The organism is Pseudomonas sp. D3-10 (genome assembly GCF_051132175.1).
GTDB lineage: Bacteria > Pseudomonadota > Gammaproteobacteria > Pseudomonadales > Pseudomonadaceae > Aquipseudomonas.
This window is the reverse complement of sequence record NZ_CP071668.1, coordinates 229,311-286,981: the sequence shown is the minus strand read 5'-3', so window position 1 is coordinate 286,981 and position 57,671 is coordinate 229,311. Positions and strand designations below refer to the sequence as shown.

The 57,671-nt window shown below is 62.1% G+C and carries 35 protein-coding genes (2 of these 35 cut by a window edge); 10 read left to right on the top strand and 25 right to left on the bottom strand.

The features are described 5' to 3' along the window. Both J3P90_RS01220 and ptsP read left to right on the top strand, forming a co-directional pair. Positions 1-135, top strand: partial view of an RNA pyrophosphohydrolase gene (locus J3P90_RS01220; protein WP_003186867.1) — the 3' end only. The gene continues 345 nt to the left of window position 1, outside the view; 135 of the gene's 480 nt are visible here — the last part of the coding sequence; its start codon lies off the left edge, out of view; the stop codon is at positions 133-135. A gap of 22 nt (positions 136-157) precedes the next feature. Next, positions 158-2,437 carry a phosphoenolpyruvate--protein phosphotransferase gene (gene ptsP, locus J3P90_RS01215; RefSeq protein WP_420766466.1) on the top strand — a complete coding sequence of 760 codons (2,280 nt, stop codon included), beginning with the start codon at positions 158-160 and terminating at the stop codon, positions 2,435-2,437. A gap of 122 nt (positions 2,438-2,559) precedes the next feature. Here ptsP and J3P90_RS01210 read toward each other — a convergent pair whose 3' ends face one another. Next, positions 2,560-3,306 carry an NRDE family protein gene (locus J3P90_RS01210; protein ID WP_420766467.1) on the bottom strand — a complete coding sequence of 249 codons (747 nt, stop codon included), beginning with the start codon at positions 3,304-3,306 and terminating at the stop codon, positions 2,560-2,562. Positions 3,307-3,571: 265 nt separating this feature from the next. On the opposite strand from J3P90_RS01210, the gene J3P90_RS01205 reads away from it, so the two are divergent. The 3 genes from J3P90_RS01205 to J3P90_RS01195 all read left to right on the top strand — a co-directional run bounded on the left by J3P90_RS01205 (position 3,572) and on the right by J3P90_RS01195 (position 6,253). After that, entirely contained in the window at positions 3,572-4,354 is a 783-nt protein-coding gene (locus tag J3P90_RS01205; protein ID WP_434675720.1) for a sulfite exporter TauE/SafE family protein, read from the top strand. A 68-nt stretch (positions 4,355-4,422) separates the two neighbouring features. Beyond that, entirely contained in the window at positions 4,423-5,232 is an 810-nt protein-coding gene (gene lgt, locus J3P90_RS01200) for a prolipoprotein diacylglyceryl transferase (protein WP_420766468.1), read from the top strand. A 49-nt stretch (positions 5,233-5,281) separates the two neighbouring features. Next, entirely contained in the window at positions 5,282-6,253 is a 972-nt protein-coding gene (locus J3P90_RS01195; protein ID WP_434675719.1) for a thymidylate synthase, read from the top strand. 121 nt (positions 6,254-6,374) lie between these two features. Here the strand turns inward: J3P90_RS01195 and cadR are convergent, their stop codons facing one another. Further along, complete coding sequence (cadR, locus tag J3P90_RS01190; protein ID WP_434675718.1) at positions 6,375-6,821, bottom strand: Cd(II)/Pb(II)-responsive transcriptional regulator; 447 nt, start codon at positions 6,819-6,821, stop codon at positions 6,375-6,377. A gap of 85 nt (positions 6,822-6,906) precedes the next feature. On the opposite strand from cadR, the gene J3P90_RS01185 reads away from it, so the two are divergent. After that, positions 6,907-9,126, top strand: a complete 2,220-nt coding sequence (locus tag J3P90_RS01185) for a heavy metal translocating P-type ATPase (RefSeq protein ID WP_434675717.1) — start codon at positions 6,907-6,909, stop codon at positions 9,124-9,126. A gap of 254 nt (positions 9,127-9,380) precedes the next feature. Here the strand turns inward: J3P90_RS01185 and J3P90_RS01180 are convergent, their stop codons facing one another. From J3P90_RS01180 to J3P90_RS01170, 3 genes are read right to left on the bottom strand one after another with little or no spacing between them, the layout of a single operon-like run. Then, a complete protein-coding gene (locus J3P90_RS01180; protein WP_434561262.1) occupies positions 9,381-12,428 on the bottom strand; it encodes an efflux RND transporter permease subunit in 3,048 nt (1,015 codons plus the stop codon). Further along, positions 12,425-13,489: an efflux RND transporter periplasmic adaptor subunit gene (locus tag J3P90_RS01175; RefSeq protein ID WP_434675716.1), complete on the bottom strand. Its 1,065-nt coding sequence runs from the start codon at positions 13,487-13,489 to the stop codon at positions 12,425-12,427. The genes J3P90_RS01180 and J3P90_RS01175 overlap by 4 nt, the downstream gene beginning before the upstream one ends. After that, the gene (locus tag J3P90_RS01170; protein ID WP_434675715.1) at positions 13,486-14,589 is read right to left on the bottom strand and encodes an efflux RND transporter periplasmic adaptor subunit; all 1,104 of its coding nucleotides are present in this window, start codon (positions 14,587-14,589) and stop codon (positions 13,486-13,488) included. Before J3P90_RS01170 ends, J3P90_RS01175 begins: the two co-directional genes overlap by 4 nt. A 120-nt stretch (positions 14,590-14,709) precedes the next feature. On the opposite strand from J3P90_RS01170, the gene J3P90_RS01165 reads away from it, so the two are divergent. Then, positions 14,710-15,870, top strand: a complete 1,161-nt coding sequence (locus J3P90_RS01165) for an AAA family ATPase (RefSeq protein WP_434675714.1) — start codon at positions 14,710-14,712, stop codon at positions 15,868-15,870. 523 nt (positions 15,871-16,393) lie between these two features. Here J3P90_RS01165 and J3P90_RS01160 read toward each other — a convergent pair. From J3P90_RS01160 to J3P90_RS01120, 9 genes are all read right to left on the bottom strand, one after another. Next, entirely contained in the window at positions 16,394-17,176 is a 783-nt protein-coding gene (locus J3P90_RS01160) for a MetQ/NlpA family ABC transporter substrate-binding protein (RefSeq protein WP_420766480.1), read from the bottom strand. Between the two features lie 217 nt (positions 17,177-17,393). Next, a complete protein-coding gene (locus J3P90_RS01155; protein ID WP_434675713.1) occupies positions 17,394-18,329 on the bottom strand; it encodes a sigma 54-interacting transcriptional regulator in 936 nt (311 codons plus the stop codon). 46 nt (positions 18,330-18,375) lie between these two features. Then, the gene (locus tag J3P90_RS01150) at positions 18,376-18,957 is read right to left on the bottom strand and encodes an alpha/beta hydrolase (RefSeq protein ID WP_420766482.1); all 582 of its coding nucleotides are present in this window, start codon (positions 18,955-18,957) and stop codon (positions 18,376-18,378) included. Positions 18,958-19,152: 195 nt separating this feature from the next. Next, positions 19,153-19,398: a DUF2789 domain-containing protein gene (locus tag J3P90_RS01145; RefSeq protein ID WP_420766483.1), complete on the bottom strand. Its 246-nt coding sequence runs from the start codon at positions 19,396-19,398 to the stop codon at positions 19,153-19,155. Between the two features lie 116 nt (positions 19,399-19,514). After that, positions 19,515-20,450, bottom strand: coding sequence for a sulfotransferase family protein (locus J3P90_RS01140; RefSeq protein WP_434675712.1), 936 nt, complete (start codon positions 20,448-20,450; stop codon positions 19,515-19,517). Next, positions 20,438-21,223 carry an aspartyl/asparaginyl beta-hydroxylase domain-containing protein gene (locus tag J3P90_RS01135; RefSeq protein WP_434675711.1) on the bottom strand — a complete coding sequence of 262 codons (786 nt, stop codon included), beginning with the start codon at positions 21,221-21,223 and terminating at the stop codon, positions 20,438-20,440. Before J3P90_RS01135 ends, J3P90_RS01140 begins: the two co-directional genes overlap by 13 nt. Before the next feature lie 12 nt (positions 21,224-21,235). After that, positions 21,236-22,750, bottom strand: coding sequence for a TolC family protein (locus J3P90_RS01130; protein ID WP_420766486.1), 1,515 nt, complete (start codon positions 22,748-22,750; stop codon positions 21,236-21,238). A gap of 40 nt (positions 22,751-22,790) precedes the next feature. After that, a complete protein-coding gene (locus J3P90_RS01125; RefSeq protein WP_434675710.1) occupies positions 22,791-29,111 on the bottom strand; it encodes an Ig-like domain-containing protein in 6,321 nt (2,106 codons plus the stop codon). A 52-nt stretch (positions 29,112-29,163) separates the two neighbouring features. Beyond that, positions 29,164-30,009, bottom strand: a complete 846-nt coding sequence (locus J3P90_RS01120) for a sulfotransferase family protein (protein WP_039592590.1) — start codon at positions 30,007-30,009, stop codon at positions 29,164-29,166. Between the two features lie 301 nt (positions 30,010-30,310). Here J3P90_RS01120 and J3P90_RS01115 point away from each other — a divergent pair, with 301 nt between their 5' ends. After that, positions 30,311-30,898 (top strand): phage tail protein, encoded by a 588-nt coding sequence (locus J3P90_RS01115; protein ID WP_434561280.1) that lies wholly within the window; start codon positions 30,311-30,313, stop codon positions 30,896-30,898. A gap of 46 nt (positions 30,899-30,944) precedes the next feature. Further along, complete coding sequence (locus tag J3P90_RS01110) at positions 30,945-31,256, top strand: DUF6916 family protein (RefSeq protein WP_434675709.1); 312 nt, start codon at positions 30,945-30,947, stop codon at positions 31,254-31,256. A gap of 32 nt (positions 31,257-31,288) precedes the next feature. Here J3P90_RS01110 and J3P90_RS01105 read toward each other — a convergent pair whose 3' ends face one another. The 11 genes from J3P90_RS01105 to J3P90_RS01055 all read right to left on the bottom strand — a co-directional run bounded on the left by J3P90_RS01105 (position 31,289) and on the right by J3P90_RS01055 (position 45,519). Next, positions 31,289-31,780, bottom strand: coding sequence for a GNAT family N-acetyltransferase (locus tag J3P90_RS01105; protein ID WP_434675708.1), 492 nt, complete (start codon positions 31,778-31,780; stop codon positions 31,289-31,291). A gap of 9 nt (positions 31,781-31,789) precedes the next feature. Then, on the bottom strand, positions 31,790-33,886 hold the full coding sequence (locus J3P90_RS01100) for an HlyD family efflux transporter periplasmic adaptor subunit (protein WP_434675707.1): 2,097 nt from the start codon (positions 33,884-33,886) through the stop codon (positions 31,790-31,792). 1 nt (position 33,887) lies between these two features. Beyond that, positions 33,888-35,207: an efflux RND transporter periplasmic adaptor subunit gene (locus J3P90_RS01095; RefSeq protein WP_434675706.1), complete on the bottom strand. Its 1,320-nt coding sequence runs from the start codon at positions 35,205-35,207 to the stop codon at positions 33,888-33,890. After that, positions 35,204-35,980 carry an efflux RND transporter periplasmic adaptor subunit gene (locus tag J3P90_RS01090; RefSeq protein WP_434675705.1) on the bottom strand — a complete coding sequence of 259 codons (777 nt, stop codon included), beginning with the start codon at positions 35,978-35,980 and terminating at the stop codon, positions 35,204-35,206. Before J3P90_RS01090 ends, J3P90_RS01095 begins: the two co-directional genes overlap by 4 nt. 605 nt (positions 35,981-36,585) lie before the next feature. Beyond that, complete coding sequence (locus J3P90_RS01085) at positions 36,586-37,452, bottom strand: ABC transporter permease (protein WP_434561290.1); 867 nt, start codon at positions 37,450-37,452, stop codon at positions 36,586-36,588. 12 nt (positions 37,453-37,464) lie between these two features. After that, complete coding sequence (locus tag J3P90_RS01080) at positions 37,465-38,325, bottom strand: ABC transporter ATP-binding protein (protein ID WP_434649344.1); 861 nt, start codon at positions 38,323-38,325, stop codon at positions 37,465-37,467. Between the two features lie 5 nt (positions 38,326-38,330). Next, entirely contained in the window at positions 38,331-39,356 is a 1,026-nt protein-coding gene (locus J3P90_RS01075) for an ABC transporter substrate-binding protein (RefSeq protein ID WP_434675704.1), read from the bottom strand. Between the two features lie 37 nt (positions 39,357-39,393). After that, a complete protein-coding gene (locus tag J3P90_RS01070) occupies positions 39,394-40,296 on the bottom strand; it encodes a TauD/TfdA dioxygenase family protein (protein WP_434675703.1) in 903 nt (300 codons plus the stop codon). Positions 40,297-40,618: 322 nt separating this feature from the next. Next, on the bottom strand, positions 40,619-41,986 hold the full coding sequence (locus J3P90_RS01065) for an HlyD family type I secretion periplasmic adaptor subunit (RefSeq protein WP_434675702.1): 1,368 nt from the start codon (positions 41,984-41,986) through the stop codon (positions 40,619-40,621). Beyond that, positions 41,976-44,132 carry a type I secretion system permease/ATPase gene (locus J3P90_RS01060; RefSeq protein ID WP_434608434.1) on the bottom strand — a complete coding sequence of 719 codons (2,157 nt, stop codon included), beginning with the start codon at positions 44,130-44,132 and terminating at the stop codon, positions 41,976-41,978. The genes J3P90_RS01065 and J3P90_RS01060 overlap by 11 nt, the downstream gene beginning before the upstream one ends. Before the next feature lie 37 nt (positions 44,133-44,169). After that, entirely contained in the window at positions 44,170-45,519 is a 1,350-nt protein-coding gene (locus tag J3P90_RS01055; RefSeq protein ID WP_420766500.1) for a TolC family outer membrane protein, read from the bottom strand. A 362-nt stretch (positions 45,520-45,881) separates the two neighbouring features. Between J3P90_RS01055 and J3P90_RS01050 the strand changes: the two genes are divergently transcribed. Next, a protein-coding gene (locus tag J3P90_RS01050) for a retention module-containing protein (protein ID WP_434675701.1) crosses the window boundary here: on the top strand, positions 45,882-57,671 show its 5' portion. The gene runs 1,308 nt beyond the window's last position; the window shows 11,790 of its 13,098 coding nt (coding positions 1-11,790); it begins with the start codon at positions 45,882-45,884; its stop codon lies off the right edge, out of view.

Here is a 57,671-nt window from a genome sequence, read left to right as displayed (position 1 = left end):
ACCGGTAAACCGGAGTTCGATGGCTGGCGCTGGGTCAGTTATTGGTATCCGTTGGGCCAGGTGGTGACATTCAAGCGCGAGGTGTATCGACGCGCTCTCAAAGAGCTTGCCCCGCGCCTGCTGACGCGCGACTGACGACGGAGTTCGACCCCGAGCCATGCTCAATACGCTGCGCAAGATCGTCCAGGAAGTTAACGCCGCCAAGGATCTCAAGGCGGCGTTGGGCATTATTGTATTGCGCGTCAAAGAGGCCATGGGCAGCCAAGTCTGCTCGGTCTACCTGCTTGACCCCGAGACCAACCGTTTTGTGCTCATGGCCACCGAGGGCTTGAACAAGCGCTCCATCGGCAAGGTCAGCATGGCGCCCAATGAAGGCCTGGTCGGCCTGGTCGGCACGCGGGAAGAACCCCTGAACCTTGAAAACGCCGCGGACCACCCGCGCTACCGCTACTTCGCGGAAACGGGTGAAGAGCGCTATGCGTCTTTCCTCGGCGCGCCGATCATTCACCACCGCCGCGTCGTCGGCGTGTTGGTCATCCAGCAGAAAGAGCGCCGCCAGTTCGATGAGGGTGAAGAAGCCTTCCTCGTCACCATGAGCGCGCAACTGGCCGGGGTTATCGCCCATGCCGAGGCCACCGGTTCGATCAGCGGCCTTGGCCGCCAGGGCAAGGGCATCCAGGAAGCCAAGTTCGTCGGCGTGCCAGGTTCCCCGGGCGCGGCGGTGGGCACCGCAGTGGTCATGTTGCCGCCCGCCGACCTCGATGTGGTGCCTGACAAGGCCATCGCCGACATCGACGCCGAGCTCGGTTTGTTCAAGACCGCCATCGAAGGCGTGCGGGCCGACATGCGTGCCCTTTCGGCCAAGCTGGCGACGCAGTTGCGCCCCGAAGAGCGCGCGCTGTTCGACGTTTACCTGATGATGCTTGACGATGCGTCCCTGGGCAGCGAAGTCACCACGGTCATCAAGACCGGCCAATGGGCCCAGGGCGCGTTGCGCCAGGTGGTGACCGACCACGTCAATCGTTTCGAGTTGATGGACGACGCCTACCTGCGCGAGCGCGCCTCCGACGTCAAGGACCTCGGTCGGCGGTTGCTGGCTTATTTGCAGCAAGAGCGCCAGCAGACCCTGGTCTATCCCGACAACACCATCCTGGTGAGCGAGGAGTTGACCCCGGCGATGCTCGGCGAAGTGCCGGAGGGCAAGCTGGCGGGCCTGGTCTCGGTGCTCGGTTCGGGCAACTCCCACGTGGCGATCCTGGCCCGGGCGATGGGCATCCCGACGGTCATGGGCGTGGTGGACCTGCCGTACTCCAAAGTCGACGGCATCCAGATGATCGTCGACGGCTACCACGGCGAGGTCTACACCAACCCCAGCGACGTGCTGCGCAAGCAGTTCGCCGACGTGGTGGAAGAAGAAAAGCAACTGTCCCTGGGACTCGATGCGCTGAAGGACCTGCCGTGCGTGACGCTCGACGGCCACCGCATGCCGCTGTGGGTCAATACCGGCCTGCTGGCCGATGTCGCCCGGGCGCAGAAACGTGGCGCCGAGGGCGTGGGCCTGTATCGCACCGAAGTGCCGTTCATGATCAACCAGCGCTTCCCCAGCGAAAAGGAACAGCTGGCGATCTACCGCGAGCAACTGTCGGCGTTCCATCCGCAGCCGGTGACCATGCGCAGCCTGGACATTGGCGGCGACAAATCCCTGTCCTATTTCCCGATCAAGGAAGACAACCCCTTCCTCGGCTGGCGCGGCATTCGCGTGACGCTCGACCACCCGGAAATCTTCCTGGTCCAGGCGCGCGCGATGCTCAAGGCCAGCGAAGGCCTGAACAACCTGCGCATCCTGTTGCCGATGATTTCCGGCACCCATGAGCTGGAAGAAGCGCTGCACCTGATTCACCGGGCCTGGGGCGAAGTGCGCGATGAAGGCACCGACGTGCCGATGCCACCCGTCGGGGTAATGATCGAAATTCCGGCGGCGGTGTACCAGACCAAGGAACTGGCGCGGCAGGTGGACTTCCTGTCGGTAGGCTCCAACGACCTGACCCAGTATTTGCTGGCCGTGGACCGCAACAACCCTCGGGTGGCCGACCTGTACGACTACCTGCACCCGGCGGTGCTGCAGGCCCTGCAGACAGTGGTCCGTGATGCCCATGCAGAAGGCAAGCCGGTGAGCATCTGCGGCGAAATGGCCGGCGACCCGGCGGCGGCGGTGCTGCTGATGGCGATGGGCTTCGACAGCCTGTCGATGAACGCCACCAACCTGCCGAAAGTGAAGTGGATGCTGCGCCAGATCAACCTCAGCAAGGCCCAGGAACTGCTGGCGGAGCTGATGACCATCGACAATCCGCAGGTGATCCACAGCTCCTTGCAGTTGGCGCTGAAGAACCTTGGGTTGGCGCGGATGATCAATCCGGCTTCGAGCAAGACCCTCTAGGCACGAGCACCTGTGGCGAGGGAGCTTGCTCCCGCTGGGCTACGAAGTAGCCCCCGCTTTTATTGGGCGGGCTTCGCCCACCAGCGGGAGCAAGCTCCCTCGCCACGGGTTCCTTGCTGCATTCAAACGATTAGCTCCACCTCCCCCAAATGCCCCCCATGGGGCCCGAAACTGCGCTCGACCATCTGCCGCGTTCCATCGGCATGGACGATCAGCGCCGTGCTCGCCCGCGTCCCGTAGGCCGGGCTGGCGATAAAGACACTCGACAGCAGCATTTCCGTCGCCAGCCCCACACCAGTGTCCGGCAACTCGGCCACTGGGGCCGGTTGCGGATCGCTCAACAGCGCCAGCAAGGCCTGGGGGTGCGGGTCATGCAATACCTCACTCAACGCAGCCCGGGCCTTGAGCAACTTGGGCCAAGGCGTGTTCAGCCCAGCGTTCGACAAGCCATAGACCCCTTCAGCCAACTGCTGAGGTCGGGCATCGCGTGCGTTGTAGTGCCACAGCTGCGTGCCGTCGCCAAGCAGCAGGTTGAAGCCGCCGTACTCGCCGGCACGCGGCACCACGTCGCTTAGATAATCAGCGATCGACAGATCCCCGATCAGGAACCGCGCCACCAGCTCGCCGCGAGACTTGAATGCTGGTAGCTGACCGGGGTCGCGGATGTTGGTCAGGGCCGCGAAGCGAGCGCCGGCACCTACGCCAAGCCAGGTGCCGCCAGCCTCCAGGTCACGACCGGCATGGACATGGGGCGCGTCGGGCCACTGGGCCAGGGGCAAGGTCGGTCGCGCGTAGAACTCGTCGCGGTTGGCCGCGACGATCAGCGGCTGGGCGTGGCCAGGGCGCCAGGCAAATACGATCAGGCACATCAGGTTGTCCTGTTAAGAATGAAGCTGAACAACACCGCTTTTGTGGCGAGGGAGCTTGCTCCCGCTGGGCTACGAAGTAGCCCTAAAAACCTCGTTGGGTGGGCGTCGCCCACCAGCGGGAGCAAGCTCCCTCGCCACAAAGGCTATTCGTCGCATCCCCACCACTCTACCCATACATCACTGACGCATCCATCGCCTTCAGTGGAGCCCAGGCCCCTCGATCCGTTACCATGCGCTCTTATTTGCGATGGTCGAGGCAACGCTGGTGGAATTTGTGCTCTATCTGCTGCTCGGCGCCTGTGCCGGGGTGCTGGCCGGGCTGTTCGGCGTGGGGGGCGGCATGATCATCGTCCCGGTGTTGGTGTTCAGTTTTACCCTGCAGGGGTTCGATCCGCAGGTATTGACGCACCTGGCCGTGGGCACTTCCCTGGCGTCGATCATCTTCACTTCGGTGAATGCCGTGCGCGAGCATCATCGAAAAGGGGCCGTACGCTGGCAGATCTTTAACTGGATGACCGTCGGGATCCTGATCGGTGCCGGTTTCGGCGCGATTACCGCCGAAGCGATTTCCGGTCCGCACCTGCAAAAAATCATTGGTGTGTTCGCCATGCTCGTCGCCGCGCAACTGGCCTGGGATTTCAAGCCAAAGGCCAGCCGCACGGTACCGGGCAAGGTTGGCTTGTCCCTGGCCGGCACGGTGGTCGGCTGGGCCTCGGCGATTTTTGGCATCGGTGGCGGTTCGCTGACCGTACCGTTCCTGACCTGGCGCAGCGTACCGATGCAACAAGCGGTGGCGACTTCTTCGGCCTGTGGATTGCCCATCGCCCTGGTCAGTGCGTTAAGTTTCATGATTCTGGGGTGGCAGGATCCACTGTTGCCACCCCATAGTCTCGGTTTTGTGTATTTGCCGGCGCTGCTGGGCATCGCCCTGACGAGCATGGTCTTCGCTCGCGTCGGCGCGAGGTTGGCCCACCGTTTGTCGCCGCGCTTGCTCAAGCGGCTGTTCGCCGCCTTGCTGTTCAGCGTGGGCTTGAGTTTCCTGCTCTGACACAATCCTGGCTTAATCCCGAGGTGGCAGCGTCGCCCGGGAATTTTTGACGTTCATGAGGAATGCCCATGCTGCCTTACCCGCAGATCGATCCGGTGGCCCTGGCCATCGGTCCGCTGAAAATCCACTGGTACGGCCTGATGTACCTGATCGGTATCGGTGGCGCCTGGCTGCTGGCGTCGCGGCGGCTCAACCGCTTCGACCCGACCTGGAACAAGGAAAAGCTCTCCGACCTGGTGTTCTGGTTGTCCATGGGGGTGATCGTCGGCGGACGCCTGGGCTACGTCCTGTTCTACGACCTGAGCGCCTATCTGGCCAACCCGACGTTGATATTCGAAGTCTGGAAGGGCGGCATGTCATTCCACGGTGGGTTCATCGGCGTGATGCTGGCGGCGCTGTGGTTTGGCAAGCGCAACAACAAATCGTTTTTCGAGCTGATGGACTTCGTCGCGCCGATGGTGCCGATCGGTCTGGGGGCCGGGCGCATCGGCAACTTCATCAATGCCGAGCTGTGGGGCAAGCCGACCGACGTACCGTGGGCGATGATCTTCCCACCGTTCAGTGACCCGTCGCAGTTGCCGCGCCACCCGTCGCAGCTCTATCAATTCGCCCTCGAAGGCGTGGCACTCTTCCTGATTCTCTGGCTGTTTTCGCGCAAGCCGCGACCGACCATGGCGGTGTCGGGCATGTTCGCGCTGTTCTATGGCATCTTTCGCTTCATCGTCGAGTTCGTCCGCGTCCCGGACGCCCAGCTCGGCTATCTGGCGTGGAACTGGCTGACCATGGGCCAGGTGCTGTGCCTGCCGATGATCATTGGCGGTCTGGCGCTGATCTGGCTGGCCTATCGTCGCGCGCCGGCTGCAGTGGCCAAGGTTTAAAAATTCGAACCCCGGGGCACGGCCTCGGGTTCAAGGACACAGGTAATCCATGAAGCAATATCTCGATCTGGTGGCCCACGTCATCAAGAACGGCACCAAGCAAGCCAACCGCACCGGCGTGAACACCATCAGCTTCCCTGGCGCCATGCTGCGCTATGACCTGAAGGAAGGCTTTCCCGCCATCACCACCCGCAAGATGGCCTTCAAATCGGCCATTGGCGAGATGTGCGGTTTCCTCCGTGGCGTGAATAACGCCGCCGAGTTCCGCGCCCTGGGCTGCAAGGTCTGGGACCAGAACGCCAACGAAAACGCCCAATGGCTGGCCAACCCATTCCGCCAGGGCGAAGACGACCTGGGCGAGATCTACGGCGTGCAATGGCGCAAATGGCCGGCCTACAAACAGATCCCCCTGAGCAACCCGGCGGCCATCGAGCAGACGCTCGTCCAGGGTTACCGCCAGATCGCCGAGGGCGAAGAAAACGGCCAGGCCTACGTGGTGCTGTACAAAGCCATCGACCAGGTTCGCCAGTGCGTCGACACCATCATCAAGGACCCGGGCAGCCGGCGCATCCTGTTCCACGGCTGGAACTGCGCCCAGCTCGATGAAATGGCATTGCCGCCGTGCCATTTGCTCTACCAGTTCCACCCGAATGTCGAGACGAAGGAAATCTCCCTGACCCTCTACATCCGCTCCAACGACCTGGGCCTGGGCACGCCATTCAACCTCACCGAGGGCGCCGCGCTGCTGAGCCTGATCGGTCGCCTGACCGGCTACATGCCGCGCTGGTTCACCTATTTCATCGGCGATGCCCACGTCTATGAAAACCACCTGGACATGCTCAACGAACAGCTCACCCGCGAGCCGTTCCCGATGCCCAAGCTGGTGATTTCCGAGCGTGTACCGGAATTCGCCAAGACCGGCGTGTACCAGCCGGAGTGGCTGGAACAGGTGGAGCCGAGCGATTTTTCCCTGGAAGGCTACCAGCACCATGCGCCGATGACCGCGCCGATGGCGGTCTAAAAAAAGCACCCTTCCCTGTGGAGCGAGCCTGCTCGCGATAGCGTCCTCACATTCAATACTTATGTGACTGATCCACCGCTATCGCCAGCAGGCTCGCTCCCACATTGGTTTTCCTTGCCGCTCAATGCCCATGGCTCCTGCCTACATGGGAATGCTCCACATCCGGCGCTACCGCCCCGCTCACTTCCAGCCGCTGCAAAATCCCACATTGGTCCAGATCCGGCCCTTCGTCACAGCGATGGCGCAGGTCGATCAGTTGTGCCTGCAACGCCATCAGGCCATCGATGCGGGCCTTGACGTGATGGATGTGCTCGTCGATCAGTGCATTGACGCTTTCGCACTGGTCCTGGGGGCTGTCGCGCAGGGCCAGGAGGCTGCGGATTTCTTCCAGGGTCATGTCCAAGGTGCGGCAGTTGCGGATGAACGTCAGCCGCTCGGCATGGGCCTGGGTGTAGACGCGGTAATTGCCGTCGCTGCGGGCCGGCTCCGGCAACAGGCCCTCACGTTCGTAGTAGCGGATGGTTTCCACCTGGCAGTCGGTGATTTTCGCCAGTTCTCCGATTTTCATGATGCAGCCTCCGAAATAGGTGCTTGACCCTATAGTGGCTACAGGGTCTTTACTGCGCAACAGGTACTTTTCATGGACGTCCCCGATGAGCGATTCCCTTCACCTTCATAACCCCGACCACGGCCACGGCCACGGGCATTCCTGCTGTGCTGCTAAAGCAGCACCGTCGGTGGTCAACCTCGGCAAAACACCGACGGACGGTGCGCGGCTGAGCAGCTTTCGCATCCAGGCCATGGATTGCCCTACCGAGCAAACGCTGATCCAGAACAAACTCGGCAAGCTCGAAGGCGTGCAACAGCTGGAATTCAACCTGATCAACCGGGTATTGGGCGTGACCCACGACTTGCCCAGCGACACCCCGATCATCAAAGCGATCGAGTCCCTCGGAATGCAAGCCGAGGCGTTGGCCGACGGCCAGGAGAACCCCACCCACACCCCACCCGCCCCAGCCAAGCCTTGGTGGCCGTTGGCACTGTCCGGCGTGACGGCATTGGCTGCCGAGGTGATTCATTTCACCAATGCCGCGCCGAACTGGGTGGTGGCGCTGGTTGCATTGGTCTCGATTCTCAGCGGCGGCCTCGGCACCTACAAGAAGGGCTGGATTGCCCTGAAAAACCTCAACTTGAACATCAACGCCTTGATGAGCATTGCCGTGACCGGCGCCGTGCTCATCGGCCAATGGCCGGAAGCGGCGATGGTGATGTTCCTGTTTACCGTGGCCGAGCTGATCGAGGCGAAATCCCTCGACCGGGCGCGCAACGCCATCAGCGGCCTGATGCAAATGGCGCCGGAGCAAGCCACGGTGCAACAGGCCGACGGCACGTGGCAGGTAGAGGACGTAAAAACCATCGCCCTCGACGCAAGGGTGCGGGTTCGTCCTGGCGAGCGGGTTGGGCTGGACGGTGACGTGGTCGCTGGACGCTCGACCATCGATCAGGCACCCATTACTGGTGAAAGCCTGCCGGTGGAAAAAACCGTGGGCGACAAAGTGTTCGCCGGCACGATCAACCAGGCCGGTGAACTGGAATACACCGTGACCGCCGTCGCCGACCAGTCCACCCTGGCGCGGATCATTCACGCCGTGGAGCAAGCCCAGGGTTCCCGGGCGCCGACCCAGCGTTTCGTTGATCAATTCTCGAAAATCTACACCCCGGCGGTGTCTGCCCTGGCCCTGGCCATGGCGGTCATCCCACCGCTGCTCATGGACGCGAGCTGGTTCGACTGGATCTACCGCGCACTGGTCCTGCTGGTGGTGGCCTGCCCTTGTGCGTTGGTGATTTCCACCCCGGTGACCATCGTCAGCGGCCTGGCGGCTGCGGCGCGCAAAGGCATATTGGTCAAGGGCGGCGTTTACCTTGAGGGTGGCCACAAACTCGATTATCTGGCTTTGGACAAGACCGGCACGATTACCCATGGCAAACCGGTACAGACCGATTACGTGCTGCTGGACCCGGCTCTGGAGACGGCGGTCCCGGCCCTGGCCGCCAGCCTCGCGGCGCGCTCAGACCATCCGGTATCCCAGGCGATTGCCGAGGCGGCTGTGGATAAAAACCAGCCGCAGCAGACTGTGGATAACTTTGCGGCGCTCCCTGGGCGCGGCGTCCGTGGCGACATCGGTGGCCAGACGTATCACCTGGGCAATCATCGCCTGGTGGAAGACCTTGGCCTCTGCTCCCCTGAGCTTGAAGAGAAGCTCCTCGCCCTGGAAAAACAAGGCAAATCCGTGGTGTTGCTGCTCGACAGCACAAAACCCTTGGCGCTGTTTGCCGTCGCGGACACCGTCAAGGATTCCAGCCGCGAAGCCATCCGGCAACTGCATGACCTGGGTATCAAGACGGTGATGCTGACCGGCGACAATGCCCACACCGCCGAAGCGATCGCTAGGCAGGTGGGCATAGATCAGGCCCGAGGCGACCTGCTGCCAGAGGACAAGCTACACGCCATCGAAAGTCTTTACGCCCAAGGCCACCGCGTCGGCATGGTCGGCGACGGCATCAACGACGCCCCGGCGCTTGCCCGCTCGGAAATCGGTTTCGCCATGGCGGCGGCCGGCACCGACACGGCCATCGAGACCGCCGACGTGGCCTTGATGGACGATGACCTGCGCAAGATTCCGGCATTCATCCGGCTGTCGCGGCAGACGTCCAGTATCCTGAAGCAGAACATCATCCTGGCGCTGGTCATCAAGGCGATCTTTCTCGGCGTCACCTTCGCCGGGTTAGCCACCATGTGGATGGCGGTGTTTGCCGACATGGGGGTGAGTCTGCTGGTGGTGTTCAATGGGTTGCGGTTGTTGCGCAAGTAAAAATTGCGCGCTGCCGAGACCAGACACCTGACCTGTGGCGAGGGGATTTATCCCCGCTGGGCTGCGAAGCAGCCCCAAAAGGCTGCAAACCCGGTGTATCAGGTTGAATGAGGTTGTTTTCTTTGGGGCTGCGGTGCAGCCCCAAAAGGCTGCAAACCCGGTGTATCAGGTTGAATGAGGTTGTTTTCTTTGGGGCTGCGGTGCAGCCCAGCGGGGATAAATCCCCTCGCCACATCTGACAGTACTCGGCCGCCTCAATCACGCTTCGGCTCGCGGATCTTGTACCAGGCCACGTACAACGCCGGCAGGAACAGCAGCGTCAGCAGCGTGGCGACGATGATGCCGCCGATCATCGCGTAGGCCATCGGCCCCCAGAACACTTCCCGGGCAATCGGGATCATCCCCAGGCTCGCCGCGGCAGCTGTCAGCAGGATCGGCCGGCGCCGATGCTCGGTGGCTTCCACCACGGCGTCCCACGGCTCGTAGCCGTCACGCTCATACTCATCGATCTGGGTCACCAGGATCACCGAGTTACGGATGATGATGCCGATCAGCGCGAGGATGCCCAGGATCGCCACGAAGCCCATGGGCGTGCCCGTCGGCACCAGCGCCAGCACCACGCCAATCAGGCCCAACGGCGCGACGCTCGCCACCAGAAACAGCTTCTGCACGCTGTGCAGCTGGATCATGAGGAACGTCGCCATCAAGAACAGCATCAGCGGCACAACGCTGGCGATTGGCCCTTGGGCCTTGCTGCTTTCTTCCACCGTACCGCCGGTGGCGATCTTGTAGCCCACTGGCAATTTGGCGGCGAATTTGTCGATGTCCGGTTGCAGTTGCCGCACCAGGTCCGTGGGCTGGATTTCATCGCGCACGGCGGCCTTGATGGTGATGGTGGGCTTGCGGTCGCGACGCCACACCAGCGGCTGCTCCAGCTCGTAACGCACCGTGGCGAAGGCCAGCAATGGAATCGACGTGCCGCTCGGGGTAACGATCTGCAGATTCTGCAGGGTTTCCGGCGAGCCGCGCTCGGCATCTTCGGCGCGCCCTACCACGTCGATCAGATAGATATCGTCGTTGACCTGGGTCACCGGCGAGCCGCTGACGATGCTGTTCATCAGCCGGGCGACATCGTCCGAAGACAGGCCCAATTGCCGCGCCTTGTCTTGGGCGATGTCGATGCGCAGCACTTTGCCTGGCTCGTTCCAGTCGTAGATGATTTCGCCGATGTGGGAGTTCTTGTCCAGCTCGGTGGCCAGCTCGATGGCGTGCTTGCGCACCTGGTCGATGTCCTTGCCGCTGACGCGATACTGGATCGGACGGCCCACCGGCGGGCCCATTTCCAGGGCCTGCACGTAGCTGCCAATGCCGACGAAATCCTCCCGCAGGCGTTTCTGCAGACGTTCGGTCAGGGCCGCGCGCGACTCCAGGCCCTTGCTGACGATCACCAGTTGCGCGTAGTACGGATTTTGAAGCTGTTGGTCCAGCGGCAGATAGAAACGAATCGCGCCTTCGCCGATGTAAGTACTCCAGCGCGCGATGTCCGGGTCATCCTTGAGGGTCGCTTCCAGGCGATCGACCGCCTTGCGCGTCTCGTCCATCGAGGCGTTCTGCGGCAGGTTGAGGTCCACCAGGATCTCTGGGCGGTCCGAGGACGGGAAGAACTGGTTCTGCACGAAGCGCATGCAGAACACCGCCAACGCAAACAGCAACACCGTGATGCCAATGGCCCACCAGCGATTGCGCATCGCCCACAACAGGCCACCGTTGAAGGCCCGACCAATGCGCCCCGGCTCGGCGCTGTGGGGTTTGATGTTGGTGCTCAGGATGTGCACGCCGATCACCGGCGCAAACAGCACCGCGACGATCCATGACACCAGCATCGCCACGGCAATCACGGCGAACAGGGTGAAGGTGTATTCGCCCGCCGAACTGGCGTTCAGGCCGATGGGCACGAAACCGGCCACGGTCACCAGGGTCCCGGTGAGCATGGGGAAGGCGGTCGAGGTATAGGCAAAGGTGGCGGCCTGGTCCTTGGTGTCGCCTTTCTCCAAGCGGGTGACCATCATCTCCACGGTGATCATTGCATCGTCCACCAGCAGGCCCAGGGCGATGATCAGCGCGCCGAGGGAGATCCGCTGCATGGTGATGCCGCTGTATTCCATGAAGACAAAAACCATCGCCAACACCAGCGGGATCGAGCAGGCCACCACCAGCCCCGCCCGGATGCCGAGGCTGATGAAACTGACGACGAGCACGATGATGACCGCCTCGAACAACGCGCTGGTGAAGCCGCCGACGGCCTCCTCCACCACTTCGGCCTGGTCCGACACCGTGTGCACGCCGACGCCCACCGGAAGGTCGGCGGTCAGTTCGTTCATGCGTGCATGCAGGGCCTTGCCGAATTCCTGGATGTTGCCGCCCTTCTTCATGGCGATGGCCAAGCCAATGGCCGGCGTGCCGTTGAAGCGGAACATCGGTGTGGCGGGGTCGACGTAGCCACGGCGGATATCGGCGATGTCGGCCAGTCGATAAAAGCGGTCGTTGAGTCGCAGGTTGACGTTGGCCAGGTCCTTTTCCGACTGGAACTGGCCCGAGGTGCGCACGGAAATCCGCTCTGGCCCGGCGTCGATCACACCGGCCGGGGTCACCGCGTTCTGCGATTGCAGGCTCTGCACCACTTGGCGCTGGTCGATTCCCAGCGCCGCGAGTTTGCGGGTGGAGAAATTCAGGTACAGCACTTCGTCCTGCTCGCCGACCATTTCCACCTTGCCCAGGCCAGGCACCTCGCGGATCTCGGCACGTACTTGCTCCACGTAGTCGCGCAACTGACGCATCGACAAGCCGTCGCCGGTGAAGGCATACACCGAGCCATAGACGTCACCGAACTCGTCATTGAATCCCGGCCCTTGGAGGCCTTCCGGGAAATCGCCGCGAATGTCGTTGATCTTCTTGCGGACCTGGTACCAGATCTCGGGAATCTCTTCGGCGCCAGTGGTATCGCGCAGATAGACGAATACCGTCGATTCCCCGGGTCGGGTGTAGCTCTTCACATAATCGAGGGAGTCGAGCTCTTCGAGTTTTTTCTCGATGCGGTCCGTGACCTGCTTGAGGGTTTCTTCCTGGGTCGCGCCAGGCCAGCGCGTCTGGATGACCATGGTCTTGATGGTGAACGAGGGGTCCTCTTCGCGGCCCAGATTCAGGTACGAAAACACGCCCATCAGCAACGCGACGAACATCAGGTACCACACGAACGACTGATGCCGCAGGGCCCATTCCGATAAGTTGAAAGGCCCTTTCATCGTGCGTCCTCGTCGAGTTTCACTTTTTGCCCCGGCTGGAGACTGTTCACCCCAGCGCTGACCACGCGGTCGCCGGGCTTGATGCCGTTGGCCACCAACACCGAGCCGTCCGACCGTTCCAGCACTTGCACGTCCCGTGGCGAAACCGTCTGGTCCTGCGGGTTGATCAGCCAGATTCGCGTCTTGCCATCAACCTCTTGCAAGGCGCTGAGCGGCAGTTCGATGCGTGGCTCGATGGCCGAGCTCAGGGTCACGCTGATCGCCGTGCCCAGGCGAAATCCCGGTGGAGTATCGGTCAGCGTCAGGCGCGCGCGACGGGTGCGGGTGGCGCTCTGGGCCTGGGGCTCGATCTCGCGCACGATGGCCGTGGTGCGGGTCGCCGGGTCCAGTTGCGCGGCGACTTCGAACACCACGTCCTCGGGCAGGCGCTCGGCCAGCCCGGCGGGCAGGTCGATCACCGCTTCCTTCACGTCGGGCCGGGCCAGGGTCACTACTTGCTGGCCGGCGGTCACCACTTGCCCCGCCTCGGCATTCCAGGCCGTGACAACAGCGTCATGGTCGGTATGCAGCTCGCTGTAGTTGAGCTGGTCGCGGGCTTGCTCCACCGAGGCCCGGGCCTGCTCCAGGGACGCCGCGGTGGTTTTCAGGTCCGTCTGGGCGATGTCCAGTTGCGCCTGGGCACCGACCCCTCGGTCGAATAATTGTTGCTGCCGGCGAGCGTTGGCCTGGGCATTGATGTACTGCGCCTGGATCCGCGCGAGATCGCCTTGGGCGGCGCGCAATTGGTTCTGCTGATCAGTGGGATCGAGGGTCGCGAGCAGGTCGCCCTTCTTCACCTCGGCGCCGACATCGACGTTGCGGCTGGCAATGCGGCCCGGCACCCGGAACCCCACGTTGGTCTCGTAACGCGCCTGGATATTCCCCGCGAAACGTCCCAGCGCCTGTTGGTCCAAAGCCCGGACTTCGATGGACAACACCGGTCGCACCGGCTCCGGCGGCGCCTCTTCCTTCGAACAGGCGGCCAGCAGCAGGCCGGCCAAGACCATCCACAAGCGCTTCATGGCTGGGCTCCTGTCGGGGCTTTGGCGTGGTTGTTTTCGGCGACCTCGACGCGCACGCCAGGATGGAGCAACTGCCCGCCGGCAATGATGACCTTCTCGCCGCCCTTGAGCCCGTCGCTGATGATGACCTTGCCGGTCAAGTAACGACCGACCGTGACCGTATGCAGTTGCGCCTTGCCTTCGTCGTCCACCAGCCACACGGCGGGCTCGCTGAGGTTCTTGGTCAGTGCCGACCAGGGCAGTTCCACGGCCGTCTTTCCGGCGGACTTGGCCGTGGCGCTGACCACGGATCCCAGGCGCATGCCTTCAGGCAAGTCATGAAGCGTGACCTTGACCTGCACGGTGCCGGTCTCGGCGGACACCGCCGGGGTGATCTCACGCACCGTACCGGTGGTCTTGATAGCAGGGTTGTCCAGCAGACTGATGGTGATAGCCGGGTCCGACGGCGGTTCGCGCAGCAGAGATTCATAGATGTTGAACACTGCGTCACGTTCACCGTCCCTGGCCAGGCTGAAGATCGGCTCGGTGGCCTGGACCACCTGGCCGACTTCCGCCTGGCGTGCCGTGATGATGCCAGGCGCCTCGGCGATCAGCGCGGTGTAGCTCAGCTGTTCGCGAGCATTGGCCAGTTGTGCCTGGGCCGCCGTCAGCGCGCTCTGGCTACTGCGCAGTTGAGCCTGGGCCGCGTCGTATTCACTCTGGCTGGTATAGCCTTTGGGCAAGAGCTTTTGCTGGCGCACAAAGGCGGCGGCGCTCTGCTTGACCCGCGCCTGTTCGGCGGCCACCTGGGCTTCGGCGGAGTCGACGTTGGTCTGCAAGTCGCGAGGATCGAGCCGGGCCAACACTTGCCGGGCCGAGACCCGGTCACCGACGTCAACCTTGCGCTCGATGATCTTGCCGCTCACGCGAAACGAGAGGTCGGCCTGAACGCGGGCCTGGACATCGCCGGTCAGCGTCACGGAGGCCGCGTATTCGCTGGGCGTGGCTTGCTGTATGAACACCCGTGGCAAGGCTTTTTCCTCGGGTTTCTTATCACCGCACCCCGTCAACAACGCACACACGCCCAAGCCAACAATCAATTTGATTCCGGGACCAGTCATGCAGACTCCTTTGCGTTGTACCGACGTACCAGTGACGATACGACTCTGAGCTTAGAACAGGGTTCACCGAATGCACGGCAATCAGGCAGACTTGATTGCGACCACGCAAAGGAAATATGCATGCTCAAGACATTGGCGGTGGCCAACTACCGATCCATCAATAAATTGGTCATCCCGTTGGGTCGGTTGAACTTGATCACCGGCCCTAACGGCAGCGGCAAATCCAATCTGTACAGGGCCTTGCGACTGTTGGCGGAGACGGCGCAGGGCGGAGTGGTAAATGCCTTGGCCCGTGAAGGCGGGCTGGATTCGACCTTCTGGGCCGGCCCCGAAGAAATCAGCCGGCGCATGCGCAACGGCGAAGTGCCAGTGCAGGCGGTCGTGCGTCAGGGCACCAAGCGCCTGCGCCTGGGATTCGCCGGTGAAGACTTCAGCTATTCGATCGCGCTCGGCCTGCCAGCGCCCAGTCAATCGGCGTTTTCACTGGACCCGGAAATCAAGCGCGAGTGCATCTGGGCCGGCCCCGTGTTCCGACCGGCCAGCCTGCTGGTGGACCGCAACGGGCCGATGGTCCGTGCCCGCGAAGGCCGTTCGTGGGATGTCCTGTCCCAGCACACCCCGACCTTCGATAGCCTGTTCGACCAGGTCGGCAGCCTGCGTGCTTCGCCGGAAGTGCTGCAAATGCGTGAATTCATCCGCCGCTGGCGTTTCTATGATCACTTTCGCAGCGACGCCGACGCCCCGGTGCGCCAACCGCAACTGGGCACACGCACACCGGTGTTGCATCACGATGGGCGCGATTTGGCCGCAGCCCTCCAGACCATTCTTGAAATCGGTGACGTCGACGCGTTGCATGGGGCCATCGGCGATGCGTTCCCCGGTGCCCATCTGCACATCGACAAGTTGCAAGGCGGACGTTTCGCCATCGCGTTCCAGCAACACGGCCTGCTACGGCCGCTGACCGCCGCCGAACTGTCGGACGGGACCCTTCGCTACCTGCTGCTCGTGGCCGCGCTGCTCACACCGCGACCGCCGTCGCTGATGGTGCTCAACGAACCGGAAACCAGCCTGCACCCCGACCTGTTGCCGGCCCTGGCGCGCTTGATCATCCGCGCTTCGGCCAGTTGCCAGGTCTGGGTCGTATCCCACGCCTCGCGCCTGATTGCCGCGCTGGAACAGGATGAGGACTGCAATTGCATCGTGCTGGAAAAAGATTTCGGGCAGACGGGAATCGTCGGGCAGCTGGCACTGGATGAGCCGGCGTGGCACTGGCCGGATTAACCGCCGCCCCCTGTGGCAAGGGAGCGCCAAGGGTTATACCCATCTGAAAACCCACCCTACGATTTGCCGTGGCGAAAGAAGGCGACTACTTTCCTTCGCTGTAGGAAAGCTCTTTTTTTCGCAATGCCCCTCCAAGGATGCTCCGCTTTTGGCCAGACTCCTGGCTGAACACACAAGGAAGAAAAACATGGCTGACGTAAAAGTGCCGCAGCGACTGGAACCGCAGGACATAGTCAAATTATTGGTGGCGTTGCGCCGGGCGTTGAAGACCAGAATGGCCTGATTTTCGCCTTTGATCTTGTGGCGAGGGAGCTTGCTCCCGCTGGCCTGCGTAGCAGGCCCCCAGCCGTCCTTCATGCAGATCGCATTAGCGGGTTTTGCGACTGCTGCGCAGCCGAGCGGGAGCAAGCTCCCTCGCCACAGGTAATCCTGTCCCTGACCCAAGCAATCTTTCGAGCATAAAAAACGCCGACGCTGTATCAGCCGTCGACGTTTGAAACCGTAACAGGGTTTACCGCGCGAATCAGAACGCCGGCAGTACCGCGCCGCTGTACTTCTTCTCGATGAACGCCTTCACTTCCGGGCTGGTCAGGGCCTTGGCCAGTTTCTGGATGGCGTCGCTGTCCTTGTTGTCCGGACGGGCGACCAGGAAGTTAACGTAAGGCGAATCCGAACCTTCGATCACCAAAGCGTCCTTGGCCGGGTTCAGGCCTGCTTCCAAGGCGTAGTTGGTGTTGATCATGTCCAGGTCAACCTGATCCAGCACGCGCGGCAACATGGCCGATTCCAATTCCTTGAACTTGAAGTTCTTCGGGTTCTCGGCGATGTCTTTCGGCGTCGCCAAGGCGTTTTTCGGATCCTTGAGTTTGATCAGGCCAGCCTTCTGCAGCAGGATCAGGGCCCGGCCGCTGTTGCTGCCTTCGTTAGGGATGGCGATGGTTGCGCCGTCCTTCAGCTCAGCCAGGCTCTTGACCTTTTTCGAGTAGCCGCCAAACGGTTCGACGTGCACGCCGATTACGGTTACCAGATCAGTGCCTTTGCCTTCGTTGAAGCTCTTGAGGTACGGCAGGGTCTGGAAGTAGTTGGCGTCCAGGCGCTTTTGGTCAACCTGTACGTTGGGTTGAACGTAGTCGGTAAAAACCTTGATCTCCAGGTCCACGCCTTCTTTGGCGAGGGCTGGCTTGATCAGCTCAAGGATTTCGGCGTGGGGTACCGGGGTGGCTGCGACGACCAGCTTCTCTGCGGCCTGGACCAGGCCCGAGGTGAGGGCTGCCGCCAATGCGGTGAACAACAGAACCTTTTTCATGCGGTGTCCTTATCGAAAATCACAGGCGTCATGGACGACGGCCATAAGTAAAGTGCCAGCGAAGTGCTATCGCTGGCGTGATGCGCAAGATACCGATAATTTTTATGCCTTAACAATATCTTTTATTCAAGTTCATATTCATTTTACTCATATAGGAAAACCGCAGATTTTTGTGACGAGGGAGCGAGCACCTTCGCCGCAGTTGAACGGGTCCGATCTAGAGCGTTTGGCTCAATTGAACGAGCCACGCTTTGAGGGCCAGGCGTTCGGTTTCCGAGCCATGGGCGATAACCTGCGCCGCCTGGAGGTCGATCAGTCCCAGGGCCGTTGGCCGGGACGGCAGGTTCAAATGCTCCGGCAAAATCTCGTCCCCCGTGCTCACCAGCAATGCAAAGTGAATGACGTTTTCCAACTCACGGGTATTACCCGGCCAGCTGTGCCCCTCAAGGGCATGCTGCGCCGCTTCACTGATCAGCGGCACCGTCAAACCGAGTCGCTGGCTGTAGATGCCCAAGAAGTATTCGGACAGGGACAGGATGTCGCCCACTCTTTCGCGCAAGGCCGGCAGCTCAAGCTGACCCTCGCAAAGGTAGCGGTAGAGCCGATCATGGAATTTTCCAGCCGACACCGCTTGCGCCAGATCGATACTGGTGGCCGCGACCAGGCGTACGTCCACCGGACTGGGCTGGTGCGCACCAACGCGAGTGACTTCATGGTTCTCCAGGGCCGCCAGCAATTTGATCTGGATCGGCAACGGCAAGTCGCCAATCTCGTCCAGGTAAAGCGTGCCGCCATTGGCCGAGCCGAACCACCCCGCCCGGCTGCTGGCCGAACCGCTATGGCTGCCAGCGGCGTAGCCAAACAACTCGGCATCGGCGTAAGTAGGGCTGATGGCGCCGCAATTGACTGAGACAAACAACCCGCCCCGATTGCTTTCGCGGTGGATGTGCCTGGCCAACAGCTCCTTGCCGGTGCCGGTTTCGCCGCGGATCAACACCGAGACCGAGCGCGGTGCCAATCGCTCCAGCTCCTGGCGTAACTGCCGCGAACGTGGGTCGACGAAAACCAGCGCCTTGGCGCGGATGCTCAGCGGGCTTTTTTCCGAGTCGGGAAAGGTCAGCAATGGCTGGCCAAAGGTTTCGTGCAAGGTCATGGCAGGCTCCCGCCCAAACCGCCGGGAGACGGAGGGCACTAAAAATTCAGGCACGACGCAGGGCGTGATGCTCCATGCGCGTTTGCAAGCGGTAGAGATAAGCGAAACCCTGCTCCCAACGCTGATGTCCGGATTTCACGTTGATATGCCCGGCCCCCGCCAGAATCCCGGCCTCGGCCCCCCAGTTGCGTGCAAGCTCCAGCGCGCGCGGGGCACTGACTGCCGCGTCGTTGTCGGAACTGACCACTTGGCTGGGGAATGGCAGCAGGTTCGTCGGGATCGGCGCGAAATTGCGCAACGCCGGGGCGCAGGCCGGCCGCTCCACATCCGCCGGTGCCACGAGCAACGCGGCGCGCACCTGTCGTAACAGCTGCACCGGAGCTGTAGCAGCCCAATGGGCAACCGTGATGCAACCCAGGCTGTGCGCGATGAGAATCACCGGCGTGCTGTCAGCGGCGATGGCTTCTGCCAGCGCGGCGACCCAATCTTCTCGGCGTGGCGTCAACCAGTCAGCCTGTTCGACCCGGGTGCTATTGGGCAGGCTGGCCTGCCAGTGGGTTTGCCAATGATTGTCTGGCGATCCTTGCCAGCCCGGCACAATCAGGTAGCGAATCGATTCGTTGCGCATGGGGCTCTCCCGCGTATCTGTTTGCGGACGAGTATAAGGAGGAGAGCTGCATTGCTTAAGGAATAAGAAGCTATTTATTAAGTCTTAAATAGCATAACTGATCAGCCCATGGGGAAGCGCGCTTGCTCGCGATCTGTTGTGTCTGGCATCGGCACTGATTGATAGTTCGCTAGCACAAGTATTGCAGCATAAGCCTCAACCACTTCGGCCCTTGCGCAGCAGCACGTCGAGCTGATCCACCACCACCGCCCAATCGGCATCTTCGAGAATTTCATCACGCAGCAATTGCCGCTGGCTCTCGTTCCAGAAGAAAGCGTCGGCCAGATGCAATTCGGGCTTGAGCGGCGAGTGGCTGGCGATGAATTGATCGATGCTGACGGCGTCGTCGGGCAGGCCGAGTTGTTTGAACAGCGCGGGAAGGTTATGGATCGGGGTTTCCATGCGAAACTCCTGAGCATGAAAGGATCGGCTGGGGAACTCTCGCAGTCTAGTCCTTTGAAGCGAACGCTGAACCCTTTGTGGCAAGCACCTTCACCGCAGAAGCGGGATCGCCTGGACTACAACGATCTCAACGCTTCATAGGGTGCCTGCGCCCAACGCCTGACCCGCTCATGCAACAGCGCCGAAGCCTCCCGGCGCTTGTCCTCGCTGTCGCCAGTGAACGCCTGCGCCGGCTGCTTGGCATGCTGCCCCACTTTTGCGAACACTCGCCTGCGTTGCTCATCATCAAGCCCGAAAAACGCCGCCAGCCTTCCCGTCATCGCCTCGGGCAGTTCGGTGTAGTCCACCGCCATTGCGGCAAACGCCTGGCAGTGCTCCAGACCTGTCGCCAACAAACGGCCCACCCGACGCGAGATGAAATCTTCCTGGCTGACGAAGGGTAATTCATCGTCGAGCACGCTCGCCCCGATCAACCCCGGCACCATGTGCATGCCAGGGCGGTGCAGATGGGAGACGGCAATTTCCAGCGGATCGCGGTACAGGAACAGCCGAGGCGTATCGGGAAAACATTCGCGCAACAGCGCCAATTCGCCGATGTTCCAGGCGTCGAGCTTGATCACCAGCCGTTGCTCCCCACCTCGACGGCGCTGCCCATAGGCCGACACCAAGCCCTTGAGCGCCACGCGCCGTCCGGCAGGCGGCAAATCACTGCGCAGCAGCGCATCCAGGGGCGGCGGCTCCGAGATGACGATGTGGTCATCCAGTTGGGCAAGCATCTGGCTGATCAGTGTCGAGCCGCATCGGGAGGCATGGAAGATGAATGCGCTGGGCGCCAGGCCGGGGCTCTGTCGCTGCCATTGGCCCAGGACGTCCAAGGGTGTCTGGCGGCGGAACACCAGGTTGAAGGGCAAGCGCAGGGCTTCTTCCACGGCATCGCCGAAGAACGGCTGCGACAGTCGTCGGTCACCGAACCAGCACCAATCGACTCGCCACTCACCGGCCTCCTGCCACACGCGGATCGGCAACCAGCCATCCAGCCTCAGGGCTTGCACTGGTCACTCCATTGTCGGCGACCGTGGCGCATGGCAGCCCGCAATTGCTGCCGGGTGAAATGCAGCCCTTGTTCCGCCCCAAGCGTCAGCGCGGTTTCAACGAAAGTGTCCAGGTCATGGAGGCCTTGCAACGCGCTGGCAAGCTGAGGATCGACCTCCACGCAATGCTGGAAACGGGCCAGGTCGCTTTGCCCAAAGACGGCTTCGGGTGTACTACGCAGCCCCTCGGCTATCTGCCGGTCCAACCATGGCCCGGGGCGACAATCGAGCACCAGATGGATTCGCGCCTGGTCGCCTTGATTGGCAACGCGATGAGGACGCGCCAGATCGAGAAACCAACATTCGCCCGCCTGCATCGCAATGGTCTGCCCGTCCAGCCAGAACGTAACCCCCGGCGAGCTCAGCAGCGGAACGTGCAGGCGCAGGTCGGCGTCCGGACCGCCCAGGTCATAGTCGCGATGCTCATGGATGAGACCACCCGGGCCCAACCGCAGCAGGCGGGCCGAGACGATATCCAGAGGCCAATCGGCCAATGCTTCTTGCCAGCGACCATCCTCTGACCAGGGCACGCGGTACACGGGCTTACCGTGTCCGGGCGACAGCTCGGTCAAGGCATCGGCAGCCGAGATCAACGCCACGCCGCTCCAATCACCGCTGTGATAGGCAGTGTTGAAATGCCCTCGCCAACGCTCGTCCTTGATGGCTGCCAGCGCTTGCAACAGCAACGGCAGGTTCACCGTGACGGGCAGGCGGGAAAACGCCGGGCGCGTCATGGCTGTGCCCGGTTATTGAGTCATCGTGGCTGTTTTCGGCAGCGTGATATCGCCCTGCGCCCAGGCCGCTTCGCGATTGGCCAACGCAGTGGCAATCGACTGCACTTCGGTGGACTGCACCTCGTTCGGCAATGGGTCGAGGCCGGCACTGGCGAAGATTTGTCCGTAGGCGTTGCGCAGGTCGGCATAGGCCAGGTCCCGCCGCAGGTCCGCCTGCAAGGTATTCAGCTCGCCTTGGATCAGGTCCAGTTCGCCAATACCCGCAGCCTGGTGACGGCTACGCAGTTGACCGACTATTTGCCCATCGATGTCCGACAGCTCCTGGCTGGTCTTGAACTGGCGCAGCGCTTCGCGGTAGTTGGCGTTGGCAACGTACAGCTGCGCCAACACGGCGATCGACATCGCCTGGCGCCGTGCCGCCGCGACTTCTTCACCGGCCTTGGCCACGTCGATAGCCGCTGGAGCGGAGATGACATTGAACAGGTTCCAGGTGACTTTGACGCCGTAGTCGGCCCAGCCCTGCTCCACCAGGAACGAGTTGCTGTCGTAATGCCCGCCGGCGGAAAATTCCAGCCCCGGCAGCAAGCGCAACATGGCCTTGCGAGTTTCCGCCGCAGTGATGCGGGTCTGGTAGTCCTGCTCGCGCAGTTCCGGCCGGCTGGCCAGCGCTTCCTGTTCGAGGCGAGCCAAATCGACCTTGAGTTCCGGGATGGCGTACTCATCCTGGGTCGCCAGGGTCAGCTCGGTGCCCAACGGCAGATTGATCAGGGTCGCCAGTTCGGTCTTGGCCAGGGACAAGGCCCGGCGCTGTTCTTCCAACTGACGGGTCGCCTGTATCAGCGAGCGCTGGTAACCCAAGGCCTGCACCGGGTCGCCGATGCGCTGCTCGCTCATGCTCTGGCTGTTGCCTCGCGCCGCCTCGACCCGGGCCATCAGGCTGTCGATCTGCTTGAGCAAACGTTCGGCGGCCATGGCTCGCCAGTAGGCCGAGCGCACATCCTGGACGATGGTATTGATCACCTTGCGCCGGCGTTCCTGCACGATCAATCTTTGGTCACCGGCCTGCTTGGCGCTGATGTAGCTGACGCCAAAATCGAGCACGTTCCAGACCATGGTCAGGTCCGCCACTTCGCGGTCGCGGTCTTGGGAGGTCGACGGTTCCAGGGACTGGGTGCCGGTCTCCACGCTCTGGCTGCTGGAGGCGCTGACGTTGTTACGCCCCACATAACCGGCATCGAGGGCCATGCGCGGCAGCATGTCGAAGCTGGCGAGGTCCAGCTGACGCTTGGCCAAGGCCTCTTCCATGATTTTCAGGCGGCCTTCGAGGTTGTACTTCACCGCGCGGGCCATGGCCTGGTGCAGCGTCAACGGACCACTGAGGGGCTCCTGGTCCTTGTACATATTCTGCAGGTCGTTCCGGGCGCGCTGTTCGCTGGTGCTTCGATCGATCGGCTCGCTGGTGACCGCACAACCGCTGATCACCAATGCCAGCAAACTCACACCGAATAACTTCTGACTTCTATTCATCCCTGGATTGCCCCTGGCTACCGTATTTTTTATGGAATTCTCAGGCCAGCGCTTGGCTGGTGCCGGCCTGTTTCAAAGCCGTCGCGAGGCTGTCCACCTGGCGTTGTTCTGTGTCTTTGAGCTGCTGCAACTGCTGGCCCAAGGTCGGAGCGCCAAACACGCCGCGCAGGCCTTGGGAGGCATCGCCCCCCGTTATCGACCGGTTCTCGAAGGCATCCAGCGACTCGCCATCGGAACCCGTGTCCTGGTTGAACAAACTAGAAATCGTGCTGCTGCCAAACACGCCGCCGTCGCCGCCGCCAAAACCCAGGAACCCTTGGCCCGAGCCGTCCCCGCCGGCGTCACTGCTGAAAACCTGGGCGATATAGCTGGGCGCCAACTCGCCACGGTTGATGAAGATATCCCCGATGGGCCGAAGACCACCGCCCACGTCCCGTTGCTCGAACAGCGGCGGGAAGCCCAGCGGCGAGCCCAAGTCGCCGGTTGGCGGGTTGAAAATGTTTGGTTGCAAGGGCACCTCGGACGACGGGATGGCCGTGACCGGATCCGAGATCAGGAACTCTGGCGGTGGCTTCACATCGTTGGCCACCACGGTGTCGATCGCATAGTTGTTGGACACCGACACGCTTGACCCGGCGTTGCCCGACAGATCGCTGACGTTGCTGGTATCCAGGGCGATAAAGTTGCTCGGGTCGGTGAGGTTCACCGACGGAGTGAAGGTCGCTGTCCAGGTCTTGCCGCCGTCGCTGCTGCTCAGGTTGCTCAGTTCGCCGTTGGTGACGCTCAGGTCCGACAGGTCGAAATCCGTCACCGCCTCGCTGAAAGTGAACGTGACCTGGGTCGTCTGGCCCACGCCCAGGCTCGGATTGGCCACCACGATGGTCGCGGTCGGCCGGGTGGCGTCGAGGGCGTAGTTGGCGGAGATGGCAATGCCGACACCGGCATTGCCGGCGCTGTCCTGCACGTTACTGGCATCCAGCAAGATCAAATTGGTGGCGTCGTTGATACCCGCCGTCGGCGTCAGGGTCGCCGTCCAGGTCAGGCCGCCGTCAACGCTGGCGAGGTTGGACAGCACGCCATTGGCGACGCTGAGGTCCGACAAGTCGAAGCCGGACACCGCCTCGGTGAAGCTGATGGTCACTGTCGTGGTCTGGCCAATGCCCAGGGACGTATCGCCCACCACGATGGTGGCGCCCGGACGCACGGTGTCGACCGCGTAGTTGTTGGAATTGACTATGCCGACGCCGTCATTGCCCGACACGTTTGACACACCGCTGGTGTCCAGGCTGATCAGGTTGCTGGTGTCAGTGACGTTGCTTGCCGGGGTAAACGTTGCCGTCCAGGTAACGCCGCCGTCGGTCGAGGACACATTGCTCAGCGTCCCGTTGCTGACGGTCAGGTCGCTGTTGTCGAAACCGCTCACCGCTTCAGAGAACGTGATCGTCACCAGTGACGTTTCGCCCACGCTCAGCGCTGGATCGGCCACCACGACGGTGGCGGTCGGCACGCGGGTCTCGACGGCGTAGTTGGCCGAATTGGTGGTACCGGTACCGGTGTTGCCGGCCCCATCGCTCACACCGGTGTTGTCGAGGACGATCAGGTTGGTGGTGTCGCTCACGCCCAGGGTCGGGGTAAACGTGGCAGTCCAGGTCAGGCCGCCGTCGCTGCTGCTCACGGCGCTCAAGGTGCCGTTGGCAACGCTCAGGTCATCATTGCTGAAGCCGCTCACCGCCTCGCTGAACGTTATGGTCACCTGGGCGGTTTCGCCCGGCCTCAATGATGAATCACTCAACACGACAGTGGCGGTAGGGCGCTGGGTATCGAGCGCGTAGTTGTTGGAGACGGTCGCGCCGACGTTGCCATTGCCCGCCAGATCGATGATGCCGCCGTTATTGAGGGAGATCACGTTGCTGCTGTCGTTGATCCCGTTGGTGGGCGTAAGGGTCGCGGTCCAGGTGATACCGCCGTCGCTGCTGCTCAGCCCGGAAATCGTACCGTTGGCGACCGTCAGATCCGCGGCGGTGAATGCGGTCACCGCCTCGCTGAAGGTGATGGTGACCAGCGACGTCTCGCCGGCACCGATGGCCGTGTCGGCCACGACAATGGTCGCGGTGGGTCGCACCGTATCCACCGCATAATTGTTTGAGTCGGTGGTGCCGACACCCGCGTTGCCCGCCACGTTGATCACGCCGGTGTTGTCCAGGGTGATTACGTTGGTGGTATCGGAAATGCTGACGCTCGGCGTGAACGTGGCTGTCCAGGTAACACCGCCGTCGACACTGCCGACGTTGCTCAGGGTGCCGTTGCTGACGGTCAGGTCACTGTTGTCGAAACCGCTCACCGCCGAGTTGAAGGTGATGGTCACGGTCGTGGTTTCGCCGATGCCGAGGGTGCTATCGGCAATCACGACGGTCGCTGTCGGCACGTTGGTATCGACTTGGTAATTGTTGGAACTGGTGGTGCCAGTGCCGCTGTTACCGGCCCCGTCCGCCACGCCGGTGTTGTTCAGGACGATTATGTTGGAGGTGTCGCTCACCCCAAGGGCCGGCGTGAAAGTAGCGGTCCAGGTGATGCCGCCATCGCTGCTGCTCACTGCGCTCAAGGTGCCGTTGGCCACGCTCAGGTCCGAATTGTCGAACCCGCTGACCGCTTCTGAGAAGGTGATCGTCACCAAGGAGGTTTCGCCGACGCTCAGCGCCGTATCGGCGATCACGATGGTGGCGGTCGGGCGCTGGGTGTCCACGGCGTAGTTGTTGGAATCGGTGGTGCCACTGCCAGTATTGCCAGCGCCATCCACCACGCCGGTATTGTTGAGGGTGATCAGATTGGTGGTGTCGGTGACGCCCGCCGATGGCGTGAACGTCGCCGTGTAGGTGATGTTGTCGCTGGTGCTCAGGCCACTCAGGCTGCCGTTGGTGACGCTCAGGTCGGCCAGGGTGAAACCGGTCACCGCTTCGCTGAAGGTAATCGTCACCACCGATGTTTCGCCAGCGCCAACGGCCGAGTCGGCGACCACGATGGTAGCGGTCGGGCGCGCGGTGTCGATGGCGTAGTTGTTGGAATCGGTGGTGCCGCTGCCTGTATTGCCCGCCGCGTCGGCGACGCCGGAGTTATCCAGGGTGATGAGGTTGCTGGTGTCGCTGATGCTGGCGGTTGGCGTCAGCGTCCCGGTCCAGGTGATGCCGCCGTCGCCGCTGCTCAGGCCGATAACCGTGCCGTTGGCGACCGTCAGGTCAGCGGCGGTAAAGCCTGTCACTGCTTCGTTGAAGGTGATGGTCACCAGAGACGTTTCGCCGACGCTCAGCGAGGTATCGCTGACAACGATGCTGGCGGTGGGACGCTGGGTATCAACGGCGTAGTTGTTGGAACTGGTGGTGCCGCTACCGGCATTGCCCGCCGCGTCCGACACACCGGTATTGGCCAGGACAATCAGGTTGGTCGCGTCGCTGATAGTGGCGCTCGGTGTGAGCGTCGCGGTCCAGGTGATGCCGCCATCGCTGCTGCTCAGTCCACTCAACGAGCCGTTGGCAACCGTCAGGTCCGCCAAGGTGAAGCCGGTAACGGGCTCGCTGAAGGTAATCGTCACCTGGGACGTTTCACCGATGTTCAGTGCGGTATCGGCCACCACGATGGAGGCGGTCGGGCGCTGTGTGTCGATGGCGTAGTTGTTCGAGTCGGTGGTGCCGCTGCCGATGTTGCCGGCCAGGTCGGAAATGCCACTGTTGGTCAGCGTGATCAGGTTGCTGGTGTCAGTGACACTGGCGCTCGGCGTCAGCGTTGCGGTCCAGGTAATGCCGCCGTCGCTGCTGCTCAACCCGGTGACCGCACCGTTGGCGACCGTCAGGTCGGCGCTGGTGAAACCGCTCACCGCCTCGCTGAAGGTGATGGTCACCAACGAGGTTTCGCCCGCGCTCAACGCGGTGTCGGCGACCACGATGGTGGCGGTCGGGCGTTGCGTGTCGATGGCGTAATTGTTGGAGTTGGTCGTCCCCACGCCGGCGTTGCCATTGAGGTCCGCCACGCCGGTGTTATTCAACACAACGAGATTGGAGGTATCGGTGACCGCCGCGTCCGGCGTCAACGTGGCCGTCCAGGTGATACCGCCGTCGCTGGTGCTCAGGCCGCTGAGCGAGCCATTGGCCACAGTCATGTCGGCCGTGGTAAAGCCGGAGACCGCCTCGGAGAAGGTGATGGTGACCGTCGACGTCTCGCCAATCCTGAGGGCCGTGTCGCTCACCACGATGGACGCCGTGGGCGCCACGGTGTCGTTGACCACGTAATTGTTCGAGTCGGTGGTGCCCACGCCGGTATTGCCCGCCAGGTCGGCCACTCCGGTATCGTTCAGGGTGATGATGTTGGTGGTGTCGGCGATGTTGCTGGCCGCCGTCAAGGTGCCGGTCCAGGTGATGCCGCCGTCGCCGCTGCTCAAGAGGCCAACGGTGCCGTTCTGCACCGTCAGGTCCGCCGCGGTGAGGCCCGTTACGGCCTCGGAGAAGGTGATGGTCACCGTCGTCGTGCCACCGGAGTTCAGGTTGGTATTGGCCACCACGACGGTCGCGGTAGGCGGTGTCTCATCCGGTACATAGTTGGTATTGATGGTGCCGCCGTCACCGTAGACGTTGGCCACCGATGCCGGTGAAACGCCGGCGCTGCCGGCACTCGTCCCACCCACACCACTGCCGCCGACGTTGCCCGCCAGGGCCGCGAAGTTGACGGCGGTGATCAGGATCGTGCCTTTGTTCCAGATGGCGCCAACACCAACGCCGCCCGCACCGCCCGCCTGCGTGTAACCCCCACCGGCGCCACCACCGCCACCGCCACCGCCGGCACCGACGTTGTTGGAGATAACCGAGTTGCCAATGACGCGCAGGGTCGCGCCGGTATCGTTATAGATACCCCCGACCGCGCCGCCACCTGCCCCACCGATGTCGTCATAACCGTCGCCACCGCCACCGCCACTGATGGACAAGCCACCGCTGCTGGCCGTGCCTCCGGCCGAACCGGTGCTGTAACCCGGATAGGCCGCACCGCCCGCACCACCCGTGGTGGAACCGCCACGCCCGCCAATGTTGAAGAAGCCGCCGCCCGCGCCACCCTGCCCGGCCGAGCCATTGGAACCCGTGGCGTTGAGCGTATCGCCGCCCTTGCCACCGATACCGCTACCGACCGCACCACCGCCACCACCGCCACCACCGGCGTATTGCGGCGTCACGCCACCGCCACCACCACCGCCAGACGCGGCGTTCGCGGTGACCGTGACGTTGCGCAGGGTCAGGGTGCCGGCGTTGTAGATACCACCGCCCTTGGACACCAGCGCATCGTCGCCGCCATTGCCGCCGTTACCCGCCGCCATGCCCCGAGTGATCACCAGCCCATCGAGGGTTGCCGTCGTGCCGGCCGTCACGTTGATGATCTGGGTCCGGTATTGGCCATCCAGGGTCACGTCGGCAACGTTGTCGTTGTTGAGATCGCCATCGATGGTGACGTTCTTGTTGACCACCAGCACCGACGTCAGCCCGACGGTCATGGTGTTATTGAACGTGACGATGTCGCCGTTCTGTGCGGAGGCCAGGGCCGCACGCAGGGAACCGACGCCGGTGTTGAGGTTGTTGGTGGCGGTCCAGGTGGCCAGGCCCCATTGGTACTCGCTCATGGCCTTGCTCGACAGCACGTTGGCGCTTTCGATGGTGCCGGTGGCGATTTCCAGGTTCCAGTCGCCGCCCAGGCCGGTGCGGTCGTCGGAAGCGGCCACGTCTCGGCCGGTGAGCTGCGCCAGCGAATTGACCAGGCTCATGCCGCGGTCGCCTTCGGCGGTGTAGCAGCCGTAGATCAGGATATCGCCGCCGGCGTTCATGTCCTGGCCGATCTGCGCCAGCACCTCGGCGCGGGCCTGGACGTTGTCCGCCGACAGGTAGCTGTTGCCCAGCCACAAGTCACCGGCGTTGCCGTGGGCGATGATCTGCACCGAGCTGACGCCCTGGTGCGTGTCCAGGTAATCGGCGATCTGTTGCAGGCCGTCCTTGGTGGCATCCAGTTGCACCACCTCGGTCCCGGGGGCCACGCCTTGCAGCAGGCTGCCAGCGTCCTTGACCCGTGAATCGACGAACACCACGGACTTGCCCGGGACGGCGGCCTCGGTGGCATCGGCCTGGCCTTGGGGAACATGGGTGTCGGAAGGCTGGTCCGCTGTGGGCGTCTTGGCCGCCTCGGCAGTCGGTTGCGCGTCCGATTGCGCCGCATCGGCCACGGTGGCCGCCACCGCGCCGTCGAACAGCATTCGCGGTTCCAGAGACATGATCATTGGCGATGCCAGGGGTTGCGTGCTCTCGGTTACCCGCGATTTGCCTTTGCTCCACCACATGACGATCACCTGGACTCGAACTTATTCAACACGCCAATGAAAAAAACCGCGATCAGCTGACCGCGGCGTCGGTTTTCATACGAATGACATTCGCCGCGCTGGCTGCGCCATCGCGCCAGAACGACAACTCGGCATACTTCTCGAACAGATCCGGCGGCAGCAAGGTCCGCCGGGCTTGCGGCGCAACCTTGGGCTTGACCTTGTGCAGGCCGGCGACGCCCAAGGCCTGGTCGAAGGCCGGCGCGTCGTAGGTCAAGTGATTGAAATCGTGCTCGAACCAAGGCTCGCCGATGAACTCATAGACCAGCCGCATGACCCGCTCGGGCGCCTGGCTCAACAGGTCGTAGTCAACGATCAGCAACGACTCGGCGTTCTCGCCGTAATAGGCTTCCTTGAGCGCTGTCCAGGCGAACCCCACCAGGCGATTGCGCTGGGCCAGGGTTTCGCAACGGCTGTAGACGGTGTTGCGCTCGTCATCGTCGTTGAACAGCTTGGTGTTCTCGAAGGGATTGGCGCGGTAGAGCCGCTCCAGGCTATCGAGGATCCAGGCGACGTTGCGCACGCAAGCGATGGTCTTGGCCTGGGGAAACAGGTCCTGCAAGGCCGGCAAGCGGGCGCACCATTGACGGTTGGTGTCGAAGATGACCGGTTTGTCGGCCTTGTCGGCGTAGTAGGAATCGAAGAGGCCACGCAACAGGCGACGGCGCAGATCAGTGTCGATCACCGAGCCGAATTCGCTGCCGGCGCTGCATTGCTGCAGGACGCTGCTGAACAGCGTACCGACGGGGCTGGTCATGCCGGCATGGAAGCGCGGATTCTGCAACAGGATGGCAGAAAGCAGGGTCGAGCCAGAGCGCGGTAAACCGGAAATAAAGTGAAACTGCGGCAATCCCTTCACCTTGTATTTAGTCCCTTCGTAGCCGAAGCGTAGCCGACAACAAAAATTTCGCCTAGTAGTGTTTTGCCATCAGGCGCGCCGAAAACTGTAAAGAAGATGGACGGTATCGAGGCGTCGAAAGGGTGAATCGGTTAAGCGGAACGAAGATTTTTTCACCCCCTCCGCCCGGCGAAATCAGACATCCCCGTCTACGCTCAGCCGTGCGTGACCAGGCCAGGGAACGAAGGAGTCGGGCTGATCGCACTCTTGTCCTTTTTGTGCCGGGCACCCGCAGACCAATAACCTGAGGGATGAGGAATCTATGGAAGTATTCATCGGCACGATCCAGCCATTCGCCTTCAACTTCGCACCCAGGGACTGGGCGCTGTGCAATGGGCAGACGCTGTCCCTTGCCCAATACCAGACCTTGTTCGCCTTGATCGGCGTGACGTACGGCGGCAACGGACAAACCACCTTCATGCTGCCCAACCTGCAGGGCCGCATGCCCGTCGGCCAAGGCGACGGATTGGGCCTGACTCCCCGGGTGATCGGCGAAGTCGCCGGCACGGAAAACGTCACCGCAACGCTGAACAACCTGCCCAACCACACCCATGCATTGACCGGCATTACCGCCGCCACCACCTTGCAACTGGCGAACCCGGCCAGCAATCCGGTGAACACGCCGACGCCCACAAATTCATTCATCGGCACCTCGGGCACCGGGCCCGGTTCGGCGGCGATCTATTCGGATCAACAGGGCGCTTCGCCAGTGCCGTTGCAAGGCGTCAGCACCACCGTCAGCGGCACGGTATCCCCCACCGGCGGCAACATGCCCATGGCAATCATGAACCCGTTCCTGGCCATCAACTTCAGCATCGCGCTGCAAGGTTATTTTCCATCCCGCAACTGACAATCCGCCGGAAGGCCTTGGCCTTCCGGCCTTTGGGAGCATCGACATGCTGCAACAGGTTCATAGCCGCCATTTCCAACCGCTGCTGGGCCAGACCGGCAGCCTGACCCTGCCTGACGGCAGATGCCTGCCGGTGCGTTTCGACACCCTGGACGAAGCACCCAGGACGAAAATGCCCAGCAGTGAACGCATGCCGTTCAGCGTTGAGTTCAACAGCCTGCAAAGCACAGACTTCGTCGAAGGGCTCTGCGCACTGGAGGTGCCGGAACTGGGAAGGCTCGAAGGGGTTTTCGTATCGCGAATACCACCGATGGGGCGGGATCCGTCGGTGGGTTATTTCTACATCGCGTTCAACTGACGGGACTCGCTCCCACACGCAAATAGCGCCGCTCAGTTTCCTTTCGGATACCACACCAATCGCTCTGCCGCCGGGTTGCGCTCTTGTACCTCAAAACCCAGCGCCAGGTAATGTTGGCGAGCATGCGGGTTGCTGGCCCAGACCACGGTCGCCACCGGGCAACGGATCTGTTGCGCCGCCTTCTGCACCCCTTGCAATACCGCTCGGCCATAACCTTGCCCACGGGCCTGTGGAATGAAGGCCAGGTAGAGCACGCGAATTTCATTGGGGCCGAAATCCGTACTCAAGGCCCCGATGGCGCTGCCGAGTTTTTCCACGACGTAATGCATGGCGTTGGGGAAGTTCTCGCCCAGCCCTTGCTCCTGCACCTGGAACTGTTGCGCGATGATTTGCTGCACCTGCTCATGCTCGCCGTCGATCCATTGCAGATCCGGTCGCGCCGCCTGATACAGGCCCTGCAAGAACGGACCATCGTTGACCCGTGATGGACGCACCACCAACCCTTCTGCCGCCACTGAATCCATGCCCGCTCCCTAGAACCCGCTTTCCCTGACACCCAACGCCGCCACCCGACGCCAGGCCGCTCCCAATACCGATTCACCCTGCCCCTGCAACACCACCACGCCACGCAACGGCTGGGCCGGGGCAGGCGTCCCGTCGAGGGCGCTCAAGCGAACCCCATACTGCGCCTGCACCGGCTCGGCTCGCTGTTGCGAATCACGGCGCACGGCGATGGGGCCGTGGTGGTCGGACGTCAACGCCTGTTGCTCGACCCAGGCTACGCCGTTGGCGTCGATTTCGTTGAGCTGCACCGCAATCGAGGCGTGCATCGGATCGTCAGCAATAAACCGTCCCGTGGCACCCGGCGCGACCCTCCAGAGCTCGGCTTCGGTGAGGTAGCCGCGCAAGCGTGAGTCATCCTGCACCACTCGAGCCAGGGGTTGGGTGGGCGACAGCCAGCGCCCGGCTTGCAGATCCGTCAGCAGGTCGCGTACTTGTCCGGCGTGGGGCGCGCGCAACAACAGGCGCTCACGCTGAGCGACCAGGCCCCGGTATTCGGCCACTGCTTCGGCCAGTTGCTGTTCGACGATACCGGCATCGGCGGCGGTTTCGCTGCGGCCGGCCTGGCGGCGCATCTGCAACTGTTGGATCTGGATTTCCCGGCGCACGATGGCCAGGCGCGACGCCATGTCCGGCGACTCCAGCTCGATCAACACATCGCCCTGGGCCACAACCTGGCCGTCATGGACATTGACCTGCTTGACCCGCGCCGCCACCGGCGCATGCAAGGCGCTGGCACGGCCGGCTTCCAGCATGGTCGGGACCTCCACCGCGCTGCGCCAAGGCAACAGCAGGACCAGCAGCAACACCAGCAGCACCAAGCCAGTCAGCAACACACGAGGGCGATGAGCCTGCTCGCGGCGGTTCCACCATTGCCGTCCTTCACTCACGATAGGCATGAAAATGAACCAGACCAATTCCACCATCATCAGGAAAATGCCCAGCACCTTGAAGAACAGGTGATAGACCGCCAGGGCGATACCGAGGAACAACGCCGCGCGCCACAGCCAGGCGCCATAGCCCCACACCAACAAGCGCCGGCGCATCTTCGGCGACCATGGCTCCGGCGCCGCCGCGCCATAACCGAACAAGGCTTCGCGCAGGCGCCAGCGACACAAGGCGAATGCGCGGCCCTGGAGGTTATCCACCGCCCAAAAATCGCTGAGCAGGAAATACCCGTCGAAGCGCATGAAGGGATTGAGGTTGATGATCAGTGTGGTGATCCAGGTGGCGCTGGCAAGCATGAACGCCGCGGTGCGCGCCGGGCCATCGGGCAGCAGCGACCAGGCCAGCAAAGCGATGCAGGCCAGCAGCAATTCGGCGAGCACGCCGCCCGCGCCGATCAACAGCCGGGCCCGTCGATCCCTGATCCGCCAGGCGTCGCTGACGTCGGTATAAAACATCGGCAACAGCACCATGAATGCCACACCCATGCTCTGCACCCGGCAACCGGCGCGCTTGGCCATGAAGGCGTGACCGAATTCGTGGCACAACTTGGCAAAGAACAACGCCACGCCGAATGCCAGCGCGCCCCCCAGGCTGAACAGGTGTGGAAAGGTCGCCAGAAACCGCTGCCAGTCCCTGGACACCAGGAAAATGCCCAGGCCCAGGGTCAGCGGTATTCCATAACGCAGCACGCCAGGGCCGAACCGCGCGAGCCAAGGCCAGGCGCGATTGAGAAACGCATCCGGACGCCACAGCGGTATGCGGAAAAACAGGTATTGATGCAGCAGGATCTGCCACACGCTCTGGCGCTGGGAAGCCGTCTTGTACTGATAGCTGTCACGTTGTTGCGGGTCCATGGCGCTGATCAGGTCATGTCCGCGCAAGAAGCCCAGCAACTGCTCCAGCGATTCGTCATTGAGCGGCAGGCCCGGCTCGCGGTTGGCCGCCTGCAGCACTTGTTCCGGATCGCCCAGGGACCAGTGTCGCAGCATGCGCATGGCCGCCGCGCCCAACTTGAAATAGCGGCCGCGTACCGGGTCGGCCAGCGTCCATTGGGGTGAGCCGTCCGGGTCGGGGGCGGCCGCGGACAGTTGCAGATCGGCCCGCAAGCTCGGCAGGACCACGCTACAAGCCCACGCTCTGGCGCAGACCTGCCAGTGGCCGACGCAACAGGTACAACGCCAGCGGCGCGCGATCGCCGAAAATCTTCGCCGTGCCCCGCAGGCCGATGCGCGGCGCCGTGGCATCGAATCGCGCATCCAACCGATAGGCCAACTGTCCGGCGGCGGTAGGTTGCGCTTCGTAGGCCGAACGCTCAAGCCGGGCCAGGTGCCGTTGCAACGGATCGCTGTCGAGAAACAACGCCACCTGCGCGCCCGGCTCCAGAGCAATCGCATCGCCCACCGCCAACTCGATACGCAACTCGGCCTGGTTCGGATCGGCAATTTCCATCAGCCGCTCGCCGGTCTGCACGGGCTTGCCGAGCCAGCGCTCGGCGTCGGCGAATACCGCGATGCCGTCACGCTCGGCGCGGACTTCGCTGCGCTTGAGCAACTCCATCGCGTAGTCGCGCTCGGCGCGTTTCTGCTCGACGCGAGCCGCCAGCAAGGCGATCTTCGAACTGGACTCGGCGTCGGCAAACGAGCGCTGGGAATTGGCCTTGAGCTCCGCCTCGGCCACGCCCAACGCGCGCTCGGCCACATCGGCCTGGGCCTTGAGGGTGGTGCTTTCGAAGCGCAGCAACAGGTCCCCGCTTTTGACGGTCTGGTTGGGCTTGACCCGGAATTCGGCGATTACGCCATCCAACGGCGCCGCCACCACCTGCCCGCCCAACGGCACCACTTCAGCGGGGGCCAATACGGACTGGCGCACCGGAATCAGCAAGCCCAGCAGCAATACCGCCACCAACGCGACCTGGCGTTTGCGCGTCCAGCGCAGGCGCCACGGCTTGCGAGGTTGCAGCGCCAGCCACGCATGGCTGTAGGTGTCGCCCAGCTGCGACAGCAGCACTTGTTCCGGCGCCGTCCAGGGAAGGTCGCGGGCCAGCCACAAGCCACCGAAAACCTGGCCTTGATGATCGATCAATGGCAGCCAGAACACGTGCCCGGCCGACAGGCTTCGCCAATCCGCCTGGACCGATTCGCTCACCTCGTCAGGGGCAATGACCCGCGCCTTGTCCAGCGTCCCCTTTTTGAACAATTGCGCGACTGCTTGCTCGACAAACGCCACGAACGGCGCGTTCGGCTCGACGGCGCTGACGCCGGTCACGGCTTGCACTTTACCGGCGATCAATAGCGCGGCATGACGAAAGCCGAACAGGGCCTGGCCATCGTTGACCAAGCTGTAGCTCAGCTGCTCCGGGGTACGCGCGGCCCTCGTCTGGCGCTCCAGGTCGAGGAAGCGGGCAAACACTTGCTCGGCGCTGCCCGAAACCGGCGCGTTCACTTCGACTCCGAGAAGCGCGCCGTACCGCTCATACCGGACAGCAGGCCGCTGGCATCCGGAACACTCGCCACCAGCAACAGCGTCTGGCTGCCCTCGTCGATGCGCGCGCCCAGGCGCTTGACCGTCGCTTGCAGCGGCTGGCCAGTTTCATCGGGAACAAAGGTAAAGGGCTGGCCGGGCTTGAGCTTGCCCATCCAACGCGAGGGAATCAGCAGGTGAATTTCCAGCGTGCGGTTGTCCACGATGTCTAGCAACGGCGCTCCGGCCGCGACGCTTTCATAACGCTGGACCTTGCGCGCCACCACCCGCCCGTCGAACGGCGCGATAACGCTGCAGCGCTTGACCTGCACTTGATAAACCTGGGACTGCGCCTGGGCCTCGCTGAGCCGGGCCTCGGCCCGCGACACCTCGAAACGCCCGACGGATTTCAACGCGGCGAGCTGCCGATTGTGGGCCAGCTCTTCACTGGCGCCCCGGCTCGCCGCCTGGGCCGCGTTGAGCTGGGCCTGATAGGCCGAGCAATCGAAACGCGCCAAGGTGTCGCCCTTCTTGAACGACTCACCCTCACTGAACGGCAACTCGACAATCCGCCCGGCCAACTCGCTGGCGAGCACGGCTTGATCCCGCGCCCGAAGCACTCCTCGCGCCTCGCTGCTCGACGCACTGGCGGAGATGTTGCCCTCCAGCAACGGATCGTCGGAAGCCGGCGTCTGCGCCTGAACCCCGCACGTTATGAAGGCCAATCCCACAACCCAACTGCACAAACGTCGCATGACCGTTACTCCCTGACGGATGGGCGGAGTCTACGACAGCGGTGGAGAGCGTCAAGGAGGAACCGTGAGAGGTATGAAATCTGCTGGTCATGCGCGCACTGTGGCGAGGGGATCTATCCCCGTTGGGCTGCGCAGCAGACCTAAATGGTTGAAGACCAACAGCCTGACACACCGAGATAACTGTTTTCAGGGCCGCTTCGCGTCCCATCGGGGATGAATCCCCTCGCCACGGGTTAAGTAACATCAGCACTGATAGCGTTGGCCTTACACTTTCTTCTACTTAGGATGCCCCCACTCAACCCCATACGCAGAGATTAAATTCTCTGGCCGTTGGGGTGAAAACACCGGCTTCGGCCGGTTTTTTCGTTTCTGGGGATTGAGAACAACCCTGAACTGAACGCACTTCCTGTGGCGAGAGAGCAAGCCTGCCCGCGATGACGTCAGCCCAGACAACCCCAAACCCGTGGCGAGGGAGCTTGCTCCCGCTGGCCTGCGCAGCAGGCCCCCAACATTCCTTCAGGCAAACCGCATGGCCCGGTTTTGCTGCGCAGCCGAGCGGGAGCGAGCTCCCTCGCCACGGGTTCGGAGGATGACTTCAGAACGGTTCAACGCTGCATCCCCCAACGCTTCACCGTCACCCGCTCCAGACTGTCGAACACCAGGTTCTCGACGAGCAGCCCGATCAGGATCACCACCGCCAAACCGGCAAACACCTTGTCGGTGTACAGCTCGTTGCGGTTCTGGAAGATGTACCAGCCCAAACCGCCCTTGCCGCTCGTGGCGCCGAACACCAGTTCGGCAGCGATAAGGGTTCGCCAGGCGAAGGCCCAGCCGATCTTCAGCCCGGCGAGGATCGACGGCAACGCGGCCGGGATGAGGATGAACAGCACAAAGCGCAGGCCCTTGAGCCCGTAGTTGCGCCCGGCCATGCGCAGCGTTTCGGACACGCCCAGAAAACCCGCATACATGTTCAATGCCAGCGCCCACAGCACTGAATGCACCAGCACGAAAATCAGGCTGTTCTGTCCCAGGCCGAACCACAACAGCGCCAATGGCAACAGGGCGATGGCTGGCAGTGGATTGAACATCGACGTCAACGTGCTGAGCAGGTCGCGGCCCAACTGCGTCGATACCGCCAAAGTGGTCAAGCCAAACGCCAGGATGATGCCCAGCAGATAACCCTTGAGCAGCACCACCAGGGAAATCCACACCTTGCCCAGCAGCTCGCCGCTGAGCAAACCGTCGTACAACGCGTTGGCGGTTTGCAGGAAGCTCGGCAGCAGCAAATCGTTGTTCTGGTAACGCGCCACGCCCTCCCACAGCACCGCCAGCACTATCAGAATCACACTTTTACGCAGCCAACCCTGTTGCCACAGGCGCTGGCCCAAGGGCAACTCCCGCTCCAGCGGCACGTGGGTCAGCGGTTGCAGATCGACTTCGTATTCTTCGCGCACTGGCAATAACTGGCTCATCAAACGCTTTCCTCAATACGCGATACGGATATCGGCAAACCCCAGCTCACGCTCGGCGTCCGGCGACTGGCCTTGCTCGAACAGCAACGAATGAATCCGCCGGGCCGTGTGCTGGAAACCCACGCCGCCAAGGCTGTGCAGATCGTATTGATGGCTGTGGATTTCCGCCCGGACCCGTCCCGGGTGCGGCGACAACAGCAGAATACGATTGCCCACCACCAGCGCCTCCTCGATGGAGTGAGTGACGAACAGCAGGGTGAAACGCACCTCCTCCCAGAGCAGCAACAATTCTTCCTGCATTTTGCGCCGGGTCAGGGCATCGAGTGCGGCGAAGGGCTCGTCCATCAACAGGATTTTCGGCTGCATCGCCAGCGCCCGGGCAATCGCGACACGGGCCTTCATGCCCCCCGACAAGGTGTGGGGGTAGGCATCGGCAAACGCCGCCAGCCCCACTTTGTCGAGGTAGTGCAGCGCCCGCTCTTCGGCTTCGCGACGCTTGAGCGTGCCCGACGCCAGCAGCGCGAACATCACGTTCTGCTTGACGGTTTTCCAGGGCGGCAGTTGGTCGAACTCCTGGAACACGACGATCCGGTCCGGACCCGGCGCGTTGACGGTTTGGCCTTGCAATCGGATCTCGCCTTCACTCGGCGCGATGAAACCGCCGATGGCCTTGAGCAGCGTGGACTTGCCGCACCCGGACGGGCCGAGCAGTACAAAACGGTCCGCCGGATCGACTTCGAAACTGACTTGATGGGTAGCCCGCACCACACGCTGCGGGGTGCGGTATTCCAGGCTGACGTTGTCCACCGCCAGCAACGCGGTGTCGGTGCGGGTGGCGTTGCTGGCCGCGTGGCCTTGCAATGGCGCGTTCATGACGATCAGCTCCCCTGCAACGGTTTTGCGTCCTGGAAGAAATAATCTTCCCAGGAGGCCGGTTTGTTCTTGATCGCACCGACGCGGTAGAGGAACTCAGCCAATGGGTAAGTGTTCTTCGGCGTGACGGTGAATTCGATCTGGGGGTTTTCGATGATCTTGAGCAAGGTCGCGCGGTCAATCTTGGCCTTTGTCACCCGCAGGTAAGTGTCCGCCGCCGCGCCTTTGTCATTCTGGGCAAACTCGGCGGCCTCGGTCAGGGCCTCGATGAACGCCTTGTACGTCTTCGGGTTTTCATCACGGAATTTTTCGGTGGCGAACAGTACGGTGGGCGAGTTCGGCCCGAGCACGTCATAGGAATTGAGTACGACGTGGACGTTGGGGTTTTGCAGGGCCTGATCCTGGAACGGCGGGTTGGAAAAGTGCCCGGTCAACTCGGTGCCGCCGGCAATCAGCGCGGCCGTGGCGTCCGGGTGCGGGACGGCCAGGGTGTACTTGTCGAGACGATTGAAATCCTTGTCGCCCCACTGCTTGGCGGCGGCCAGTTGCAAGAACCGCGATTGCACCGACACGCCCACCGCCGGCACCGCGATGCGGTCCTTCTCGGTGAAGTCAGCGATGGTCTTGACGGTCGGGTTGTTGCTCAGCAGGTAATAGGGGAAATTGCCCAAGGATGCCACGGCCTTGACGTTCTGCTTGCCACGGGTGCGGTCCCAGACCGTCAACAACGGCCCGACACCGGCCCCGGCAATGTCGATGGAGCCCGACAACAACGCATCGTTGACCGCCGCACCGCCCGATAGTTGGGTCCAGTCGACCTTGATATCGATGCCCTCCTCCTTACCGTGTTTCTCGATCAGTTGCTGGTCGCGAACCACGTTCAACAACAAGTAAACGATGCCGAACTGCTCGGCGATGCGAATCTCGCCTTCGGCGTGGGCGCTGGCCGGCGCGATCAGGCTGCCGGCGAGCAGGCTGAACCCCAGGCCGATAGCTGCGGCCAACGGTGCAAAAACAAGGCGTTTGGACATGGTGATTCTCCGGGCAATTTGCGCGCTGCGCAGCCGATCAGAAAGGGGCGTCGCCCTGGATGGTGGTGCGGTACAGCTTGCGACGCAGATGGCTCGGGCAACCGGCTGCCAAGTGGATCAGCGAGCGGTTGTCCCAGAACACCAGGTCGTGGGGCTGCCATTGATGGCGATAGATGTTCTGGGGCAGCACGCTGTGGGCATACAGCTGCGTCAGGATTGCGGTGCTTTCATCCTCTGGCAAACCAACGATGCGGGTGGTGAAGCCCTCGCTGACGAACAACGCTTTACGCCCGGTTTCCGGGTGGGTGCGGACGATTGGATGCACCACTTCGGCCACCTGGGCCAGTTGCTCTGGCGTCAACGTCGGGCGCCAGTTGCCTTCGAATTTGGTCTCGCTGTAGCGCGCCGTGTAGGAATGCGCCGCCGAACGGCCCTCGACCGCCTTCCGCAGCGTTTCGGGCAAACCGTCCCAGGCCTTGTGCATGTCAGCGAATAGCGTATCGCCGCCTTCGCTCGGCAGCTCCTGGGCATGGAGCATCGAGCCGAGGCTGGGCAATTGCTTATAGGAAAGGTCCGAATGCCAGAACTTGCCGGCGTCCCCAAGGCCGACGGATTGACCGTTTTCGATGATGTTGGAAACGATGAGGATTTCCGGATGCCCGGCGAGCAGGAACTGCTTGAGCACATGGATCTGCAGCACGCCAAAACGACGGCTGAAGGCGATGTGCTGTTCGGGGGTGATGCGTTGGTCGCGCAACACCACCACCTGATAGTCGAGGTGGGCGCGGTGGATGCGAGCGAAATCCTGGTCGTCGATGGGCCGGGACAGGTCCAGGCCGATAATCTCGGCGCCTACGGCATCGGGGAATGGGCGGATCTCGAACGACTGCGGCGCGATGTTCGCGGCATTTGAATCTGGAGAAAAAGAGACGGCTGACATACATCACTCCCACGCACGGCGCGCTTCAATGGCGCGCAATCGATCAAAACTCACGGCGTTACCGTGTTGGTTTGTGTCGTGCGGCGCGCCGATTGGTCGGCAGGTACGCAGGGGGATGACTTTAAAGATATAAGAGCGTTAGTTTAAATATTAAAAACGCATAATCATATGGCCGAACCGACGGTCTGGAAACGACGCCCGTGGCGAGGGAGCTTGCTCCCGCTTGAGTGCGCGGCGCTGGTCGCTTTTCATGGGGCCGCTGCGCGACCCAGCGGGAGCAAGCTCCCTCGCCACAAAAGCACCGAGTCACAGCTCGATTAATTTACCGCTCGTGCAAAGCCTCGGCCCGGGCTTTGACGATCGGCTTGAGCAGGTAGCTCAGCACGGTCTTCTTGCCGGTGATGATGTCCACTGACGCCACCATCCCCGGGATGATCAGCAACGGCTTTTCAGACGTGCCCAGGTGGCTACGCTCGGTGCGCAGCTTGATGATGTAGTAAGTGCTTTTCTTGTCTTCATCGGTGATGGTGTCGGCGCCGATCTGTTCCAGCTTGGCTTTCAGCCCGCCATAGATGGTGTAGTCGTAAGCCGTGAATTTCACCGTGGCGTCCTGGCCGGGGTGCAGGAAGGCGATGTCCTGGGGACGGATTTTCGCCTCCACCAGGATGGTGTCGTCCAGCGGCACGATCTCCACCAGGTCGCTACCCGGCTGGATCACGCCACCGATGGTGTTCACCAGCATTTTGTTGACGATGCCGCGCACCGGCGACGTCACCAGAGTCCGGCTCACGCGGTCTTCCAGGGCCTTGCCGGTGGCCTGGGCCTTGTTCAGGTCGGTGCGCGCTTCGTTGAGTTGGGTCAAGGCTTCGCTGCGGAATTTACCGCGGGTCTCGTCGATCTTGCGCTGCACTTCCTTGATGGCCGACTCGGCGCGAGGAATCGCCAGCGTCGTGGCGTCCAGTTGCCCGCGGGTCTCGACTTCGGCGCGCTTGAGCCGCAGCACCTCCACCGGCGACACCGCGCCTTGGGCCACCAGCGGCTCGGACATGTTGATTTCCTGGCGTTGCAGCGCCAGGCCGGAGCGGTACTGCGCCTGCTTGGACACGAACTCGCGCAGCTCCTGCTGGCGCTGGATCAACTGCTCCTGCAAGCCACCGATCTCATCGTGCAGTTGCTGGCGACGGCTGATGTACAACGACTCTTCGCTGGCGGCCTGGCCCGGTACGGCCTCGAGCACATCGGCCGGAAAATTCAGCGGTCTATCTTCAACCTCGGCGCTCAGGCGCTCGACCCGCAGCAGCATCGACAGGCGATCGGCCTCGGTTTCCCCGACATTGGAGACAAACCGCGTGTCGTCCAGGCGAATCAGCGGCGCGCCAGCCTCGACGATCTGCCCTTCCTTGATGAACAGCTCAGCGACGATGCCACCTTCCAGGTTCTGGATCTTCTGGATCTTGGACGATGGGATTGCCTTGCCGTCGCCCTTGGTCACTTCGTCGATCTCAGCGAAGTTGGCCCACAGCACCAAGAACACAAAGAAGCCGATGATGCCCCAGATCGTCAGGCGCACCACTCGCGGGGCGTCCTCGATCAGTGCCTTGTTGACCTCGGGCAGCGGTTGGCCATGCAGCGAGTCGGAACCCTTGAAATAGCGGCCCACAGCGCCCTTCAAACCTGATTTAAGCAACACTGATCTGCCCCTTTTTCAACGCTTCCATCACGGCGGCCTTGGGACCGTCGGCGAGGATCTGCCCTCGGTCGACCACCAACAGGCGATCCACCAGCGACAGCAACGACGCCCGGTGCGTCACCAACAGCACCGTCTTGTTTTCCACCACGGCGGCCAAGCGCTGCTTCAAGCGTTCTTCGCCGGTGTTGTCCATGGCGCTGGTAGGTTCGTCCAGCAACAGGATGGGCGGATTGAGTAGCAACGCGCGAGCCAGGGCGACGTTCTGGCGCTGGCCGCCGGACAGGTTCTGTCCCCGCTCGCCCACTTGCAGCTCGTAGCCTTGCGGATGCAGGCGTGCGAACTCGTGTACGCCTGCCAGTTCCGCAGCCTGGAGCACCAATTCGTCTTCGACGTAACGGGCGCCGGAGGTCAGGTTGTCGCGCAGGGTGCCGGCCAACAACTGGATGTCCTGGGGCACATAGCCAATGTTGTAACGCAGCTCGCTGACGTCGATCTGGCGAATGTCCACGCCGTCCACCAGCAACGCGCCGTCGTCAGGCTGGTACAGACCCACCAGCAACTTGGCGAGCGAGCTTTTGCCCGAGCCACTGCGGCCGATGATGCCAATCTTTTCGCCCGGCTTGATCACCAGGTTGATGTTCTTCAACGCGGGGTTCTGCTGGTTCGGGTAGGTGAAATTCAACTGCCGGCATTCAACTGCACCCTGCAAGACCTTGCGGCTAAGCGGACGCTCTTCGAAATTGCGTTCCTGGGGCAGCTCCATCATTTGATCGACAGACGTCATGGTCACCCGCGCCTGCTGGTAACGGGTCAACAAGCCCGACAGCGACGCCAATGGGCTCAGGGCACGACCGCTGAGCATGTAGCAAGCGATCAACCCGCCCATGCTCAGGTTGCCGGCGATGATCTGGTAGACACCGAAGACGATCATGATCACCCCGGCCAGCTGCTGGATCAGCAAGGTGATGTTCATCGCCAGGCCGGACAGCATTTTCACCCGCAGTTCGAGACGGCCCAGGGTGCCGATGGTTTGTTCCCACTGATATTGCCGCTCACTCTCGGCGTTGTTGACCTTCACCGCATCCAGGCCGGCGAGGGTTTCGATCAGGCTGGATTGACGCTCGGCGCCCAAGGCCATGGTGCGCTCCATGGTCGCGACCAGAGGCTTTTGCAACGCATAACCGATCAGCAAGGCAATCGGGAACGCCAGCACCGGAATCCACACCAGATGCCCACCGAGGATCGCGATGACCATGAAGATCAGCAGGGTGAACGGCAGGTCGATCAGGCTGGTGAGGGTCAGCGAGGCAAGGAAATCCCGCAGGCTCTGGAACTCATGAATATTCTGGGCAAAGCTGCCCACCCGCGCAGGGCGGTATTTCATGGCCATGCCGACGATGCGCTCGAACAGCGTCGCCGAAATGATCAAGTCGGTTTTCTTGCCCGCCAAATCCAGGCACAAGCTGCGCAGCATTTTCAGGATCAGGTCGAACACATAGGCGCCGGTGATCCCGACGGCGAGTACCCACAGCGTCGACTCGGCCTGGTTCGGCACCACGCGATCGTAGACGTTCATCACGAACAGCGGAGCGGCCATGGCGATGATGTTGATCAACAGGCTGGCGGCGATGGCGTCGGCGTACAGCCAGCGGGAACGCTTGAGCGTGTCGCGAAACCAGGATCGCGCGCGGGGAATGAGCGTGCCGTGGTTGACGTCAAATTTATGCTGCGGTTGGGCGAAAAAAACTTTGCCGCTGTAGTCGTCGGCAAGCAGCTCATGGCTCACCGTGACTTCGCCGCCTTCGCTTTCGCTGAGCAGCAAGCGCGCCTGGCCGTCCCCGGCCCAGCCCAGCAGCACGGCGCTGCGGCCTTCCTTAAGCAGCAACAGGGCGGGCATTGCAATGGCGGGGATTTGTTCAAGCTTGCGCTGCAGCACCCGGCCTTGCAGACCGGCACGGGCCGCCGCACGCGACAATAATTCGACGCTCAGCCGTTGCTTGGGCAACGGCAGGCCGGTGGTGAGCATCGCCGCGCTGGCAGGCTTCTGATGCAGCATGCAAAGCGCCAGCAAACCATCCAACAATGGGTCGTCGTGCAGCGTGCGCGGGTCATGAACTAGTTCGACTGGACTGACTTCTGATTCCACGCTCGGCACTCTGACTGATAAAAACGGGTGGGAGGACTCAATTCATCCCAGGTAACTGGACCTTGGGTTTCACGTCGTTCTGCACAACCGATGCCAACGGCGCGACCACACCCTGGCTTTTCAGCAACTGGCCCATGGTTGCCTTGATCCGGTACTGGGTGAACAGCTGCACGTTCTTGATTTCCGCCAGGCGACGGGAAGCGCTAAACAACTCGTTTTCGCTGTCGAGCAAGTCGAGCAAGGTACGCTCGCCGAGGCTGAACTGCTTCTGATAGGCCGTGCGCACGTTGGCGCTGCGGTCGACGTATTGCTGGGCGATCGGCACTTGGGCGTTGGCGTTGTTCAACGCGTTCCAGGCCAGGCCCAATTCTTCGTTCAACTGGCGCAGCGCGTTGTTGCGGATATCCAGCGCCTGGTTGGACAGGTAGGACTTGGATTCCAGGTCGGCCTTGTTACTGCCACCGGCGTACAGGTTGAAGCGCATGCGCAGCATGGCTTGCCATTCATTGTTGTGGCCGTTCTGGCCGTCCAGGTCATTGTCGGCGGTGCGACCCAGCTCTGCGTCGAAGCGCGGATAGAAGCTCGACTTGGCGGCCGCGTACTGCTGCTCGGCAGCGGCGATATCCGCTTCGGCCGAACGCAGCACCGGGCTGTTGTCTAGCATCTGGGCGCGGGCTTCGGTGAGGTTGGCCGGCAGCAGCGCCATAAAGTCGGCGGGACGCTCCAATTGATCCGGCAGTTGGCCGACGGCGCTGAGGTAATTGGTCTCGGCGTCGGCCAGATTGGTCTGTTCGGTGATGAGGTTATTGCGGGCCTGGGCCATGCGCGCTTCGGCCTGGTCCAGGTCGGCGCCGCTGCCTACGCCACGGGAGGTGCGCAGCTTGATCTGATCGAAGATGCGTTCGTGGCTTTTGAGGTTTTCCTCGGCCAGGCGCACGAATTCGCGACGGGTCAGCACGTCCAGGTACACCTGGGCCACGGTCAAGCCAGTGCGCTCAGAGGCGTCGAGCAAGGAATAGGCACGGGCATTGACGTTGGCTTGTTGACGCCCCACTTCGCTGGACGTCGCAAAACCGTCAAAAACCATTTGCGACAGGCGCAGGCTCGACTCACTGCGGTTCAAGGTTTCCCAATGATTATTGGTGCCCGAACGGGTGGTCACGCTGTCGGTGCCTTCACGGCCGTACCCGGCTGCGAGGTCCACTCTAGGCAGGTAGCCGCCCTTGGCAGCCTTGAGCTGATAATCCGCCGCCAGGCGACTGTTCACGCCCGCCTGGATTTCCGGATGAACATCCAATGCTTGTTGCATGGCCTGCGGCAAGGTTTGTGCTTGTACGAAACTGGCGGCGAGGGCGAAAGGTAAAGCCTTGAGCAGATGCGAACGCATGGTTGGTTAAATCCCGAAAACGCTTGTCTTGAATCACAGCGAAACGTGGCGCTGCATCGGATGATGGCAACCGGAATGACCGTATGTCGGAAAGTTCAAAACAGGGGTTGGAACACGCACTGAAAGAACAGGTCGCCGCTTAAATATCAATGTGACATTACAGAAGCGATTGTTTAGGATGGCCGGCAGAAGGTCAATAGTTTGGCAGCAACAAAAACCTTCCGCAGTTGCCGCCAATAAATCGTCAAATTTAAAGCGTCAAAACATTTTCCCTTAGTGAGCATGTACGTCCAGACCGCTACGGCCAACGAGGCTGTCGGGTCCATGGAAGTCTACTGAACGTGGTACCCGGAGAGTCTTCAATGAGCAGTGTTATTGCCGTCGTCAAAAGCATTGTTGGTCAGGTTTTCGCCGTATCCCCCGAGGGTATTCGGCGCGTACTCATTGAAGGCGACCGCCTTAACGTGGGCGACCAGTTGGACACCGGCCCTGCCGGTGCCGTCACATTGGAGCTGGCCGATGGCCGCTCGCTGGACCTGGGCCGGGACACCCAATGGAGCGCCAATGCTGCGGACTCCTCCACTGATCTGGAACAGGCCGCCGCCCAAGCCGCGCCCTCGGTAGACGAACTGCAACAAGCCATCGCCGCGGGCGTCGACCCGACGACCGCCCTGGAAGCCACCGCTGCCGGCCCAACCGCTGCTGGCACGGGCGGTGCGGCCGGTGGTGGCCACAGCTTCGTCGTACTGGATGCCACGGCTGGCAGCGTCGATCCGACAATCGGTTTTCCCACGGAAGGACTCGCCGCGGCTGCCGCCACCGATGACAACATCCTGGGTGGCGACACCTCCGCCGATACGACCGCCAACGCCGTGCTCAATGCGACCATGACGCTGAGCGCCACGCCGACCCTGACCGAGGCCGGCGGCGTGCTGGTCTACACCGCGACCGTCACCCAGGCGCCGCTGACCAACCTGACCGTGACCTTGTCCAACGGTGCAGTCATCGTCATTCCAGCCGGACAACTGACCGGCAGCGTCAATGTGCCGCTCGCGCCGAACGACACGGTCTATAACGACCCAAGCCAGATCAGCGTGACTGTCACCGGCACCACCGGCGGCAGCGGCATCGCCGTGACCGTACCCACCACGCCCGCCGTTACCCAGATCACCGACACCGTCGACACCACCACCGTCACCCTGAGCGCAGGCGACACCGTTACCGAAGGCGGTCAGATCACTTACACCGCCACGCTGACCAATCCGGCCCAGACGCCAGTGACCGTGACCTTGAGCAACGGCTCGGTCATTACCATTGCCGCCGGCCAGACCACCGGCACCGTCGCTGTCGATACCCCGCCGAACGATGTCTACAACAATGGCAGTACTGTCAGCACCACCATTACTGGCGCAACTGGGGGTAACTTCGAGAACCTGGTTCCGAATACGGCGCCTGCGGTCACGACGATCACTGATTCGCTTGACACCACGACCGTGACGTTGACCGCCAACCCGACCGTGAATGAAAACGGCACGATCACTTATACCGCCACGCTGACCGGTGCCGATGGCAAGCCGGTCACTGCGCAAAATGGTCCGGTTACCGTGACCTTGGACAGTGGTAAAACCATCACCATCGCAGCCGGTGCAAGCTCGGGTGTGTTGGATGTGGCGGTAGGCAACGACGTCTACCAAGGCCCTACGACGGTTACTGAATCGATTGCCTCGGCATCCGGCGGCAACCTCGAAGCCATCGCACCGAACACCACGCCAGTCAGCACTGTGGTCAGCGACGTCAACGACACGACCACCGTGACGCTGACCGCGAATCCGACCGTGAACGAAAACGGCACGATCACTTACACCGCCACGCTGACGGGTGCCGATGGCAAACCCGTCACTGCTCAGAACGGTCCGGTTACCGTGACGCTGGAAAGCGGTAAAACCATCACCATCGCAGCCGGTGCAAGCTCGGGTGTGTTGGATGTAGCGGTTGGCAACGATGTCTACCAAGGTCCAACCACTGTCACCGAGTCGATCAAAGACGCATCCGGCGGCAACCTCGAAGCTATCGCACCTAACACCACGCCAGTCAGTACTGTGGTCAGCGACGTTAATGACACCACCACTGTGACGCTGACCGCCAACCCAACCGTGAACGAAAACGGCACGATCACTTATACCGCCACGCTGACGGGTGCCGATGGCAAACCCGTCACTGCCCAGAACGGTCCGGTTACCGTGACCTTGGACAGTGGTAAAACCATCACCATCGCAGCCGGTGCAAGCTCGGGTGTGTTGGATGTAGCGGTTGGCAACGACGTCTACCAAGGTCCAACGACGGTTACCGAATCGATTGCCTCGGCATCCGGTGGCAACCTCGAAGCCATCGCACCGAACACCGCTCCGGTCAGCACTATCGTCAGCGACGTTAACGACACGACCACCGTGACGCTGACCGCGAATCCGACCGTGAACGAAAACGGCACGATCACTTATACCGCGACCTTGACGGGTGCCGATGGAAAGCCGGTCACTGCCCAGAACGGTCCGGTTACCGTGACCTTGGACAGCGGCAAGACCATCACCATCGCAGCCGGCGCAAGCTCGGGCGTGTTGGATGTGGCAGTGGGCAACGACGTCTACCAGGGTCCAACGACGGTTACCGAATCGATTGCCTCGGCATCCGGCGGCAACCTCGAAGCCATCGCGCCGAACACCGCTCCGGTCAGCACTATCGTCAGCGACGTTAACGACACGACCACCGTGACGCTGACCGCCAACCCAACCGTGAATGAAAACGGCACGATCACCTACACCGCCACGCTGACGGGTGCCGATGGCAAGCCGGTCACCGCGCAAAATGGTCCTGTAACGGTCACGCTCGAAAGCGGTAAGACAATCACCATCGCAGCCGGCGCAAGCTCGGGCGTATTGGATGTGGCAGTGGGCAACGACGTCTACCAAGGCCCAACGACGGTTACTGAATCGATTGCCTCGGCATCCGGTGGCAACCTCGAAGCCATCGCACCGAACACCGCTCCGGTCAGCACTATCGTCAGCGACGTCAACGACACGACCACCGTGACGCTGACGGCTAACCCGACCGTGAATGAAAACGGCACGATCACTTACACTGCGACCTTGACGGGTGCCGATGGCAAGCCGGTCACTGCGCAAAATGGTCCGGTTACCGTGACCCTGGACAGCGGCAAGACGATCACCATCGCAGCCGGTGCAAGCTCGGGTGTATTGGATGTAGCGGTCGGCAACGACGTCTACCAAGGTCCAACGACGGTTACCGAATCAATTGCCTCGGCATCCGGCGGCAACCTGGAAGTCATCGCGCCGAACACCGCTCCGGTCAGCACTATCGTCAGCGATGTCAACGACACCACTACCGTGACGTTGGCTGCTAACCCGACTGTGAATGAAAACGGCACGATCACTTATACCGCGACCCTAACCGGCGCCGATGGCAAGCCCGTCACTGCCCAGAATGGTCCTGTAACGGTCACGCTCGAAAGCGGTAAGACGATTACCATCGCAGCCGGTGCAAGCTCGGGCGTGTTGGATGTGGTAGTGGGCAACGACGTCTACCAAGGCCCAACGACGGTTACTGAATCGATTGCCTCGGCATCCGGTGGCAACCTCGAAGCCATTGCGCCGAACACGACGCCAGTCAGTACTGTGGTCAGCGATGTCAACGACACCACTACCGTGACGTTGACCGCTAACCCGACCGTGAACGAAAACGGCACGATCACTTATACCGCGACCCTGACCGGCGCCGATGGCAAGCCCGTTACCGCGCAAAATGGTCCTGTAACGGTCACGCTCGAAAGCGGTAAGACGATTACCATCGCAGCCGGTGCAAGCTCGGGTGTGTTGGATGTAGCGGTTGGCAACGACGTCTACCAAGGCCCTACGACGGTTACTGAATCGATTGCCTCGGCATCCGGCGGCAACCTCGAAGCCATCGCACCGAACACCGCTCCGGTCAGCACTATCGTCAGCGACGTCAACGACACGACCGCTGTGACGCTGACCGCCAACCCAACCGTGAATGAAAACGGCACGATCACCTACACCGCCACGCTGACGGGTGCCGATGGCAAACCCGTCACTGCCCAGAACGGTCCGGTCACCGTGACGCTCGAAAGCGGCAAGACAATCACCATCGCAGTCGGTGCAAGCTCGGGCGTGTTGGATGTGGCGGTAGGCAACGACGTCTACCAAGGCCCAACCACCGTCACCGAGTCGATCAAAGATGCAACCGGTGGCAACCTCGAAGCTATCGCACCTAACACCACGCCAGTCAGCACTGTGGTCAGCGACGTCAACGACACCACTACCGTGACCTTGACCGCCAACCCGACCGTGAATGAAAACGGCACGATCACTTATACCGCGACCCTGACCGGCGCCGATGGCAAGCCAGTCACTGCGCAAAATGGTCCGGTTACCGTGACCCTGGACAGCGGTAAGACCATCACCATCGCAGCGGGCACAAGCTCGGGTGTGTTGGATGTAGCGGTCGGCAACGACGTGTACCAAGGCCCTACGACGGTTACTGAATCGATTGCCTCGGCATCCGGTGGCAACCTCGAAGCCATCGCGCCGAACACCGCTCCGGTCAGCACTATCGTCAGCGACGTTAACGACACGACCACCGTGACGCTGACCGCGAATCCGACCGTGAACGAAAACGGCACGATCACTTATACCGCGACCTTGACGGGCGCCGATGGCAAGCCCGTCACTGCGCAGAACGGTCCGGTCACCGTGACCTTGGACAGCGGTAAGACCATCACCATCGCAGCGGGCGCAAGCTCGGGTGTGTTGGATGTAGCGGTCGGCAACGACGTGTACCAAGGTCCAACCACCGTCACCGAGTCGATCAAAGACGCATCCGGTGGCAACCTCGAAGCTATCGCACCGAACACCACGCCAGTCAGCACTGTGGTCAGCGATGTCAACGACACCACCACCGTGACGCTGACCGCTAACCCGACCGTGAACGAAAACGGCACGATCACCTACACCGCCACGCTGACGGGTGCCGATGGCAAGCCGGTCACTGCGCAAAATGGTCCGGTTACCGTGACCTTGGACAGTGGTAAAACCATCACTATCGCAGCCGGAGCGAGCTCTGGTGTCTTGGATGTAGCGGTCGGCAACGACGTCTACCAAGGCCCTACGACGGTTACTGAATCGATTGCCTCGGCATCCGGCGGCAACCTCGAAGCCATCGCGCCTAACACCGCTCCGGTCAGCACTATCGTCAGCGATGTCAACGACACGACCACTGTGACGCTGACCGCTAACCCAACCGTGAACGAAAACGGCACGATCACTTATACCGCCACGCTGACGGGTGCCGATGGCAAGCCTGTTACCGCGCAAAATGGTCCGGTTACCGTGACCTTGGACAGTGGTAAAACCATCACCATCGCAGCCGGTGCAAGCTCGGGTGTGTTGGATGTGGCGGTAGGCAACGACGTCTACCAAGGCCCAACTACCGTCACCGAGTCGATCAAAGATGCAACCGGTGGCAACCTCGAAGCTATCGCACCTAACACCACGCCAGTTAGCACTGTGGTCAGCGACGTCAACGACACCACCACCGTGACGCTGACGGCTAACCCGACCGTGAACGAAAACGGCACGATCACTTACACCGCCACCCTGACCGGTGCCGATGGAAAGCCGGTCACTGCGCAAAATGGTCCGGTTACCGTGACCTTGGACAGTGGTAAAACCATCACCATCGCAGCCGGTGCAAGCTCGGGTGTGTTGGATGTAGCGGTTGGCAACGACGTCTACCAAGGTCCAACGACGGTTACCGAATCGATTGCCTCGGCATCCGGTGGCAACCTCGAAGCCATCGCACCGAACACCACGCCAGTCAGCACTGTGGTCAGCGACGTCAATGACACGACCACTGTGACGCTGACCGCTAACCCAACCGTGAACGAAAACGGCACGATCACTTACACCGCCACGCTGACGGGTGCCGATGGCAAACCCGTCACCGCGCAAAATGGTCCCGTAACGGTCACGCTCGAAAGCGGCAAGACGATTACCATCGCAGCCGGTGCAAGCTCGGGTGTGTTGGATGTGGCAGTGGGCAACGACGTCTACCAAGGCCCAACCACCGTCACCGAGTCGATCAAAGACGCATCCGGCGGCAACCTGGAAGCCATCGCGCCGAACACCACGCCAGTCAGTACTGTGGTCAGTGATGTCAACGACACGACCACCGTGACGCTGACCGCCAACCCAACCGTGAATGAAAACGGCACGATCACCTACACCGCCACGCTGACGGGTGCCGATGGCAAGCCGGTCACTGCGCAAAATGGTCCGGTTACCGTGACCTTGGACAGTGGTAAAACCATCACTATCGCAGCCGGAGCAAGCTCGGGTGTGTTGGATGTAGCGGTTGGCAACGACGTCTACCAAGGCCCTACGACGGTTACTGAATCGATTGCCTCGGCATCCGGCGGCAACCTCGAAGCCATCGCACCGAACACCACGCCAGTCAGCACTGTGGTCAGCGATGTTAACGACACGACCACCGTGACCTTGACCGCCAACCCGACCGTGAATGAAAACGGCACGATCACTTATACCGCGACCTTGACGGGCGCCGATGGCAAGCCAGTCACTGCGCAGAACGGTCCTGTAACGGTCACGCTCGAAAGCGGTAAGACGATCACCATCGCAGCGGGCGCAAGCTCGGGTGTGTTGGATGTAGCGGTTGGCAACGACGTCTACCAAGGTCCAACCACGGTCACCGAGTCGATAAAAGATGCAACCGGTGGCAACTTCGAAGCCATCGCACCGAACACCGCTCCGGTCAGCACTATCGTCAGCGACGTCAACGACACGACCGCTGTGACGCTGACCGCCAACCCAACCGTGAATGAAAACGGCACGATCACCTACACCGCCACGCTGACGGGTGCCGATGGCAAACCCGTCACTGCCCAGAACGGTCCGGTCACCGTGACGCTCGAAAGCGGCAAGACAATCACCATCGCAGTCGGTGCAAGCTCGGGCGTGTTGGATGTGGCGGTAGGCAACGACGTCTACCAAGGCCCAACCACCGTCACCGAGTCGATCAAAGACGCATCCGGCGGCAACCTGGAAGCCATCGCGCCGAACAACACGCCAGTCAGCACCGTGGTCAGCGACGTCAACGACACCACTACCGTGACCTTGACCGCCAACCCGACCGTGAATGAAAACGGCACGATCACCTACACCGCCACCCTGACCGGCGCCGATGGCAAGCCGGTCACTGCGCAAAATGGTCCTGTAACGGTCACGCTCGAAAGCGGTAAGACGATCACCATCGCAGCCGGTGCAAGCTCGGGTGTGTTGGATGTGGCGGTCGGCAACGACGTCTACCAAGGTCCAACGACGGTTACTGAATCGATTGCCTCGGCATCCGGCGGCAACCTCGAAGCCATCGCGCCGAACACCGCTCCGGTCAGCACTATCGTCAGCGACGTTAACGACACGACCACCGTGACGCTGACCGCCAACCCAACCGTGAATGAAAACGGCACGATCACCTACACCGCCACGCTGACGGGTGCCGATGGCAAGCCGGTCACTGCGCAAAATGGTCCGGTTACCGTGACCTTGGACAGTGGTAAAACCATCACTATCGCAGCCGGAGCGAGCTCTGGTGTCTTGGATGTAGCGGTCGGCAACGACGTCTACCAAGGCCCTACGACGGTTACTGAATCGATTGCCTCGGCATCCGGCGGCAATCTCGAAGCCATCGCGCCTAACACGACGCCAGTCAGCACAGTGGTCAGCGACGTCAACGACACGACCACCGTGACGCTGACCGCTAACCCAACCGTGAACGAAAACGGCACGATCACTTACACCGCTACCCTGACCGGTGCCGATGGCAAGCCCGTTACCGCGCAAAATGGTCCTGTAACGGTCACGCTCGAAAGCGGTAAGACAATCACCATCGCAGCCGGCGCAAGCTCGGGCGTATTGGATGTGGCAGTGGGCAACGACGTCTACCAAGGCCCAACGACGGTTACTGAATCGATTGCCTCGGCATCCGGCGGCAACCTCGAAGCCATCGCGCCGAACACCGCTCCGGTCAGCACTATCGTCAGCGACGTTAACGACACGACCACCGTGACGCTGACCGCCAACCCAACCGTGAATGAAAACGGCACGATCACCTACACCGCCACGCTGACGGGTGCCGATGGCAAGCCGGTCACTGCGCAAAATGGTCCGGTTACCGTGACCTTGGACAGTGGTAAAACCATCACTATCGCAGCCGGAGCGAGCTCTGGTGTCTTGGATGTAGCGGTCGGCAACGACGTCTACCAAGGCCCTACGACGGTTACTGAATCGATTGCCTCGGCATCCGGCGGCAACCTCGAAGCCATCGCGCCTAACACCGCTCCGGTCAGCACTATCGTCAGCGATGTCAACGACACGACCACTGTGACGCTGACCGCTAACCCAACCGTGAACGAAAACGGCACGATCACTTATACCGCCACGCTGACGGGTGCCGATGGCAAGCCTGTTACCGCGCAAAATGGTCCGGTTACCGTGACCTTGGACAGTGGTAAAACCATCACCATCGCAGCCGGTGCAAGCTCGGGTGTGTTGGATGTGGCGGTAGGCAACGACGTCTACCAAGGCCCGACTACCGTCACCGAATCGATTGCCTCGGCATCCGGCGGCAACCTGGAAGCCATCGCACCTAACACCGCTCCGGTCAGCACTATCGTCAGCGACGTCAACGACACGACCGCTGTGACGCTGACCGCGAATCCGACCGTGAACGAAAACGGCACGATCACTTATACCGCCACGCTGACGGGTGCCGATGGCAAGCCGGTCACTGCGCAAAATGGTCCGGTTACCGTGACCTTGGACAGTGGTAAAACCATCACTATCGCAGCCGGAGCAAGCTCGGGTGTGTTGGATGTAGCGGTTGGCAACGACGTCTACCAAGGCCCTACGACGGTTACTGAATCGATTGCCTCGGCATCCGGCGGCAACCTCGAAGCCATCGCACCGAACACCACGCCAGTCAGCACTGTGGTCAGCGATGTTAACGACACGACCACCGTGACCTTGACCGCCAACCCGACCGTGAATGAAAACGGCACGATCACTTATACCGCGACCTTGACGGGCGCCGATGGCAAGCCAGTCACTGCGCAGAACGGTCCTGTAACGGTCACGCTCGAAAGCGGTAAGACGATCACCATCGCAGCGGGCGCAAGCTCGGGTGTGTTGGATGTAGCGGTTGGCAACGACGTCTACCAAGGTCCAACGACGGTTACTGAATCGATTGCCTCGGCATCCGGCGGCAACCTCGAAGCCATCGCACCTAACACCGCTCCGGTCAGCACTATCGTCAGCGACGTCAACGACACGACCACCGTGACGCTGACGGCTAACCCGACCGTGAACGAAAACGGCACGATCACTTATACCGCCACGCTGACGGGCGCCGATGGCAAGCCAGTCACTGCGCAGAACGGTCCGGTCACCGTGACCTTGGACAGCGGTAAGACCATCACCATCGCAGCCGGTGCAAGCTCGGGTGTGTTGGATGTGGCGGTCGGCAACGACGTCTACCAAGGCCCGACTACTGTTACCGAGTCGATCAAATCTGCATCCGGTGGCAATCTGGAAGCCATCGTCGTTGATAAGACTGGCGCATCGACTGCTGTAGGCGACACCGTCGACAACACCACTGTCAGCATCACCGGCAGCTCATCGGTCACCGAAGGCCAGGCGGCTACCTATACCGTCAGCCTGACGAACCCGGCGCAAACCGAGGTGACGGTGAAGATCGTCTACAGCGGCACTGCCGCCGACGGCTCGGACTTCACGGGCGTTTACACCGTGAAGATCCCGGCCAATGCCACCAGCGCCAACTTCAACGTGGCAACCCTGGACGACAAGATCACCGAAGGCACGGAAAACTTCGTGGTCAAGATCGACTCCGCCACCGGCGGTAACTTCGAGCATCTGGCGGTCAGCGGGACCAACGGCAGTGTCAGCACCTCGATCATCGACAACGATGCGGCGCCGGTGCTCGACCTGGATGCCAACAACTCCAGTGGCAAGACCGGTGCCGATTACCAGGTGACCTTCACCGAAGGCACCACCGGCCCAGGCGTGTCGATTGGCGATACCGACCTGAAGATCACCGACCCGGACAGCACCATGCTGAGCGGCGCCACCATTGTGCTGACCAACCGTCAGCCTGGCGATCATCTGAACCTGGGCAATAGCGTCAACGGCATCAGCATCAACGCCAACAGCACCGACGGCAAGGTCGTCCTGACGCTGACGGGCAATGCGACGCTGGCCGATTATATGCAGCAGATCAAGAACATCAGCTTCATCAACAACAGCGAAGACCCGAGCAGCGTACCGCGCGTCATCACCGTGACGGTGACCGACGGCGCAAGCTACTCCAACACCGCCACTACCACGGTAAACGTGGTCGGCGTCAACGATGCACCGGTGGCCGCCGGTGGCTCCGTGACCGGTACCGAGGACACTTCGCTGGTCCTCGGCTGGTCGACCTTCGGCGTCAGCGACGTGGACAGCTCCGCCGCCAGCCAGGGCGTGAAAATCACCGGGTTGCCAGGCGATGGCAAGTTGCAGTACCTGGATGGCGCGACCTGGAAGAACGTTGCCAACAACCAGACCTTCACCAAGGCCGACATCGACGCCGGCAAGTTGCGCTTCACCCCGGATGCCAACGAATCCGGTGCCAATGGTTATGGCGGCAGCGGCGTGGGCAACAAGCAGGCTGACTACGCGCAGATCAAATTCCAGCCAACCGACGGCCAGGCCCTGGGCAACACCGGCACCGTGAAGATCGACATCACGCCAACCGCCGACGCGCCGACCCTCAACGTAGCCGGCAACAACGTGACCTCCACCGGCCTGATCAAGGAAGTCTGGACCGGGCTGTCGGGCCTGGGCACCGATGGCAACGGCGCGCCGTCGGGCACGCTCAAGTCAGTGATCGATGCAGCCGGCACGCCGAACAGCAGCACCAACGTGAGCAACGTGCAGAACGACGGCAACGTCAATCCGGGCACCGCGTCGAAGACCTCGGGGCTGATTTTCCTGGAAGCCGGCAAGATCTATACCTTCAGCGGCACCGGCGATGACAGCCTGCTGGTGACCATTGGTGGCAAGGACGTGGCGGGCATTACCTGGGGCGCCGGTGGCAAGCTCAATGGTTCGTTCACCCCGACCACCAGCGGCTACTACACCCTGGACATCTACCACCACAACCAGACCGGCCCGGGCAGCTATGACGTGAACCTGTCGGTCAACGGCAGCACGCCCGTGGACCTGAGCAGCGCCGGCATACCGCTCTATACCGGCGTCGCCGACCTGACGAACGCTGGCGTGTCCGTTTCCGACCTGCACGGCAACAATGGCGAAGGCTACTACGACGGCTTCAAGCTCAACGAAGGCGCCGAAGGCGGCAGCGTCAACCTGTCGAAGATCACCACCGCCCTGACCGACACCGACGGTTCCGAAAGCTTGAGCGTGAAGATCGGCGGCATGCCTGAAGGCAGCGTCCTGAGTGACGGCGCGGGTCACACCGCAACCGTGGGAGCCAACGGCGAAGCCTCGGTTACCGGCTGGAACCTGGGCAGCCTCAACCTGACGCCGCCGACCTATTTCAACGGCCAGATCAACCTGACAGTGACGTCGACCTCCACCGAAACCCTCGGCGGGTCGGCGACGACCACGGCACAGATCCCGGTAACGGTGCATCCGGCGGTCTACAACGCTGCGACAGCCACTTCCGGCAGTGACAACGTCACCGGCACCGACGGCAACGACATCGTGGTCGCCGACATCGGCGGCCTGACCGTGGTGCCGGGCGTCAACTACAACATCGCGTTCATGGTCGACAGCTCCGGCAGCATGAGCTCGTCTTCCGTTACCGCCGCGAAGAACTCGCTGACCCAGGTGTTCAACACGCTCAAGCAGAGCATGGGCAGCAACTCCGGGACGGTGAATATTTTCCTGGCGGACTTCGATAATCAGGTCAACAAAAACGTTGCGGTCAACCTCAACGACCCGAACGCGCTGACACTGCTCAAGAGC

What these genes read in the sequence shown, in the direction of transcription:
- J3P90_RS01185 (WP_434675717.1), top strand. Translation starts at nt 6,907, where the DNA reads ATGAGCGATTCCCTTCACCTTCATAACCCCGACCACGGCCACGGCCAC.
- J3P90_RS01130 (WP_420766486.1), bottom strand. Translation starts at nt 22,750, where the DNA reads ATGAATAGAAGTCAGAAGTTATTCGGTGTGAGTTTGCTGGCATTGGTG.
- lgt (WP_420766468.1), top strand. Translation starts at nt 4,423, where the DNA reads ATGCTGCCTTACCCGCAGATCGATCCGGTGGCCCTGGCCATCGGTCCG.
- J3P90_RS01210 (WP_420766467.1), bottom strand. Translation starts at nt 3,306, where the DNA reads ATGTGCCTGATCGTATTTGCCTGGCGCCCTGGCCACGCCCAGCCGCTG.
- J3P90_RS01145 (WP_420766483.1), bottom strand. Translation starts at nt 19,398, where the DNA reads ATGGAAACCCCGATCCATAACCTTCCCGCGCTGTTCAAACAACTCGGC.
- J3P90_RS01055 (WP_420766500.1), bottom strand. Translation starts at nt 45,519, where the DNA reads ATGCGTTCGCATCTGCTCAAGGCTTTACCTTTCGCCCTCGCCGCCAGT.
- J3P90_RS01175 (WP_434675716.1), bottom strand. Translation starts at nt 13,489, where the DNA reads ATGAAGCGCTTGTGGATGGTCTTGGCCGGCCTGCTGCTGGCCGCCTGT.
- J3P90_RS01135 (WP_434675711.1), bottom strand. Translation starts at nt 21,223, where the DNA reads ATGACGCGCCCGGCGTTTTCCCGCCTGCCCGTCACGGTGAACCTGCCG.
- J3P90_RS01070 (WP_434675703.1), bottom strand. Translation starts at nt 40,296, where the DNA reads ATGTCAGCCGTCTCTTTTTCTCCAGATTCAAATGCCGCGAACATCGCG.
- J3P90_RS01195 (WP_434675719.1), top strand. Translation starts at nt 5,282, where the DNA reads ATGAAGCAATATCTCGATCTGGTGGCCCACGTCATCAAGAACGGCACC.
- J3P90_RS01105 (WP_434675708.1), bottom strand. Translation starts at nt 31,780, where the DNA reads ATGGATTCAGTGGCGGCAGAAGGGTTGGTGGTGCGTCCATCACGGGTC.
- cadR (WP_434675718.1), bottom strand. Translation starts at nt 6,821, where the DNA reads ATGAAAATCGGAGAACTGGCGAAAATCACCGACTGCCAGGTGGAAACC.
- J3P90_RS01115 (WP_434561280.1), top strand. Translation starts at nt 30,311, where the DNA reads ATGGAAGTATTCATCGGCACGATCCAGCCATTCGCCTTCAACTTCGCA.
- J3P90_RS01075 (WP_434675704.1), bottom strand. Translation starts at nt 39,356, where the DNA reads ATGTCCAAACGCCTTGTTTTTGCACCGTTGGCCGCAGCTATCGGCCTG.
- J3P90_RS01110 (WP_434675709.1), top strand. Translation starts at nt 30,945, where the DNA reads ATGCTGCAACAGGTTCATAGCCGCCATTTCCAACCGCTGCTGGGCCAG.
- J3P90_RS01090 (WP_434675705.1), bottom strand. Translation starts at nt 35,980, where the DNA reads ATGCGACGTTTGTGCAGTTGGGTTGTGGGATTGGCCTTCATAACGTGC.
- J3P90_RS01125 (WP_434675710.1), bottom strand. Translation starts at nt 29,111, where the DNA reads ATGTGGTGGAGCAAAGGCAAATCGCGGGTAACCGAGAGCACGCAACCC.
- ptsP (WP_420766466.1), top strand. Translation starts at nt 158, where the DNA reads ATGCTCAATACGCTGCGCAAGATCGTCCAGGAAGTTAACGCCGCCAAG.
- J3P90_RS01170 (WP_434675715.1), bottom strand. Translation starts at nt 14,589, where the DNA reads ATGACTGGTCCCGGAATCAAATTGATTGTTGGCTTGGGCGTGTGTGCG.
- J3P90_RS01080 (WP_434649344.1), bottom strand. Translation starts at nt 38,325, where the DNA reads ATGAACGCGCCATTGCAAGGCCACGCGGCCAGCAACGCCACCCGCACC.
- J3P90_RS01150 (WP_420766482.1), bottom strand. Translation starts at nt 18,957, where the DNA reads ATGCGCAACGAATCGATTCGCTACCTGATTGTGCCGGGCTGGCAAGGA.
- J3P90_RS01160 (WP_420766480.1), bottom strand. Translation starts at nt 17,176, where the DNA reads ATGAAAAAGGTTCTGTTGTTCACCGCATTGGCGGCAGCCCTCACCTCG.
- J3P90_RS01085 (WP_434561290.1), bottom strand. Translation starts at nt 37,452, where the DNA reads ATGAGCCAGTTATTGCCAGTGCGCGAAGAATACGAAGTCGATCTGCAA.
- J3P90_RS01155 (WP_434675713.1), bottom strand. Translation starts at nt 18,329, where the DNA reads ATGACCTTGCACGAAACCTTTGGCCAGCCATTGCTGACCTTTCCCGAC.
- J3P90_RS01165 (WP_434675714.1), top strand. Translation starts at nt 14,710, where the DNA reads ATGCTCAAGACATTGGCGGTGGCCAACTACCGATCCATCAATAAATTG.
- J3P90_RS01180 (WP_434561262.1), bottom strand. Translation starts at nt 12,428, where the DNA reads ATGAAAGGGCCTTTCAACTTATCGGAATGGGCCCTGCGGCATCAGTCG.